The following is a 40,566-nucleotide window of genomic DNA, read 5'->3' on the forward strand; positions in this document are numbered from 1 at the left end:
CTGCAGCCGGGCGTTCCCCGACAACCGCTCCAAGACCGCTCGCGTGCCATCGGTCGAGCCGTCGTCCAACACCACGATGCGGAGCCGAGCCCAGTCCTGCCCGAGCAGGCTCGCCACACACCTGCCAATCGTCGCCTCCTCGTTCCGCGCCGGCACCAGCACTGCCACCCAAGGCTCCCCCACCGAGCGCTCCCCCGGGCCCAGCGTCACGAGCCGCTTCCAATTCCACAACGCGTTCCCGAGCACCACCGCCAGGTAAACCAGCGCGCCCCGGTCATCCCCCAGCACATTCGCCGCCCGCTGCAGCAACCGCTTCGCGCTCATCGTCCGCGGGTCGGCGGCCACCCGAACGAACGACGGTACGCCCACACCAGCCATCCCGTCGTCAGCGCCCACGAAGCCACGATTTCGCCCTTCCGTTCCGGTCGCTTTCGAAGGGCGACCAGCAGCGCCGGCGTTCCGCCCACCACCGCCCACCCCTCGCGCAGCCGAAGCAGTCCATAAGCCAGCGCCAGCGCAGCCCCGAACGCCACCGCCGACCACGGCCCCCCCAACGCCGTCCACGTTCCGAACGTCGGGGCCAGCCCCTTGCCCCCGCGTCCCAAGAGCAACGGGCTCGTCCGATGCCCCACCACCGGCGCCACCGCCACCGCCACCAGCTCCGCCCCCGAAGCCCCGCGCCGCAGCGCCAACCCGACCGGCAAAGCCGCCTTCGCCCAATCGGCCACCGCCGCGAAAGCGCCCGCACCCTTCCCTGCGCCCTTCCACGCATTCGCCGCGCCGGGGTTGCCATCGCCCACCTTACGAATGTCCGTCCCCCGCGCACGTGCCGCCCAGGCAGCGAACGGCACCGCCCCGAGCGCATACCCGGCCATCACCCATCGCCCCTTCACGCGCGGCTCACCTCCGCCCCCCGCCCCCGCAAACCAGCCACGATGGCGCGTGCCCGTTCCCTCCCTTCGGGCACCAGGAAAAGCACCAGCCCGAACGTCACCAACAGGTTCGTCACAAGGAAAAACACGAACTCCTCCACCGGCAGCCCGCCCGGCAACAGGATGCCAGTCGAAGTCCGCTCCGTAATGTGCCACGTCCCGGCACCGATCGCGATCGTATCGGCCACCGAAAGGTAAATCGTCGGCACCGCAAAGCCCGGCAATACCGTCCGCCATCGGCCCAGCAGCAAGTCGGCGCCGAACCCCACCTGCAACGCGATCGGCGGTGCGGCCCAAGCCAGAATGAGCCCCAAATAGCGCAGCGACTCCGGGCCCCTCGCTATCGCGATCGCACTGGCGCCGGCGATCGAGAGAAGCGCCGCCGCCCCGAGCGCCCGAGACGAATACCCACCCCCGCCCGCTCGCCGCCGCGACCCATCCCGGAGCAAAAGGCCCACCCAAAGCCCCGTGAGCACCGTCTGCAGCACGAAAAAGCAGTACTCCTCCAGCGGCACCCAGCCCAGCCGGATGCCCCACGTCCGCTCCTCCGGGTACGTCCACGTCTCCGAAGCTACGAGATAGTTGTCCCAGGGCGTCGTGTACACCACCGCAATCACCACGAGCACCCCGATCCCAGCCAGCAGCTCCCGCACCCGCACCCCCGACCGCCAGCGCACCACCGCCGCCGCCAGCGCGACCGTCGGAGGAAGCACATAAAGCAACAGAAACGCCCCGTACGTCATCGCCTCCGAACCCGCAATCGACCACCGCGCGGCTCCAGCGTCGCGCCCATCGCACCCCGCAAGGGCCGCCTCGTCGCCGCAATGTCGAACTCCTGGAGAACCCGCGCCAACACGAGGCGCCCCTCCAAACTCGCGAACTGCGCGCCGATACAATTCCGCGGTCCGCCGCCGAACGGCAAATAACTGTACGGCACTGGTGGCGACCCTCCGCCCAGCCAACGCCCCGGGTCGAATTCCCGCGCTCGCCGCCAGATCGCACCGTCCCGCTGCACGAGAAAATACGAAAGCATCACCCGCCGCCCCTCCGGAAGCTCGTATCCAGCGATCGCCGCGCCTGGCCCAGCTCGCCGCCCACCCACATGGATCGGCGGCCAAAGCCGGAGCGTCTCCTTGAGCACCGCATCGATAACCGGTAGGTCCTCCGGCCGCGCCCCGGCGAGATCCGACGCTGCCACACTGCGCGCCTCCCGCGTCGCCCGCGCGAGCCAGCCCCGGTCCCTCGCGAGCAGGTGGAGCGCCCACGAGAGCTGCGCCGTGCTCGTGTCGTGCCCCGCGATCAGCATCGTCAGCGCATGATCGCGTACCCGCTCCTCGTCGAACACCCTCGCCAGCAAATCCAGCAACACCTCCCCCTCCCCGCCACGTCCAGCACGCCGGGCCGCCACCCGGCGCACGTGGTTCTCGAGCGGTGCTACCCCCCGCGGTGGCGGCCCCGCCCGTCCCCGCAGCACCCACATCCCCGGGCCGATGTACCGCAACGCCGCCAACAACCCCGGCAACGTCTGCCGCAGTTCAGCCTCACCGAGGTCGTAGCCAAAGAACACCCGCTCGAAACCGCGCCAGGCGATGCGCCGCATCGCCTCGACAACCTCTACCCGGCCGTCACGCGGCCACCGCCCGAGCTCGTCCTCCACAATCGCCAGCAGCGCAGCCGCCTGCCCGCGCAACTTCGCCGGCTCGAACGCCGGCAGCATCACGCCGCGAGCGTGGTCGTGCTCCTCCCCGTCCGTAACGAGGATGCTCCGCCGAAACAACCTGGCTACGGGGTCCCCCTCCGGCCGCCAGAAGAACGCTCCCCGCCGTTCCACGAGCGCCTCCCTGAGCGCCTCGGGCGACGCCACCACGATCGGCCGAAAACGCCCGAACCCGAGCGCGAACACCGGCCCGAGTCCGTCCCGTGCCACCTCCAACGCCTCGTACAAGCCCCCCATCCCATGGCGAAGCGCCGCGAGCGCGCGCAGCCCATCCCTTGGCGCGAGCCGATCCGTACCCGGCGGCCCCGGCGTCGATATCATCGCGTCCCGCCCGAACCTACCCCGGCCCCGACGAGCGGCAGCACCGCCAGCTCCTTCGCCTTTGCCTCGACCATCACGTCCAGCGTCAACCCCGCCGCGGCCTCGCGCAACCGCTCCACGTCGGCCACTTCCACCATCTCCGCATGGGTCCCGGGCCGTGCTCCCGGCGCCTGGCTCGAAAGGTGAACCTTCTGCCGTGTCCGCCACGTCATCGCGGCCGCCCGGAGCGCCTCGCTCAGCGTCCACCTACCACGGTTCCAGTGATGATGAAGCGCATCCACCACCACCGGAATGCCCAGGCGCTCCGCCAAGGGTAGCAGATCCTCGACGCTCCACGTCCGCTCGTCGTTCTCCACCGCCAAAAATCGGAGCAGCTCCGGCTCGGAGGCCACCGCAGTCGCGAAACGCTCCCGCGCTGCTGCCTTTCCACCGTCCGCCCCACCACCGTGAACCACCACCACCCCGTCCGTCGCCCCAGCCAACGCCAGAACCCGCGCCGAATAGCGGAGCTCGGCAAGCGAGCGTTCCACCACCTCCGGACGCTCGCTGCCCGGGTTCACGTACTGGCCCGGATGCATCGAGAGTCGAATTCCTGCGGCGCGCGCCAACGCCCCAATTTCCGCCAGGCGCTCCCCATGTTCCCGCTCCCAGTCGTAAGGAAACGACGCGTGCGACGCGAACGGGACCAACTGCTGGCCGATGCGAAGCAAGCCGAGCCCCACCTCGGCGTTGAATCGAACCATCCGCTCGAGGTCGTCCAGATTGGCATGGACCTTCGCACGCACCCGCTCCGGCTCCAAATTCGCCAGTCGAACCGTCCGCAGCGTCGTCGCTCCCAGCGTTCGGTTCTCGCACGGATACCCCCAACGCCAACCCGCCCCGCTCATCCGCAATCCTCCGCCGCAACGATCCGCTCGACAACCTTCGCCGAAGACAACACCCCCGGAACCCCAGCCCCAGGATGCGTGCCCGCGCCAACGAAATACAAATTGTCGATATCCTCCGACCGATTGTGCGGGCGGAACCAGGCCGATTGCCAAAGCGTCGGTTGAATACTGAATCCAGTACCCAAGTACGTATTCAAATTGTCGCGAAAATGCCGCGGATCGATAGTATGTTCAGCCACAATATGGCTGCGGAGCCCTGGCAAATACTCCCGCTCCAGAAACTCCAAAATCAGGTCCCGATACCGTGGGGCCATCCGCTCCCAGTCCGTCGGGGAACCGAGATGGGGCACAGGGGACAACGCATAGAACGCCTCGTGACCCGGCGGAGCGCCGCTCGGGTCCGTCATCGTCGGCACATGCACATACAGCGAAAAATCCCGCGGCAAGCCCCTCGCCCGGAAAATATCCCGGATCAGCCCCCGATACCGCTCGCTCAACAGAATGTTGTGATGCACCAGAGGCGTCTCCCGGTAGAGCCGGTCCGTCCCGAAATACACCACGAACAACGACATACTGTACGCCGTCAGCTTCCGGTAACGGACGTCCGAATTCCGCAGGCCCCGATGTTCCGGCGCAATCAGCGATAGATACGCCTGCGGTACATCCCCATTGCAAATCACCCGGTCGGCTTCCAGCAGCTCCCCATTCTTCAGCTCCACCGCCGTCACCCGTCGGCCCTGAACGTGCAGCTTGGTCACCTCCGCACCGAGCCGAATCTCTCCCCCGAGCTCCTCCAACAAACGCACCAGCGCATCGACCAACGCCGCCGTACCACCCTCCGCGTACCACACCCCCCATTCCCGCTCCAAATGATGGATCATCGCGTAAATCGACGACGCCACGAATGGGTTCCCACCGATCAACAGCGGATGGAACGTAAAACACCGCCGAAGAAACGGATCGCGAATGAACTGCGAAACGAACCCATACACCGACCGGTACGATTGCAACCGCACCAAATCCGGCGCGACACGCAGCATCTCACCCGCATGCAAAAACGGCTTGTCGGCCAGTTCCACGAACCCCTTCTGGAAAATCGCGCGACTCGCCTTCAAAAACCGGCGGTACCCCTCGATGTCCTCCGGGTTCCATTTCGCGATCTCCTCGGCTACATCCTCGAAGTTCGCGTTGTACTCGAACCATCGCCCCCGAGCATCGAAAATTCGATAGAACGGGTCCACCGGAATCAACCGAACGTAATCCGCCAACCGTCGCCCCGCCAGCTCGAACAGCTCCTCGAACAAAAACGGCGCAGTGATAACCGTCGGCCCGCCGTCGAAGCGGAACCCACCCACCTCCACCGGTGCCGCCCGCCCCCCGGCACGCGCCTGCTTCTCCACCAGCGTCACCTGGTGACCCCGCGCTGCCATGCGCACAGCCGCCGCAAGGCCCCCGAACCCACTCCCGATGACTACCGTTCTCGTCACGCCCTCTCCTCCGGCGGGCGCATCGCCCGCCAGGCAACCAGCGGCAGCAGCCCGAACCGCCGCCAGCCCGCAACATGCGCCCGCCCCGCAAAAACGTCGTAATCGCGCCGCTCGATGTCATCGAGAATGCGCGAGTACAGCTCCAAAGCAGCCGAGACCGCGAAGCGCCCATCCCGATGGAGCAGCCCCAGCCCCGGCCGCGCACCGCGGTAGAGCTCCCTCGCCCTCGCTACTTCGAAACGCATCAACGCCCGCCAAGCCTCGTCGACCCGGCCCGAAGCCACGTGATCCACGGTCACCCCGAATCGTTCCATGTCCTCGCGCGGCAAATAAACCCGGCCATTGCGCCAGTCCTCCGCAACATCGCGAAGAATGTTCGTCAATTGCATCGCCACGCCCAAGCGGATCGCATACAGCGCCGGCTCGCCCTTGCTGCCGATGATCCGCATCGACATCAGCCCTACCGTCGCCGCCACGCCATAGCAGTAGCGCGCAAGCCCCGGCCAGTCCTCGTATCCACGGTGGTCGAGATCGTTCGCGAGCGCCTCGATCAACTGCCCGGCCAGATGCACCTCGATACCGAACGCCTCGCGCGTGGCACCCCACGCCCGCAGCACCGGATCCCCATTCGATTCCGCCGCGCCCGTCCCCGCCGCACCCCACGCCCGCAACCGCCCCTCCCGGTCCCCGCCCGGCTCGTCCACGATGTCATCCGCCACCCGACAGAACGCATAAAGCGCGCGAACACCCCTCCGCTTCTCCGCCGGAAGCAACCGCGTCGCCGTGTAGAACGTCGTGCTGTGCTCGCGCGTCACCCTATCGCAATGCGCAAAATCCGCGTCCGTAGCCGTTGGCCGCGCTCCACCTCCCCCTTCATATCGTTCGTCCCCACCGCTGGCCAGCGTCAGGAGGTCCGCCTCCCAAGACGACGCTTCCATCGGCGAAGAAGACCTCCCATTCACCTCATCACCGTACGCAGGCTTCGGTCGCCGCACAGTAAGCGCGACACGACCGAATCAGCCGCCCAGCGCCTCTGCCACACCGTACGCCGCTCGCTGGGCCTCGAAGCGCGCCACATCGTGGCTCAGCACGAGCAAGTCGTGCGTCTTGCCCTCGCGGTCCTTCACCTGGTCGCGTAGGAGCGCCTCCGGGCGAAACCCCAGCCCTTCGAACGTTGCGATCGCCCCCTTCTGATCCAACGTCATCTGAGCGACGACCTTCTCGATGCCCAGCCCCAAGGCGTTGGCGAAGGCCTCCTGCGTCAGCAACCTCCCCAGCCCCCGGCCGCGCCACCCCTCCGCCACCAGTACTCGCAGCTCCGCCACGTGAGCCATCCAGCGAAGCGTATTCCGATGGATCGTCCCATAACCGACCACCTCACCGCCGGCCTCCGCCAGAATCGTCACGATTTCACCGCGCTCGATCTCCCCGATCCACTCCTCCACCGCCTCCGGCTGCGTGATATCCCGACGAAGAAATAGCAGATCGTGCTCGGGCAACTTCCGCGCGAACGCCACCACCGCATCCCGGTCAGCCGCCACCATCAGCCGGAGCGTTACCTCCTCGTTCCCGAGCCTATGTGTCGATGGGTATGCGCGAACGGTTTGCATCGTCATACGGAACGCTCCGCCAGCCAAGATTCCAGCTTCGGCCAGAGCCGGTAGATCGCGTTGCCGCCCGCCACCAGGCTCACGTGGCCGCCTTTCAACATCACTTCCCGCTTGTCGTCGCTCCCCACCAGCGGGACCAGCGGCTTCGCCGAATCATACGGCACGATATGGTCGTGCTCCGCCACCACGTGCAAAAACGGCACGCGGATCCGCCCAAGGTCGACCCGCCGACCACCGACCTCCAGCTCGTTCCGCACCATCCGGTTCTCCCACATGAACTGCTTCGTCACCTCCCGGAAGCACTCCCCAGGAAACGGAATCTGATCCGCCGCCCACCGCTCGAACAGCCGATACGAACGCACAAAATCGTCGTTCCAGAGGTTGTCCCAAAGCTGAATGTTCTTCGCCACCCGCTGCACCGGCTTCAGCATGTCGAACGACGCATAGATCAGCTCCGGCGGCACATTCCCCAGCGTATCCACCACCCGATCGACGTCGAAATACCGCGGGTCCAGCCACCGCTTGAAGAGCACCATCCCGTCCGAATCCACCGGCGTCGTGAAACAGGCAAGATTCTTCAGCGGCCCATCGGGGTGGAGCGCCGCGTACATCGACGAAAGCTGCCCACCCATGCAATAACCCACGATCGAAACCTCCCGCTCGCCCGAATCCTCCAACACCCGCTCCACGCAGTCCGGGATGAAGTCGAGAACGTAATCCGCCAGGCGGAGCCGAGCATCCTCCGGACGCGGAACCCCCCAGTCGATCATGTAGACGTCGAATCCCCGCCTTACCAGGAACTCCACGAGGCTTTGCCCCGGGGCCAAATCCAGGATGTACGGCTTGCTCACCAGCGACATCACCAGGAGCACCGGTACCCGGTACACCTCGTCCGTCTGCGGCCGGTAGTGGTACAACCTCAGCGTGCCTCGGCTGTAGATGACATCCTTCGGCGTCAACCCCACCGCAGGGTCACCCGTCGAAATGTACTCCAGCCCCTTGATACTGCGCTGGATTGCCCGCTCGATCTCCGCTCGAACCCGCGCCTCGATCGAAGTGTCGCTGGCTGGCGTACTCATCCTTCCCCTCCTCGAGGGCGTGCTCAGCGTGCCGCGGAGTCTACTCCGCTCGGCTCCCAGGAATGCATGACATTTTCGCGAAATTCGGATGAAATCTCTGCAAGCAACCGGCCGCGGGTCTCACCGCGCTCGGTTGCCGCATTCCCCGCGTGCGCTGGCCCGCGGCGCCCCCGCCTACACCGTCGCGGCGGGCGGCTTCTTCGTCCGCGGCGGACGCCTCACCTCCGTCGCCGCCGGCGAGGGCGCCTCCGCCCCGGCCATCCGACCCCCGAGCAGCCCCTCGATCCGTACCAGTCGCTCCTCGATGCCGCTCAGCCGTTCCCCCAGGGCCAACACTTCCTGGCGGCTCGGCATATTCACCAGCTGCAGATACCGGCTCATCGTCTCGTTCATGCCCTTCTGCAGGTTCAAATAAAAGTCCATGAACCGGCCCATCGCCTTGCTGAACTCGTCCGTCGCCATCGCCTGGTTCAGAAACGCGTTCCACTGCCGCTCAGATTGCGCCACCCACTCACGCCACATCGCCAGCGGATCCATCGTCGTCTTCTCGGCCATCGACCTGCCCTCCCGGGTCCTCGTGATGCGCTCAGCCCTTGCCAGAGCTCTCGTCGCCAATCGCCTCGTCGCGGCCCCGCTCGGCAAAGGCCCGGAAGCCCTCGGCCGCCTGTCGGAGCACCCGTTGGTAGTGCTCCAGAATATCGATCCAACCTGCCAGAAACGCCTCGCCTGCCGCCGTCAGACTGTACATCCGCCGCGCCGGCCCGCTCTCCGAAACATCCCAGAACGACGACACCAGCCCAGCCCGCTCCAGCTGCCTTAGCGTCCGATAAACCGTCCCACTATCCGATTGGGGCAGCCCCGCCTTCGCAAGCCGCTGCGCCAGCTCGTACCCGTACGCGTTCCATCCCCGCAAAAACGCCAGCAGCGTCGTCGAAAGCAGCTCGCCGTGCAACCGCGGCTCCGGCGCGGCACCACGTTGCGCCCGCGCACCCCCCTCCCCATTCTCGCCGGCAGCTCCAGTCGGCTTCGCCGAATCTTCGTCCGTTGTCATCTTCCTCTTCATCACCTCTAGAAGCAGTATGCACCTATACGCCGATTGTTGACAAGGTTCGCAGGTATGTGTATCTTGCACATAGATACGGGCAGCTGCCCGCGAAAGGAAACCTCACCGCAATGACGACCGCCACCGAAACCATCCAGAAGTACTACGACGCCCTCATCGAAGGCTACGACCTCCTCGTCGACGCCATCGAAAAGGCCAACGAGCGCGGCATCAAGGTCAGCCGCCAGCTCGCCGCCGATGTCATCGCCGGCCAGCGCGAAGCCCTCCAGCTCGGGAAGAAGCTCGCCGCCGAACCCACCGACCTCGGCCAACTCTACGCCGGCATCCTCGAGGCAACGACCGCCGCCCAGGGCCGCGCCCTTGCCTTCACCCAGGTCGCCTACCAGGAAGCCCTCGCCAGCGGCGCCGACGCCCGCGAGCTCATCAAAAAGCTCGCCGAGGCCAACCGCGAAACCGCCGCCGCCGCAGTCGAAGTCGCCCGCCAATGGGCCACCGCCAACCCCTTCGCCGACATGATGAAGAAAGGCCTCGAGGCCTTCCAGCCGTCCAGCACCGCGAACACAAAGAACGAAGAGGCCCCCGCCTCCGCCTGACCCTTCCCCACGACTTCAGCGCAGAACGCCCAACCGCACGGGCCCGGAACTCCCGGGCCCGTGCGCGTTCTCAACCCGAACCCGCAGAGCACATCCGCAGCCGCCGCGCAATCGCGCGGTAGGTCCCCGCGTGAACCACCATCCCCAGATGGCTAGCGTGCACCTCGTCGTTCAGCGCCGGGTCATCCTCCACGCAACTCTCCCACTCCACCACCCCGTCCTGCCGCGAAAACACCGCGAACCGCGGCACCTGCCACTCGCCCGGCATCAGCATGTTCTTCACGAACGTACACGTGCAGTGCCCGCTGAAACACGACGGGCGCACATTCCGCGCCGCCCCCCTCCCCGCGTAGCTCCGGATCGTCGCCGCCGCCGAGATCAACACCGGGTGCGCACGCACCGCATCGCGGAACGGCGAACCCAGCGTAATCACCATCGCCACATCCTCCGGATGCTCCAGCGCCAGGTTGCGACTCAGCATCCCCCCGAGGCTGTGGCCCACCAGGCGTACCCGCTGCCCCGTCTCCTGCCGCGCACGAAGCACTGTCTCTCGCAGCCGGCCCGTCTGGAAATCCGGACAATCCACATTCCGTCCGATACGCGAGAAATACGGCCGGTAGCCAATCCGCGCCAGCCACCAATACAGCTCCACCAACGAAGCGTCGCTCGCCAAAAACCCAGGCACCACCACCACCGGTTCACCGCTCCCATGCGGAACACCGAAACCCCAATACACCGGCGAAGCCCGGAGCGCCAGCCACTCCAGCGGAAACAACGCCTCCCGCCAGATCGGCGTCGAAGCCGGGATGAGCGAAGCATCCTCCGCGAACGGATCGACCGAGTAGGCAGCCTGGCTCATGGCTCCTCCCTGCGGCGCATCGCCGCCTACCGCCCGGTAGCCCGGGCACGCGAAACCCTAGCGCCCCGCACCCCTCGAACGCAAGAGACACTGCTCTCACCTTCGACGGCCCCAGCCCTTCACCACACCCGGCAAACCCCCGATTCACCGTCAGCAGTGCCAGTGTCGAATCAGCCCGTTCGGCCCGCCCGAGCAGGCCACCTCGAACGTCACCACCTGAAGGCCGACCATCGCCGTCGCGAGAACGACCACGAAAAGGACCGCGAAGGCCAGCCCCAGCCCGTTCACCCACTTTCCCGTCACGAAACCAACCATCGCCGCGCCGACCAGCAACCCCACGTGGATGACCGAATAGACCAGATCGCGGCGCGCCGCATCCGCGTCGCTCTCCACCAGCGAGAGCCCCACCGTCGCCCGCATCGCCCCCACATAGCCCGCCACGCAAAAGAACAGGAGGGCCGCCGCCAACATCCACCGGCCCCCTGTTCCGCCTCGATTCCGCTCGGCCCCGGTCATCGACGCATTTCACACCCTAGGCCCCCGCCTATCCAGTGTCGCGTAGGGCCCGCAAGCCGCCGCCTCCCCTCAGCTCCCGAGCTTCGAGCGCAACAGCGCGATGCATTCGTCCACCGTCGCCAGCCGCCAGTTCGCCCACACCTCACCCTTCTGCCACGCCAGATACCGCTCGCGTGCCGCCGCTCGCGCGGCCTTGATCTCCTCCTCCGAAGGCTCGTGACCCAGCTGCTTCGCAATCCCCGCCGGCGAAACATCGCCCAGCGCCTCCTGCGCCAAGTGCAGCTGCTCGTTCGCCAACTGCGGCCGCTCGATGAAATGCGCAATCTCCCGATGCTCCTTGTCATAAAAGATGAACACCGGGATCGACTCGAACTCACCCTTGTTCAAGTACTCGGCCATCATGTCCTTGTTCTGGTCACGCTCGAAAAAGCGCAGCTCCGCACCCATCGCCTCCGCCATCCGCTGCGCCACACCCGTCCCTCGGTACACATCCGGGCACCAGTCCTCGCCTATTACCACGATATGGTGCGGGCCGTTCGGACGCGCCGCCAGCTCCTTCAGCGCCGCCTCCTGCTCCGCGGTCAGCTTCGTCCCCTCGTAGTTCTCCACGAACAGCTCACGGTTCCGGATCCCCGAGTCGATGTACTCCTGGAACGTCTTCCCCTTCTTGAACCGCTCGAACGTGATCACCGATTCCTTCGCCTGCGTCATCGCTACCCTCCAGTCGGTTGCTGATTGTAACCAACAAGCCTACCCGCTCGGTCTGCCCCTCACAATCACCCAACCTCCCTCTTCGCTTCCTCCCAAAGCCGATCCAGCGCCCCGAGGTCGAGCGCCTGCAAGTCCAATCCACGCTCCCGCGCGAGCTCCTCCACCCTCCCGAAGCGCCGCCGAAACTTCTCGTTCGCCGATCGGAGTGCCTGCTCTGCATCCACGCCCAGACGGTCGGCCACGTTGACCAGCGTGAAGAGCACATCACCGAGCTCCGCCTCCCGCTCGGCCCCGCCTTCCGCCCTCGCCAGCTCCGCGAGCTCCTCCCGCAACTTCTCCAGCGGCCCTTCCACGTCCGGCCAATCGAAACCGACCCGTCGAGCACGGCCCTGGATCGCCTGCGAGGCTGCCAACGCAGGAAGCGTCCGGGGCACCCCGTCCAGAATCGACATCCGCGGCTTCTCCGCCCGCTTCAGCGCCTCCCAGTTTCGGTACACCTCCTCCGCCGTCTCCGCCCGAACATCCCCGAAGACGTGCGGATGTCGCCGCACCAGCTTCCGGCAAATTTGTTCCACGACATCGGCCAGCGTGAACGTCCCCGCGCGCGCCGCCACCTCCGCGTGCATCAGCACCTGCAACAACAAGTCGCCCAGCTCCTCCTCCAGGGCAGCCCAGTCGCCCCGGTCGATCGCCTCCAGCGCCTCGTACGCCTCCTCCAGAAGGTGGGGCCTGAGCGTCTCGTGCGTCTGCTCCCGGTCCCAAGGGCAGCCATCGGGAGCGTTCAGCTGGCCCACCACTTCTACCAACCCGTCGAGCCGCCGCACATCCTCCACCGGCGAAATCGGTGGCACGTAGACAGCGTCGAGGTAACCGAAGGGGCGATGGTCCAGCTCGGCGAGCGGCATCTCGTCCACCCGCTCGTCGGACGTTCCCAGCCGGCGGAGCACCCAGATAGAGTGTTCCGCTGGATACCACTCCAACAGCCGCAACTTCAGCGCCGAAGCCACGCCAGGGCCATACACCTGCCCGAAGATCGCCGGCCGCCATGTATCCACCCGCGGCTCGAGCGCATCGCAAACCTGCAGGTTCGCCCCATCGATCCTCAGAACCGCCAACGCAACATCCACGAAGCTCACCCCAGGAACCACCCGCGTGGGAATCCCCCGCTCCTCGGCCAGCGACAGCACCGCCAGCACACTGCGTTCGGCAACCAGCGGATGCCCGGGTACCGCGTACACCACCGCCCCGCGCGTACCCGCAGCCACCACCCGCTCGGCCACCAGCGCGTACACCTCCTCGAACGCACGCCCACGCTCGTACAGATCGTCACAATCCTCCACAGGGCCCCCGAACGCCACCGCCTCCACCGTCGGATGGTGGCGCGTCCGCAGAATCACTGGCAGCCCAGAGGCCAGCAGCCCCTCCGCCTCGCGCGTCAGGAGCTCCCGCGACCCCGGCCCCAGTCCCACAATCTGGATACCCGCCACCATCACCGCACCCGCTCGACCTGGCCGCTCTCGAGACTCCGATGGAGCGCCACCAACAATCTCGTCACCTCCGCCCCATCGTCGAAGCCTGCTGCCGGCGGCCCGAGCCCCTCCGCCGCGCGAAGGAAGGCCGCCAGCCGCTGCGGAAACCAGTGCACCGGCGCCACCAAACGGAAGCGGTCCGCCGCCAACGCCACGCCCTGATGCGCGCCGTCGATCTCCGCCGCCCCACGCGTGCCCACCACGCGCAGCCCCAGGTCGCTCGCCGTCGGCCAACTATCCGGAAGAATCCAGCACGCCTCGAACATCCCATCGGCGCCATCCGCGTACCGCACCACCGCATGCACCCAGTCGTAGGTCTCGATCCCATGACCCGCCAACTCCCCCCGGCCGCCGAGCGCGTAGACCCCCTGTGCCCGCTTACGCGCCATCCAGAGCGCAAGGTCCAGCAAGTGCGACATCGAGAACCACGCCGGCGTCGTCCCCCCACTCCAATGAAGCCGCTCACGCGGCGAGCTCACCGGGTGATTCAGCCGCCCATTGAACAGCCGCACATCACCGAGCTCACCAGCGTCGATAGCCCGCTTCGTCTCCACGAACGCTGGATTCCATCGCAGCAGCCAATTCACCTCCGCATGAACACCAGCGCGCCGAACCGCCTCGGCCATCGCCTCCGCATCCTCCACCGTCGTCGCCAGCGGCTTCTCGACCAGCACCGGCACGCCCATGCCCACGATCTGCTCCACCGGCTCCCGATGGAGCGCATCCGGCGTCGCCACGTAGGCCGCATCCGGCCGCGTCTCCCGGACCGCCGTTCCGATCTCCCCAAAAGCGCGCGAGCCCGTCGCGTTGGCAAGCTCCAACGCCCGCGTCCCGTCGATATCCACAACGCCCGCCGGCACCACGCCGGGCACACGCCCCTCCGCCAGCATCCGCGCCAACGCCGAGCCCATCGACCCCGCACCAACGACCAGGATGCGCTTCTCGCCCATCGTGGCCGCGAGCATAGCACGCACAGCCCCGCGCGCTACTCCAGCGGCACGATCCCGCGCGCCCGCAGCGCGTTCGTATACGCCTCCACGTAATACGTCGCCGAAGCCCGCCAAGAATAGTCCCGACTCATCCCGTTGCGTTGCAGCCGCAGCCACGTCTCCGGCTCCCGGAACGCCCGCACCGCCCGTTCGTAGGCCGAGGCCAACGAAAATTGACTGAACTCGTCGAACAAAAACCCCGTGCCCGTCTCCGGGTGCTCGTCCAGGTCCAAAATCGTATCCGCCAACCCCCCCGTCCGCCTTCCAATCGGAACCGCACCGTAACGCATCGCGATCAGCTGCCCCAACCCACACGGCTCGTATCGCGACGGCATCAAGAACAGGTCACAACCGGCATAGATCCGCTGCGCCAACCCCGGATCGTACCGCGGCGCCAGCCGAACGTGCTCCGGATACTCCCGTTCCAGCCGCCCTAGCTCCTCCTTAAGCCACCGATCCCCGTCCCCCAACACCACGAACTGCCCCCCAGCCAACACCATCTCTGGCGCAATCTGAATCGCAAGGTCGACACCCTTTTGCTCCGTCAAGCGTGTCACCATCGCCGCGATCGGCCCATCCGTCTTCGGCAGCCCCAGCTCCTCCCGCAGCGCATCTCGATTCGCCCACCGCTGCTCGACCGTCGCCAAATCGTAATGATGACGAATCGCCGGGTCTGTCCGGGGATTGAACAGGTCGTAGTTCAACCCGTTCAAGATCCCCATCAGCGAATCCCCCCGCAGCCCCAGCAGCGCCTCCAGCCCCTCCCCGTACTCCCGCGTCAGAATCTCCCGCGCGTACGTCGGGCTCACCGTCGTCACGATGTCGGCATAGTAGATAGCCTGCGCGAGAAAATCGTTCAGCTCGTCCGGCCCCCGGTACCGCAGGTTGTGGATCGTGAACACGCTCGCGACACCACGCAGCCGCGGATTCGACCACGCCAAATTGCGCAGCCCAAAAGCCAACGGCGCCGTGTGCCAGTCGTTCAAGTGCAAAATGTCCGGCACCCACTCGTCCGACCGAAGCATCTCCACGATCGCCCGGCAGAAAAACTGGTACCGCAACAGGTCGTCCGGCTCCCCGTACACATTCGCCCGGAGGAAATAGTGCGAATCCGCCACCAGCTCCACAGGCACCCCACCTACGCCCTCCACCGTCGCAACGTCGATATCCCTCGCCTTCCCAGGAGTCGCCACATGCAGCAGCCGGTGTTGCCGGGAGGCCGCGTGCGCCCTCGCCGCCGACGCGTGACATGGCGTCACCACCCGAACATCGTGGCCAATCTCCTTCAGCCGCTGCGGCAACGAGGCAGCAACGTCCGCCAGCCCACCTACCTTCGCGAACGGGTCCACCTCCGCACTGGCGAACAGAATCCTCACGGCGCCCGGCTCCCGATCAACTCGCGCTCCAACTCCAGGCGCGTCTCGTTCGCCGCCGCGAGCCGCCACCGCGCCTCCCGCTTCACCGGTTCCGAAGCCTCACCGATCGCCACCGCATGCGCCGCGTACGTCGCCACCTGATTCAGCAACAGGAACCCCCGATAGATCATCGGAATGCTCCACATCGGCCTCCGGCTCGCCCACCAGAACTGACAACTGTGGAGCGCCGGCCCGAGCCGCTCGTACGCCGCCCCCGCGAACTCCTTCGCCTCCGGCGTCGTCGCATACCGCCGTGCCACCGCCACCAAGTCCAGACAGTGGTCCACATACTCCCACTGCAGCTCGTGCACGCGGTTGCCGGGCGCCTTCCACAGCGGAAACGGATTGTGCGCCGCCAAATCATCCAGACTCGTGCTCCAGCTCGATGCGTGCGGCTCCACGACCGGCCCATCCGGAAACAGCTCCATGAGCTCGCTCGGGAAGACCATCCCCACCCGCGGCGAGCCCGCCGCCGCCTCCCCCGCCAGCAGCGAAAGCGTCGCACCAAGAAACTCCCGCTCCCAGTCGCGAATGTGGTGCCCGTACGTCTCCGCGTCCATCGCCGTCACCACATACGCATCCTTCCCCTCCCCGACTCTCCCGAGATCGTCGAGAAAGCCCTCAGGATTCGTCTCCTTGAACGAAATCCGATTGCTCCGAATATCGTCCCGGAACAGCACCCGCAGCTGCGCACCGTTCACCGGCACCCGGCACACCACGTCCACCGGCCACTCCACCGGACACGCCACCCCGCTCACGATCAGCCACTCGTGTCCCGCGGCATGCACAGCCCCCAGAATATCCCGGCTGTAGCACATCTCCGGCGGAAAGAACCCCCGCGGATTCCAAGCACGCCCCAGCGCGGCCCGGTTCGTCCGCGCATTCTCAGCGATCTGCCGCTTCCGTTCCGCCTCCGGGATGAGCGGCAAAATCGGGTGAAACTTCCCGCTGCCCACGAACTCCACCCGACCCATCTCCGCCAACTCCCGGAGCCCGCCGACCACATCGCCCAACCCATGCTCCAATAGCAGCTCCGTCAGAACTCCCTGCAGATTCACCGCCACACGCGCGTTCTCGTGCGCACGAAGCACCGCAATCAGCGGTCGGTACGATTCCTCCGCTACCTTCACCAACACGTCGTGCGTCTGCGTCGGCGGCTGGTAAAAATGCAAAAGCAGCGCCCAAGCGATCATGCCGGCCCCCTCCTCAGGCCCAGTGAACGAGCCCCGTCGTGATCACCGGCGGGAGGCTCGGGTGGCGAGGCACCACGCGCACCGCATATCCGACCCTCCCCCCCACGCCAGGCACGAACGCCCCCTCGTAGCGGCACAGCCGGTCCTCCTGCTGCGCCACGAACGTCATCGGCGCCGCCGCCTCGATATGGAGCTCGCCTCCCGATTTCGCCCGTCCGAATACGATATCGACCTGGAGCTCCGCCGGCTGCAGCGGGCCCGGGTACAGCTGCACCCGCACATTCACCGCCTCCTCCGCACCGCGAACCTCCGAGCCATCGTCCTCCACCGCGTACACCTTCACCGACTCCCACCCCGCACGCACCCGCTCGAGCCACGCAGCCAGCTCCCGCGCACGGGCCAGATTCTCGGCCCGGAGCGCATGCCACGCCGCCGCCGCCGGCCCGTACGCCTTCATCGCGTAGTCCCGCACCATCCTGCTCGTGCTGAACTGGGCCACATACGCAACGATCGAATCCTTCATCCTCCGCACCCAACCCCGCGGCACCCCCAGCCCATCGCGGTCGTAGAACAGCGGCACCACCTCGTCCTCGAGCAATCCATAGAGCGACTCCGCATCGAACGCGTCCTGCGCCTCCGGATCGTCGTCGAGCCTGTTCCTCCCCACCGCCCATCCGGTTCCCGGCCGGTACGCTTCCCACCACCACCCATCCAGCACGCTCGCGTGGAGGGCCCCGTTGGCACACGCCTTCATGCCGCTCGTCCCGCTCGCCTCCAGCGGCCGCAGCGGAGTGTTCAACCAAACATCCGCCCCCGCAACCAGCAGCCGCGCCAGCTCCACATCGTACCGCTCCAGCAGCACCAGCCTGCCGCGGAACTCCGGCGAACGGCTCACCTGCACCACCTCCCGGATAAGCGCCTTCGCCCCGTCGTCACGTGGATGCGCCTTCCCCGCGAAGAGCACCTGCACCGGCCGCTCCGGATCACCCAGGATGCGGCCGAGCCGCTCCAAATCCCGGAACAGCAGCGTCGCCCGCTTGTACCCCGCGAACCGCCGCGCAAAGCCGATCGTCAACGCACCCGGATCGAGCACAGGCCCGCCCCCAGCAGCTACCGGAGGCAACCCCCGCCGGAGCAAATCTTCCGCGTGCTGCTGGCGCGCATGGAGAATCAGCCGCTCCCGCTGTCGCTCGTGCACCCGCCACAGCTCCTCGTCCGGAATGTCGTACACCCCCAGCCAGTTCGCGTGCAGCGGGTCATCGCGCCAACCCGGCCCCACATACCGGTCGAAAAGCTCGCCCATCTCGTGAGAAACCCACGTCGGCAGGTGCACACCGTTCGTGATCGCATCGATCGGGATCAGCTCTTCCGGATAGTTCGGCCAGGCCGACTCCCAAAGCCGCCTCGAAACACCACGGTGCAGCTGCGACACCCCGTTCCGGTAGCCGCTCAGGTTCAGCCCCAACACCGCCATCGAAAACGGTTCCCCATCGTCGCCCGGCCGCGTCCGTCCGAGATCCAGAAACCCTCGGTCGTCCAACCCCATCCGAGCCCAGTAATGACCAAGATAGCGCCGAAGCAAATCCGGCGGAAACAGATCGATCCCCGCCGCCACCGCCGTGTGCGTCGTGAACACCGTCGCCCCCGAAACCGGAAGCCTCGCCTCCGCGAACGAAGCCCCGAAGCGCTCCATCGCCACCCGGATCCGCTCGATACCGAGGAGCGCCGAGTGCCCCTCGTTCATATGGCAAACCGCCGGCTCGATCCCCAGCGCCTGCAGCAGCCGCACTCCCCCGATGCCCAGCACCATCTCCTGCTGAATGCGCATCTCGTTATCTCCGCCATACAGCCGAGCAGTGATGCCCCGGTCCTGCGGACTGTTGCGCACGATATTCGTCGTCAACACAAACAGCGGAGTCTTCCCCACATCGATCCGCCACGCTTGCACCCACACATCCCGCCCATCGAACGGAACCGGCACCTCCACCGGCCGCCCGCTCCCGTCCACAACGTGAACCATCGGCAGCGTCGCCGGGTCCAGGTCCAGGTACACCTCCTGCTGCCAGCCGTCCGGCGAAAACTCCTGACGGAAATACCCCTCGTGGTAAAAAAGGCCCACCCCCACCAGCGGCAACCCAAGATCGCTCGCCGACTTCAAATGGTCGCCCGCCAGCACCCCGAGCCCGCCCGAATAGTTGGGCAAACACTTCGCCAGCGCAAACTCCAACGAAAAATAGGCAATCACATCCCCCGCTTCCAGCCCCTCCAGCTCGAGCTGCGGCGGCCGCGAGAGATAGGCATCCAGCGCCTCACCCACCCGACGTTGATGCTCCAAAAAGCCATCGTCCTCCGCCAGTTCGTGCAGGCGCTCTCGCGACACCAACTGCAGCAGCCGGACCGGGTTTCGCTCCGTCTCCTCCCACAGCTCACGGTCGATCCGCTCGAAGAGCGCCGCCGCGTCCGTGTTCCACGTCCAGTACAGATTGCGCGCCAGCCGGCGGAGCGGCTCGAGCGGCCCCGGCAGAATGGGTTCGACGAGAAAAGTTCGGGCAGAGCGAAGTCGCATCCCCACATTCTATGCCCCGTCGATAGCCAGCCGGTAAACACCTTCCGGCTCTCGGTGTTCCGTTGGCCCGCCGTCTGCCATCATCGAAACGCGGCCCCCGCCGCGGCGAGGTCCCCCCAACCATGCCCGTTTGCGCGGTCCTCTTCGATGTTGGTGATACCCTCTGGCACGCAGCTGGGGCACCCCCGCCCGCCGAATTCCGCCGCCGCGCCGCCGAGCGCGCCGCTACCTTCATGGCCGCCAACGGCCTCGACGGCGCCACACCCGATGCCCTCGCCCGCGCCTGCTGGGACGCCATGCAAGAAGCTATGCGCACCGCTCGGGCCGGCACCCTCGTCGAACCCGACTACGCCAACGTCGCCGCCCAAGCAGCCCGCGCCCTCGGCGTCCACCTCACCCCCGCCCTCGCAGCCGACTTCCTCGATGCCATCTACGTCTCCGGCGCCGAAGGCGGAAAACTCGCCTACCCCGGTGCCCGAGACACCCTCGAAACCCTCCGCCAGCGCGGCTTCCGCCTCGGCATCGTCACCAACCGCGCCTTCGGCGGCGAACGCTTCCGCGCCGACCTCCGCGAAGCCGGCCTCGATATCGGCTGGGACGCCATCGCCGTCTCCGTCGAAGTCGGCTACCTCAAGCCCCACCCTCGCCTCTTCCAAGCAGCACTCCAGCAGCTCGACCTGCAGCCCGCAGAAGCCGTCATGGTCGGCAACTCCTTGGCCGAAGACATCGCCGGCGCACAGCGCCTCGGCATGGCCGCCGCATGGAAGCGCTCCGCCCCCGATGCCACCGACGTAACCCCCGACTTCACCTTCGACGACGTCACCGAGCTCCTCCACTGGTCACTCCTCGCGGAGGCCTCCCGTGTCCACTGACGGCCGAACCTGGGGCGGCCGCTTCCAAGGCCAAATGCACGAGCTCACCCAGGCCTACACCGCCGGGCTCGACCGCGACCTTTGGGAATTCGATATCGCTGGCTCCATCGCCCACGCCCGCATGCTCGGACACCAAGGCATCATCCCCCCCGCCGACGCCGACGCCATCGTCCGCGGACTCGAAAACGTCCGCGAACAGTTCCGCCGCGGCGAAGTTCAGTGGCGCCCTGAACTCGAAGACATCCATACCCACATCGAAGCCCTCCTCCGCGAACAGATCGGCGAGCCCGCCGGCCGCCTCCACACCGCACGCTCCCGCAACGACCAGGTCGCCCTCGTCAACCGCATGGCAGTCCGCGCCCTCTGCGACGACGCCACCGCCGCCCTGCGCGACCTCATCGGCGTCATCTGCGACCTCGCCGAACGCCACGCCGCCGACCCCATGCCCGGCTACACCCACCTCCAGCGCGCCCAGCCCATCACCCTCGGCCACCACCTCCTCGCCTACGGCGAAATGCTCCTCCGCGACCGCGAGCGCTTCGCCGATTGCCGCCGTCGCACCAACGTCTTGCCCCTCGGTTCCGGCGCCCTCGCCGGCGCCCCCTACCCCCTCGACCGCGAAATGGTCGCCCGCGAACTCGGCTTCGAAACCATCTCCCGCAACTCCATCGACGCCACCGCCGACCGCGACTTCGTCGCCGAGTTCTGCTTCGCCTGCGCAATGACCCAGGTCCACCTCTCCCGCCTCTCCGAAGAGATCATCCTCTGGGCCAGCGCCGAATACGGATTCCTCCGCCTCCCCGATGCCTTCGCCACCGGCTCCAGCATCATGCCCCAAAAGAAAAACGCCGACGTCGCCGAGCTCGCTCGCGGGCGCGCCGGCCGCCTCATCGGCGAACTCACCGGCATCCTCACCACCCTCAAAGGGCTCCCACTCGCCTACAACCGCGACCTCCAGGAAGACAAAGGCTACTACCTCGCCGCCGGCCGCATCCTCATCCCCACTCTCCAGATCTTCGCCGCCATGCTCCCGGCACTCGAGTTCGACCTGCCGCGCATGCGCCAAGCTGCCGGCCAGGGCTACGCCCTCGCCACCGACATCGCCGACTACCTCGTCAAAAAGGGCATGCCCTTCCGCGAAGCACACACCATCGTCGGTCGACTCGTCCGCGAGGCCGAATCACGCCACTGCGAGCTCGCCGAACTCCCCTTCGAGCTCTATCGCGCCGCCTCCACCCTCTTCGAGCCCGACGTCCTCGCCATCACCGTCGAATCGTCGATCGCCGCGCGCGACGTCCCCGGCGGCACCGCTCCCCCAAGGGTCCGCGACGCCGCACGCCAACTCCGCGCCCTCCTCGCGTAGGTAGCCGTCCGGTACCTAGGGCCTCCGAATCCACACCCGGCGAATCAGCACCGTTTCGCTCACCACCGCCGCGTCCGCATACTCGTCCGGGTCCTGCTCCACCGGCGGAGCAACCTCGCGCGAGCGCGGCCGTCCCGGCTTCCCATTCGCCCTCCCGCGCACCGCGCCCACCGCCTGCTTCGCCGCCTGCCGCGCCAAATACTTCCCCGTCAGACTCATGCCCACTTGGAGCGCCGTGCCGATGGCCACCGCCGTCACCGCCTTTTTCACCGGTGCAGGGAGCGTCGCCCGCTCTCGCTCGTACCGCGCCGGCGCAGCCGGTGCCGGCGGCGCAACCACCACCTCGCGCAGCGCCGCCAGGTACATCCCACATCGCCGACAGTAGTTGTCCGCGGGCTCGCAGCCGGCTCCGCAATCAGGGCAGGAAGTGCTCGAAAACGCCATGCCGCTCAGTATACGGCCCCATCGCCCCCAGCGAGCACACCCTCGACCGCCTCCGTCAGGTCGAGCGGCACCGCCGGCGGCACAGCGAGCCGACCCTCCGCAATCGCCCGCAGCGTCTCCACCAGGAACGGCCGCTCCCGCTCCACACCCCGCCTCCGGATATCCGCGTAAAGCTCCGTCCCCACAATCTCCTCCAGCGACAACGCCAGCGCCCGCTCCACCGGCAACGCCGCCCATAGCCTGGCATTCGCCGCGTCACGAATCCCATAGCGGCAAAAACTCACCGCCGGCCCACGGTCCACCTCCCCCGTCACCACGTTCATCATGCACCCCGATTCAGTAGCACCCGCCCGAATCAGCTCCGCGATAACCTCCTGATACGTCCCCACAGGGCCATCTGGCAGCGCAGGATGGTCGTTCAGAAACGTATACCTCCCGTAGAGCTCCTCCGTCGCGATCAGCATGTAGCCGAACATCACCCCCAGGTCGAAACCGTACCTCCCGAGGCGCCTCGCCACCTCCGCATCGAACTCGTATCGCCACGGCTGCAGCGGTTCGCCCGGGCGCCCCAACTTCCCGCCTCGCGCCTTTCGGAATTGCACCGAAGAGAGCAACTCGACGGGAATCCCGCGTTCCTCCACCATGCCAATCAACCGGTCCGTCGGTTCAGCCTCGCCCCTCTCCCGGTTCACGAAAACCACCGAGACCTCCACCGCCAGGCCACGCTCCACCGCTTCCAACAAATACGCAAGCGCGCCGAACGAGCCTGGGCCCCGGCCCGTCGTCAGCCATGCAACTCGGAGCCGCTCACTCACCCGCCTCGAACCCCGCCTCGTCGAGATCCACCTCCATCTCCAGCTCCTGCAGGCCCGATTCCTCCCGCTCCAGCCGCTGATTGATCGTCTGCAGCCTCAGCTCCGCCGCCTGAAGCATGCCTCGCAGCCGGTCCACCAACGCTGCCCCCTCCTCGTAAAGCTCGAGCGACTCCTCCAGCGGAAGATTCCCCTGCTCGAGCCGCCGTGCGTACCCCTCGAGCTTCGCGTACAGGTCCTCGAATCGCTCGCTCGCCTCGCTCGCCATCACCGTACCTCCGTCCAAAATGCCCCGTCCGCAACCGCAACGCGAAGGCGGTCGCCCGCCCTCACCCCTCGGACGCTCGAAACCACCGGCTGCCGGCCGCCCTCCCGCTGCACAATCGCGAAACCCCGCCGTAGCGTCGCCATCGGGTTCAGCGCCTCGAAGCGGGCCGAGAGCGAATCGAAGCGTGCTCGGTCCCCCTGGAGCCGCTCCCTCGCGCTCGCATCCATCGCCCTCCCCAGCTCCGAAATCGCCCGCGACAGCTCCGCGACGCGAGGCGCTGCCCTCCGTAGCCTGCCCGTCAGCCCCTCCGCGTCGGCCGCCAGCCCCGCAATCACCTGCCGCACCGACGACGCCATCGTCCGGTCGAGCACCTCCAAGGTTCGCAGCACCGCCGCCATGTCCGGAGTTGCACGCTCCACCGCCGCGCTCGGTGTAGCCGCCCGCAAATCCGCCACCAGGTCCGCGATCGTTACATCCGTCTCGTGCCCCACACCAGTCACCACCGGGTACGGACAGGCGTAAATCGCCCGTGCGACCCGCTCGTCATTGAACGCGTGCAAATCCTCCGCGGCGCCTCCACCCCGTGTCACCAACACCAGATCTAGGTCCGGCTCCTGCCCCAGCCGCCGCAGTGCCGCCACGACTTGCGCCGGTGCCTGCTCGCCCTGCACCATCGCCGGCGCGAAAACGAGCGTCGCGATGGGCCACCGCTTCCCCAACACGAACTGCACATCGTGCAGCGCCGCACCGCCTGGCGAGGTCACTAGCCCGATGCGCATCGGAAAACGCGGCAACGGCCGCTTCCGCGCAGGGTCGAAGAGCCCCTCCGCCTCCAGCCGTAGCCGGAGCTCCTCCAGCTTCGCCGCCAGTGCCCCCACCCCCTCCGGCCGGGCAAAGTCGCAGTCGAACTGCAGCTCCCCCCGCTGCACATACACCGTGATCCGGCCGTGCGCGATGATCCGCTCGCCGTTCCTCAGCTGGAAGTCCGGCGGCATCCGGTCGCGCCACATCACGCAGCGAATCGCCGCCCGCTCGTCACGAAGCGTGAAGTACCGATGGCCCAGCTGACTCCGACTCGCGTTCGTCACCTCCCCCGTCACCCATAGGTCCGAGAGCAGCTCGTTCGCCTCCAGGTACTCCCGCAAAAAGCTCACCACCGCCGAGACGGGCAGAACCTGATTCGACACAACCATCGCCAGCCAAGGCTACGCCCTCCCTCCCCCTCACGCGAGTACCCGCGCGCTACTGCACCCGCTCGATGTACTGCCCAGTTTCCGTGTTCACCCGAATCTTCGTCCCAGGTTCCACGAAGAGTGGCACCTGCACCACCAGCCCCGTCTCCAGCGTCGCCGGCTTCGTTCCGCCGGTCGCCGTGTCCCCCTTGAACCCCGGTTCCGTGTCCGTCACCACCAGCTCCACCGTCATCGGAAGCTCGACGCCAATCACCTCCTCCCCATACAACACCAGCTCGCACGTATCGTTCTCTTTCAGGAACTTCGCAGCATCGCCCACCTTATCGGCCGACACCGGAATCTGCTCGAACGTCTCCGTGTTCATGAAATAGAAAAATTCACCGTCGTTGTAGAGATATTGCATCTCCCGACGTTCCACCCGCGCCCGCTGGAACTTCGTCCCCGCCTGGAACGTCTGCTCGATAATCGCGCCGCTCCGCACGTCGCGGAACTTGATCCGCACCTGTGCCGAGCCGCGCCCCATCTTGATATGCGCATAGTCCAAAATGGAATACAACTTCCCGTCGAGCTCGATAGTCGCGCCCTTCTTCAGCTCTCCCGTCGAAATCATGAACGTTCTCCCTCGAAAGTCAGTTTCGGAGCGTGGCTCAGGACGCGCGCCTTGCCATCCTCGAGCACGACGACGTCTTCGATCCGTATCCCGCCCCAGCCAGGCAGGTAGATGCCCGGCTCAATGGTAAACACCATTCCCTCTTCGAGAACATCCTGCGATGACGGACCGAGATACGGCGCTTCATGCACCTCCAACCCCACCCCGTGGCCCAGCCCGTGCCCGAACGCATCGCCCCACCCTGCCGCCCGGATCACCGCGTGCGCCAGCTCGTGCACCACATCCCCCCGCATCCCCGCCTCCACACCCGAAATCGCTGCCAATTGCGCTCGCCGCACCACCTCGTACACCTCCGCGAAACGGTCATCCGCTTCCCCCAGCACGAAACTCCGCGTCACATCCGAACAGTAGCCCCGGTAGCGCGCCCCGACATCCATCACCACCGGCGCCCCCTCCTCCAGCGGCACCGAACGCGGCTGCGCATGCGGCAACGCACTCCACGGCCCACCCGCCACGATGCTCGGAAAAGAAACGCCGCTACCGCCCTCCTCCCGCACGAACTGTTCGAACCGCGCGGCGGCCAACGTCTCCGTCATCCCCGGAACGAGCCCCGCCATCACCCGCTCCAACGCCCGATCGGCGATCCGAATCGCCTCGCCCAGCAGCGCCAGCTCCTCCGCATCCTTCACCCTTCGTAGCCGCTCGACCAACCCCGGCGCCGCTCGCAACCGCGGCCGGTCACCAGGCGGAAAGCTCCGCACCGCCTGCCGAATCGTCAGATAGCCCCCGTAGGTCACGTCGCTCGGCGCGATCCCGATCCGCTTGCCAGCCGCGCCTGTCTCGCCGAAAAGCTCCCTCAGCCACACCTCGCGCCGCCCCCGGGCCCGCATCACCACGACACCGCGGCCCGACGTCTCCCGCTCCGCCTGCTCCCAATACCGCGAATCCACCGCCAGCACCGCCCGCTCCCGCGTCACCAGCAGCACCCCCGCCGAACCCGTGAACCCACTCAAATACGCCCGCGACGCCCAACCCGGTCCCTCCTCCCCCGGGGCCGCCACCAGCAAGCCCTCCAGCCGGGCCTCCTCCAGAAGCACCCGGAGCCGCTCCAACCGCCCGCTCATCCCCGCGTCTCCAGATGGTCCAACAAGAGCGCCGTCGCGACCCCGTAGCCGTCGCGGCCCAGCCCCGTCACCTGCCCGATGCACACCCCCGCGATGAGCGACCGGTGCCGAAAGTCCTCCCGCTGGTGCGTGTTCGAAAGATGAACCTCCACCACTGGCAGCTGCACCGCCTCGATCGCATCCCGCAACGCCACCGACGTGTGTGTCCACGCCCCCGCGTTCAACACCACCCCATCGACCACCCGCCGATACTGGTGGAGCGCATCGATGAGCGCACCCTCGTGGTTCGTCTGAAAGCAAATCACCGCCGCTCCACGTGCGTTCGCCACCGCCGCGACCTCCGCCTCGATCTCGAGCAGCGTCGTCGTTCCGTAGACCTCCGGCCTCCGCTCGCCCAGCAGGTTCAAATTCGGTCCATGCGCCAACAAGATCTGCATCACCGCCGATTGTCTGACCCGAGAGCAGTCCCTGTCACGCCTCGGACGCCCGAGGGCGTCGCCGGCGCGGCCCCGCCAGCGCCTCCTCCGCAAGTCGTTCCCACGCCTCGCGCGCCATCTCCGCCTGCGCCTGCCGGCTCACGTGCGTGTAAATCTGCGTCGTCGTCGGCGACGCGTGGCCCAACAACTCCTGCACGATCCGCAGATCCGCCCCTCCATCCAGCAGATGCGTCGCGAACGAATGCCGCAGAAGGTGCGGGTGAATATCCACGGCGATCCCCGCCGCAGTCGCGTACCGCCGCACGATCCCCTGCACCGAACGAGCCGTCAGCCGGCCGCCGAAGCGGTTCAGAAAGAGCGCCGCCGACGCCATCCCCCGCCCGCCTGCCGCCAGCTTCGGCCGCCCCTCCGCCAAATACCGCTCCAAGGCCAGCATCGCAGGTTCCCCGAAAAGCACCAGCCGCTCCTTCGCGCCCTTCCCGTGCACCACCGCCGAGCCCTCACTGAGGTCCACCTGGCCGAGGTCCAGGGCCACCAACTCCGAAATGCGCAGCCCACCCCCGTAAAGCAGCTCCATCATCGCCCGGTCGCGGAGCCCCTGCGGTGTTCCCAGATCGGGTGCGGTCAACAGTCGGTCGAGCGTCCCAGGGTCCACCACCTTTGGAAGCCGCCTCGGCCGTTTCGGCATCGCGATACCGTGCAGCCGGTCCCGGTCCGTAGCGCCCTCCCGCAGCAACCAACGGTAAAAGCCATGCACCGTGCTCGCCCGCCGCGTTAACGAACCGACCGCCATCCCCCCCGACCTCAACTCCCCCAGATACTCGCGGAACACCTGCCGCGAAATCTCCATCGGCTCCAACCCCCGCTCCCGGCACCAGCGCAGAAAACCCCCGATGTCGTTTCGGTAATTCCGAATCGTGTACGGCGAGCGGCCAGCGACTACCGCCAGCTCCCGCAAATACGCATCCAGATACGCCTCAGCCGTCTGGTGCACCGCGCGACTCGGCATAACCGCATGCTGCTCCGTCAAGACTGCCAGCGCAAGGGGACCTCACGCACCACCTCCCCCAACCACCTCCACGACGCGCCCAATCAGCTCGCCTTGCGGGCAGCAGCGTTCGCCCGCCGCTTCGCGAAGGCCGCCTTCCCCCGCGCGCTTCGCTCCAGCAGCTTCCGATTCGCCTCCTCCCGCACTTCGAGCGGGCGCGGCGGCGTCATCTTCTCCCGGTCCAGGCTGTTCGTCGTGTAGCTACAATTCGGGTAGTTCCAGCAGGCATAGAACGTCCCCCGTCGGGAAGTCTTCTCCACCAGCTGGCCCGTCTCCGGCTCCTCCGGACACGGCACCCCAACCGGCACCCCGCTCCGGAAATCGCACGACCCCCCGGCCCGGTTCTCGCACTCCACGTATGCGCCAAAGCGCCCCGTCTTCTTCAGCAGCCGCCCACCATCCTTCGGACACCGATACGCCAGTTCCTCCGGAGGCCCCAACCGAAGGGGCTGGCCGTCCGGGCCCATCGGGAGCGTGAACGTACACTCAGGGTACCGCGGGCAGCCAAAGAACTTCCCGTTGCGCCCCCATTTGATGGCCAGATTCGCCTGCCCACACCCCTCGCAGAGAATGTCCGTCTCCTGCTGCTCTTTCTCCGCCTCCGCCTCGGCCCTGTCCAGCTCCGCCTTGAACTCCGGCCAAAACTCCCGCAACACCTCCATCCAGTCGCGCTCGCCCGAGGCAACCTCGTCCAGCTCCTCCTCCATCTCGCCCGTGAACGGAACGTCCACGTACCTCCGCATATGCCGCTCGAGCAGATCGTGCACGATGAACCCGAGCTCCTGCGGTACCAGCTGCCGACCCTCCTTCCGAACGTACTCCCGTTTCAGCACCGTCTGCACAATGCTCGCGTACGTGCTCGGGCGGCCGATGCCCAACTCCTCCAGCGCGCGCACCAGCGAGGCCTCCGTGTAACGCGGAGGCGGCTGAGTCTGATGCCGCTTCGCCTCCACCTCCTGCCGCTCGAGCACTGTCCCCTCCACCAGCTCCGGCAACGAATCCACCACCTGCTCCCCATCCTCGTTCGCCTCCGCGGCCTCCGCCCCGTACACCTTCAGGTGCCCCTCGAACACCAACGTGCTCGCGTTCGCCTGAAAGGTCCCCTTTCGCACACCCTCACCTGCCGCTTCGATGGTCACCGAAACCGTCCGGTATCGCGCATCCGCCATCTGGCTCGCCATGAAGCGTCGCCAAATCAGGTCGTACACCCGCAACTGCTCCGCGCTGATGAGCCCGCGCAGCTGCTCCGGCGTGCGCGTCGGGTCCGTCGGGCGAATCGCCTCGTGCGCCTCCTGCGCGCCGCGCGCTCGGGTCCGATAAACGCGCGCCTTCTCCGGCACGAAATCCGCGCCCCACCGTGCCCGAATGAACGACCGCGCTTGCTGCTGGGCTACCTGCGAGACCGCCACCGAATCCGTTCGCATGTACGTAATCAGCCCCGGCATCCCGTTGATGCCCTCGTACAACTCCTGCGCCACGGCCATCGCTCGCGCCGTCCCCATTCCCAGCCGGTTCACCGCCGCCTGCTGGAACGTGCTCGTCGTGAACGGGGGCGCCGGCGAAAGCCTCCGCTGGCCCGGCTTCACCGAGGTCACCGTGAACGTCGCCCGCCGGAACTCCTCCACGAGCCCCGAAGCCGTCGATTCGTCCGGAATCGCCGGGCCAGCCGGGCCGAACTCCGGCCGCATCTTCGCTCCCTTCTTCATCCCCTCGAACGAGGCGAGCGCCGCCGAAAACCCGCGCCCATCCTTCGCCAGCGCCGCCTCGATGGTCCAATACTCCACCGGCCGGAACGCCTGGATTTCCCGCTCGCGCTTCACGATCAGGCCCAGCGCCACGCTCTGGACCCGCCCCGCACTCGCCCCCCGGCTCACCTTCTTTTGCACGAACCACGTCAGCGGATATCCAATCAGCCGATCCAACACCCGACGCGCCTGCTGCGCATCCACCAGGTGCATATCCAGTCTTCCTGGCTCCCGACGCCCGTGGCCATCCTGCGCCGGGACCTGCCCAAGCGCCTCCGCAAAGGCAGCCTCGATCGCCGGCCGCGTGATCTCGTGGAACACCACGCGCGTTACCTTCTCGTCCGGAATGCCCGCAGCTTCCTTGATGTGCCAGGCGATCGCCTCGCCCTCCCGGTCCGGGTCCGTGCTCAGGAAAACCCGCTCGGCCTTCCTCGCCGCCTCGGCGATCTCCCGGATCACCTCGCCCTTGTCCACCCGCCCCGCCCGGTCCCGCACCACCACGTACTTCGGCCGGAAATTCAGCTCCTCCACATTCTCCACCCCGTACCCATACGTCGGCAGATCCCGCACATGGCCCAACGAGGCCATCACCAGGTACTCGCTGCCCAAGATCCCCTGCAACGTTCGCGCCTTCGTCGGCGATTCCACGACCACGAGGTACCGCGGGCCCCGCTTTCCCCCTCCTGCTACGCTCGATCGCGTCTCCTCCGTCGCCGGTTCTACCGTCCCCGCCTGGCGCTTTCGCCGTCGCGTCGCTGCTGCTGTCGTCACGTCCAGTCCTTGCCCCTTCGTTTCCACATCGCTCGGGACTTTCCAAGGTAGAGAGCCCGGCGCGCCACTGTCCAGCAGCGCCTTCCCGCTTTCTTCGAATTCGACCGCCTCAGACGATCGCGTAGGTCATCGGCCCCGTCTGCCGGATGTACCCGTCGATCTCCAGCAGGCTCAAAGCACCGGATACCTCGGCCGCCGTTCGCCCCAGCGCCCGCGTCAACTCGTCGATATGGAGCGGACCTCCCGCCAGCAACGCCAGGATCGGGTCGTCCGGCCGCTCCGCGCGAGCCGCCACCGCCTCAGGCTCCGACCGCAACAGCGGAAACTGCCCTCCCCCAGCGAGCAAGTTCAGCTCCTCGCACAGTTGCTCCGGCGTCGCAACCAGCTTCGCCGTACTCTCGCGAATCAGCTGATTCGTCCCCGCGCTCTGCGCCGAAAACACACTCCCCGGAATCGCGAACACATCTCGCCCCTGTTCGAACGCCCAGTTCGCCGTGTGCAACGCCCCGCTACCCTCGCCCGCCTCCACCACCAACACCGCCCGCGCCAACCCCGAAAGAATGCGGTTCCGTCGCGGAAAAAAATCGCGCCGCGCCGGCGTCCCCACCGGGTACTCACTCACCAGGCAGCCCACTTCCGCGATCCGCTCCGCCAAACCCGCGTTCTCGCGCGGATACACCTGGTCGACCCCGCCAGCCAAAACCGCCACCGTCGGCGTCCCCCGCTCCACCGCCACCCGATGCGCAATCGCATCTACCCCGCGCGCCAGCCCACTCACGATCGCCACCCCGAGCTCCGCGAGCGCCGCGCAAAACAGCTCCGCCGCCTGTCGCCCATACGGCGTCACCCCGCGCGTGCCGACCACCGCGACCGCCTGCGGAAACTCCGGCCCCGCCGCTCCCCGCACCAAAATCACCGGCGGGCTCTGCGGAATCTGCCGGAGCCGTTCCGGGTAGGCCGCATCGCGCCAGGTGAGTGCCCGCGCACCAGCCCGCTCCAGCGCCCGAAGCTCCCGTTCCGCATCGAACCCCGCCTTCGTCCGGGCGATACTCCGAACATACGCCTCCTCGATACCAGCCGCTCGGAGCTCTCCCAACGGAGATTCCCACGCCTCCGCGATCGAACCGAACCTCGCGATCAGCAGCGCAAAGCTCGCCGAACCGAGCCCCGCCCGCCGAAGCGCCAGCCAGTACGCCAGCTCGTCGCCCTCGCTCATGACCCGCGCATCCTAGCAGGCCGCCCTCAGCGGGCCGCAACCTCTTCCCGCTCGATGGTCGGCTGTCGCGAAACCCGCAACCGCCGCACCCGCCTGCCCGCCATGCTCAGCACCCGCAACGTCAGCCCCTCCACCTCTACCTCGTCCCCCACCGCGGGGAGCCGCCCCAAGTGGTGAATCAAAAAGCCGCCGACCGTATCGAAATCATCCGACTCCACATTCACCCCGAACAACTCCCGCAGCACGTCCGTACTGGCCCCCGCATCGAGCACCACCTCGTCCGGCGAAATCACCTCGATCGACGGCCGTGCCACGTCGTACTCGTCCTCGATCTCCCCGACAATCTCCTCCAGCAAATCCTCGATCGTCACGATCCCCGCCGTCCCGCCGTACTCGTCGACCACGATCGCCATGTGCGTCCGCCGCGACTGCATCTCCGTCAGGAGCTCGTCCAGTCGCTTCGACTCCGGAATGAAGTACGCCTCGCGGAGGAGATCGCTGACAGGCCGGTCCGGGCCGCCATCCGCCATCGCCTTCAGCAGATCCTTCGCGTAAACGATGCCGACCACGTCATCGATGCTCTCCCGGTAGATCGGCACCCGGCTGAATCCGCGTTCCGTCACGATCGAAGCCACATCGCCCACCGTCGCGCCGATCTCCGCAGCCGCGACATCGATCCGCGGCACCATGATCTCCCGGGCCGTCTTGTCTTCCAGCGCGATCACCCCGCGGATCATCCGCCGCTCCGCTTCCTCCACCCCCCCTTCCGCCTCCTCTCGCTCCAGCAGCGCCAGAATGTCCGTCTCCGGCTCCGGCGTCACCAGCCGGATCGACCGCGCCGCCAAGCCAGCCGGCAACCCGAGCAGCAGCGCCGGCACACCGAAAATCCGCCGCGTCGCCACCGCCACCCCCGAAAGCTTCAAGGCCGCGTACTCTGGCGCCCGCGCAACCACCATCCCAACCGCCATCTGCACCATCGCCATCAGCCCCCCACCGCCGAGCCCGTAGACAATCGCCGCCCATGCCGCCCCATTGCGGTCCGCTCCCAGATAAGCGAAGAGCGAAATCACCACCGTCGCGATCAGCACTCGTCCGGCCGTGATCGCACCGAGGTAGCGCCCCGGTTGCTCCACGCTCGGCACGATGCGCTGCGCCTGCCGGTTCCCGCGCGCCGCGAGCGCACGGATTCGCGCGTCGTTCGCCCGCTCCAGAGCCGCCTCGGCCGCAGCCACAGCCGCGAGTGCCACCGAACCCACCAAAATGCCCACAACGGCCAGAAAATGCGGAAATTCCATAAGCGGCCCTCCGCCCCTCAGGGCGTCGGCTGCCCCCGCTCCTTCCGCTCGAACGGCTTCGCCGGCACGCCCCGGACACTCCCCCCCGCCGGAACGTCGCGCGTCACCACCGAGCCCGTCGCCGTGAATGCCCCATCCCCCAATTTCACAGGCGCCACCAGCATCGTGTCCGAACCCACGAACACCCCCCTCCCAATGACCGTCCGGTGCTTCGCCACGCCATCGTAATTGCACGTGATCGTCCCCGCCCCGATGTTCGTCCCCTCGCCAACGTCCGCATCTCCCAAATAGCTGAAGTGGTGCATCTTCACGCCCCGGCCCAGGCGCGAATTCTTGATCTCCGCGTAGTTCCGCACCTCGCAGTCATCGCCCACCGTCGAACCACCCCGCACGTGGGCGAACGGCCCAATCACACAACGCTCCCCGATCACCGAATCCTCAACCACCGACGCCTCCACCCGGCTTTCCCGCCCGATGCGGGCATTCCGGAGCGTCGTGTTCGGCCCGATGATCGCATCCTCATCCACCACACAGGCCCCCTCGATCCGCGACCCAGCCAGCACCGTCACATCCGTCCCCAACGACGCCCGAGCGTCGACGAACGTCGACGCCGGATCCTCCACCGTCACTCCAGCCAGCATATGGCGCTCCAAAACGCGGCGTCGCATCACCCGCTCCGCCTCCGCCAGCCGCACCCGGTCGTCCACACCCAAGGCATCCTCCACCGGAATGCGCGCCGTGCCAGCCGCCTTCCCCTCCGACGCAGCGCGCTCCACCAGCGCCGTCAGGTAATACTCCCCCTTCCCGCTCATTGGAACCGTTCCCACCCGCTCCCACAGCCAGCGAGCATCGAACACATACTGCCCAGCGTTCACCTCCGCAGGCCCCTCCGGCCCCTCGTAGTCCGCCGCCTCCACCACAGCCCGCACCTCCCCGTCGGCCCCACGCAGAACCCTCCCGAGCCTCCCTGGTTCCTCCAACCAACAGGTCGCGAAAGCCAACGGCCGCCCCTCCGCCGCTACCTCCACCGCACGAAGCGAATCCCCCCGAACCAGCGGCGCGTCCCCGTTCAGCACCATCACCCGATCGCACCCCGCCAGCGCCTGCTCGCACCGGCGGACAGCGCCCGCCGTCCCGTCCAGGACCTCCTGCCGAACGAACCGCACGTCACCAGCCGCCAGCATCGCCTCCACATCCTCCGCCCCGTACCCCGTGACCACCACGATGCGGTCCGGCCCCAAAGACCGCGCCGCCTCGATCACATGCCACCCCATCGGCGCGCCGCAAACCCGATGGAGCACCTTCGGAGTGCGCGAGCGCATCCGCGTCCCGAGCCCAGCCGCGAGAACGATAACGCCGAGGCCGCTCATTCGCCGGCCCCCAGCCAACCCCCCGAGCCAGCCGCTCCACGCTCGGGCACACACGAACTGAGAGGGTCAGAGGAAACGCACATAACAGACGGATATCCCGTCCGACCTCCATCCTAGGAACGGCCACGAACGCCTGTCAAGCTACCCGCCCAGCACTCTCGACAGCCCGCGCCACCCGCCCCTAGGATGCCGAATACGACCATGACCAACCCCCCGCGCACCTCCGACCAAATCCGCGACGCCTTCATCTCCTTCTTCCGCGAACGCGGCCATCTGCTGCTCCCACCCTGGCCCCTCGTTCCCATCGGCGACCCCACCTCGATGTTCACCTCCGCCGGAATGCAGCAGTTCAAGCCCCAGTTCATGGGCGAAGAACCCCCCGCCGCCCCACGCGTCGTCACCGTCCAGCGCTGCTTCCGCACCACCGACATCGAAGAAGTCGGCGACCTCTCCCACCTCACCGCATTCGAAATGCTCGGCAACTTCAGCTTCGGCGACTACTTCAAGCGCGAAGCCATCCGCTGGGCATGGGAACTCCTCACCGACGTCTACCAGCTCGACCCGTCCCGCCTCCACGCCACCATCTACCTCGACGACGACGACAGCTACACCTACTGGCGCCAAGTAGGCCTCCCCGACGACCACATCCACCGCCGCGACGAAGACCTCAACTACTGGTTCTCCTTCCCCAAAGACACCCCCGGCGCCAGCGGCCCCTGCGGCCCCGACAGCGAGATTTACTACGACCTCCAACCAGACCGCGACCCCGCCGAAGCGCGCCTCCACACCACGCCCGACGGACGCCCCGCCGGCGTCGGCTACAGCGATCGGTTCCTCGAAATCTGGAACCTCGTCTTCATGCAGCTCTACCAACACCCCGACGGCCGCCGCACCAGCCTTCCCGCCAAAAACATCGATACCGGCAGCGGCCTCGAGCGCGTCGCCATGGTCCTCCAAGGCAAGCGCTCCGTTTTCGAAACCGATATCTTCCTCCCCATCCTCGCCGAAGCACAAAGCGTCGTCGGCGTCGATTACCTCGGCGGGGCCGCCACCGAACTCCAGGCCTACGCCATCCGTGCCATGTCCGAACACTGCCGCGCCGCCACCCTGCTCATCGGCGATGGCGTCGTGCCCAGCAACGAAGGCCGCGGGTACGTGCTCCGCCGCGTCATCCGCCGCGCCGTCTACTTCGCCCGCAAAGTCGGAGTCAGCCAACCATTCACCCACCGTCTCGCCGCCGCCGCCATCGGCCGCCTCGGCAACGCCTACCCCCACCTCGTCGAAAACCAACAATTCATCCAGCGCGCCCTCTCCGCCGAAGAAGAACGCTTCACCCGCACCCTCGAAGCCGGTACCCACCGCCTCGAAGACCTCCTCCAACGGCTCCGTGCCACCGGCACCACCACCATCCCCGGCGAAGAGGCCTTCACCCTCTACGACACCTTCGGCCTCCCCGTCGAGCTCACCCGCGAAATCGCCACCGCCGAAGGCTTCACCATCGACGACCTCGGATTCCAGGCAGCCCTCGAAGCCCAACGCGCACGCGCCCGCCAGCAAGGCGCCTTCCTCAAGGGCGAAGTCTCCCCCGTCATCCAAAAGCTCGGCGACGACCACAGCAGCTTCATCGGCTACACCCACACCGAAGCCGACGCCGCACTCGTCGCCATCCTCCGCCGCGACACCCTCGTCGACCTCCTCACCGAAGGCCAAGAAGCCGAAATCATCCTCTCCGTCACCCCCTTCTATCCCGAAGGCGGCGGCCAAGTCGGCGACCGCGGGAACATCCTCACCCCCACCGGCGTCTTCCTCGTCGAAGATACCCAAGCCTCCGGCGGTGCCATCGTCCACCGCGGCCGCGTCGTCGAAGGAGAGCTCCGTGCCAGCCAACGCGCCACCGCCACCGTCGACCTCCACTGGCGGCGCGGCGCCGCACGCAACCACACCGGCACCCACATCCTCCACGCCGCCCTGCGCGCCATCCTCGGGCCCCACGTTCGCCAGCAAGGGTCCCTCGTCACACCCGAACGGCTTCGATTCGACTTCACCCACCTCGAACAAACCCCACGCGAGGCCCTCGTCGAAGTCCAGCAGCTCGCCAACGAAAAAGTCCGCCACGACCTCGAAGTCCAGTGGCGCACCACCGGCTACCGCCAAGCCATCGAATCCGGTGCCCTCGCCTTCTTCGGCGACAAATACGGCAGCGAAGTCCGCGTCGTCGAAATCCGCGACGATGGCCACGTCTTCAGCGCCGAACTCTGCGGCGGCACCCACGTCCACCACACCGGCCAAATCGGCTTCATCCACATCGTCCGCGAAGGCGCCGTCGCCGCCGGTACCCGTCGCATCGAGGCCGTCACCGGACGCGCCGCAGAAACCTACCTCCTCGAACAACAAGAACGCCTCCTCCGCATCGCCGACCGCCTCGATACCTCCCCCGCCGAGCTCGAAGCACGCATCGAATCCCTCCAGTCCGAGCTCGAACGGCTCCGCGCCCAGGCCGAACAGCTCGCCCGCCTCCAGGCCGCCGCCATCGCCGACGGCCTCGTCGCCCAAGCCAAGCGCATCGGCGACGCCCACCTCGTCGTCGCACGCGTCCAAGCCATCGGCCACGACGTCCTTCGCGACATCGCCGATCGCCTCCGCCGCCAGCTCGGGACCGCCCTCGTCATCCTCGCCGCCGAAATCGAAGGGCGCCCCGCCTTCATCGCCGCCGCCACCCCCGACCTCGTCGCACGCGGCGTCCACGCCGGCAACATCGTCCGCGCACTCGCCCAGGCCGCTGGAGGCGGCGGAGGCGGCCGCCCCGACATCGCCCAAGCCGGCGCAAAAGACCCTACCCGGATCGACGCCGCCCTCGCTGAAGGCCAAAGACTCGGCATGGAGGCCCTCTCCGGCTAGCTACTCCCCTCACCACCCACCCAAGGAGGCACGCCGCTGACGAACGCGCCACCCCCGCCGGACGTCCCGCCAGCCCAAGCGGCCGAAGAGCCCGCCTCCGTCATCCTCGTCGACCGCACCGAAGACATCGCCGCAATCTGCGGCCACCTCGACACCGCGCCCACCTGGGCCGTCGTCATCCACGCGCCCGACGGCAACCGTCAACTCAGCACCGAACTCGGCATGCGTCGCCTCCTCCGCCACGCCGAAGAGACAGGACGCATCGTCGCCATCGCCACTCGCTCCCGCACCCTCGCCTCCCGCGCCCGCCAAGCCGGCGTCCCGGTCGCACGTCGCCCCGCCCAGGTCCGCTGGGATGCCGGCGGACGCTACGTCCTGAGGCTCGGCCCCCTCTCCATCGTCGCCCCCGCAATCGGCCGTTTCGTCCAAATCGCCGTCATCCTCGCCGTCGCCGCCCTCGCCCTCTTCCTCGCCCTCTTCCTCGCCCCCTCCGCCACCGTCGTCGCCTACCCTCCCACCGAGACCCTCACCCAGACGGTGACCATCACCGCAGTCCGCGACCTCCCCGAGCCCGACTACCAAAATGGCCGCCTCCCCGCCGTCACCGTCTCGGCCACACGTTCCTACACCCTCGCCATCGCTGCCACCGGCTCCGTCAACGTCGGCGTCCGCTACGCCCGCGCCCCCGTTACCATCACCAACCCCACCGGAGCAGCCGTCGTCGTGGTTGCCGGCACCGTCGTCCTCGGTGGCCCCAACTTCCTCGACTACGAACTCGAGTCCGAGATCACCGTACCCCCCGGCGGGAGCGCATCCGCGACCGTCATCGCACGCCAACCCGGCGAACGTCACAACCTCCCCGCCGGGAGCATCACCGGCTGGTTCGAAGAACGCTACCGCTTCCTCACGATCACCAACCCAGAGCCCGCAACCGGCGGCGCGAGCGAGCCCCGCCCCGCCCCCTCCGAAGCCGACGTCATCGCCATCCGCGAGCTCGCCACATCCCTCGGACGCTCCAGCGACGTCATCGCCGACCTCGCCGCAGCGCGCCCCCACGATGCCGTCTTCCTCCGCACCGCCGAAGCATCCATCGAGCTCGGCACACCCCGCCCGCCCATCGGCACCCCATCCCCCGTCCTCCTCCTCGACGTCACCGTCCAGCTCAACGCCCTCGCCATCCCCGCGCCTACCCTCGAAGGCCTCGCTCGCCGCGTCCTCCTTCCCGTCGGCGCCGAAGGCGAATTCATCCCCGGCACCATCCGGGCCAGCGAAACCGGTGCCAGCCAGTACGACCCCGAAGCAGAGGCCATCACCGCCAGCCTCACCATCGCCGGCGAATTCGCCCGCGGTGTCACCCGCAAAGACATCCAAGCTGCCATCCGCGGCAAGCGTCCATCCGAAGCAAAATCGATCCTCCGCGAGCGGTATGCTATTCAAGAAGCCGACGTCCGCGTCGTCCCGGGTTGGGCGCCCTTCCTTCCCCGCTTCGGGTTCCGGCTCGATGTCGAACTCGCCGCCCCGCCCGGCACCGGCGGCTCGGACACCGCCACCACAAAACGCGAATGAACCACGACCAACCCGCGGCGCCCCGCCGCATCCTCGCCCTCGACCCCGGCGAAGCGCGCATCGGCGTCGCCCTCTCCGACGACCTCGGCATGCTCGCCCATCCCCGCTCGGCCATCCCCGCCCGCGACCAACGCCACGCCATCCGAACCATCGCCGAGCTCGTCCAGCGCGAACGAATCACCGAGATCATCGTCGGACTCCCCCTCACCCTCACCGGTGCCCACGGCGCCCAGGCGCGTGCCGCCCAAGCCTTCGCCGCCCAACTTCGGCAGGCCGTCAGCGTGCCCGTCCGCACCGCCGACGAACGCCTCACCTCTGCCCAGGCCGCCCGGCAGGCACCATCCGCCGCCCGCAGGCGAGACGGCACCCTCGATTCCCTCGCCGCCGCCCTCCTTCTCCAAGCCGAGCTCGACGCACGGAGACGAACCCCGTGAGCAGGCCAGCAGTCTCCCCCTTCGCCGCCGTCGGGCTCGCGCTCGTCGTCCTCGTCGCCCTGCTCTCCGCCTGGTTGGTTGCCGGCACCCCTGCCTCCGTCCGGGGCAACCTCCCCGAGCCCATCGCCGGCGCCGCCGAACCCTCCGCCACCACCGTCCCCTTCACCGTCGAGCGCGGCGCCTCTGCCGGCCAAATCGGTCGCCGCCTCCAAGAACTCGGAATCATCCGCTCGGGCCGCCAGTTCGAACTCCTCGCACGCCTCACCGGCCTCCAAGGGCTCCTCAGCGCCGGCGATTACCTCCTCCCCGCGCGGGCGAGCACAGCCACCGTCCTCCACCTCCTCACCGTCCGCGAAGCCGTCCCCGTCCTCCGCGTCACCTTCCCCGAAGGCCTTCGCATCGAAGAGATGGCCGTCCTCGCCGAACAAGCCGGATTCGGCCCGCGCGACGAATTCCTCGCCGCCGTCCAACGCGCCCAGCTCCCCCCGGGCCTTGCCGAGTACCTCCCCCAAGGCGCGGGCCTCCAGGGCTACCTCTTCCCCGATACCTACATCCTCCCCGTCGGCGCCACCATGGACGACCTCGTCGCCTACATGATTCGCACCCTCGACGAGCGCTTCACCCCCGAGCTCCGCGCTGCCGCTGCCGCCCGCGGGCTCGACCCTCACCAGGCCCTCACCCTCGCCTCTATCGTCGAACGCGAAGCCGTCATCCCCGAAGAACGCCCACTCATCGCCGGCGTCTTCTACAACCGCCTCGCCGCCGGCGACCGCCTCGGCGCCGACCCCACCGTCCAATTCGCCGTCGCCCAAGACCCCGAATCCGTCCGCCAACACGGCTGGTGGAAACGCGAACTCACCATCGTCGACCTCGAAAATCCCTCGCCCTACAACACCCGCCTCCATCCCGGCCTCCCCCCCGGCCCCATCGCCTGCCCAGGCCTCGCCTCCATCACCGCCGTCGCACAGCCCGCACAAACCGACTACTACTACTTCGTTGCCGATGCCAAAAAAGGCGATGGCTCCCACATCTTCGCCGTCACCTTCGCCGAGCACGAGCGCAACATCGCGCTCTACGGATCCCCATGACCAGCCGAGCCGGCATCATCGGCCACCCCGTCGCGCACTCCCTCTCCCCCGTCATCCAGACGGCAGCCTTCGCCCATGCCGGCCTCGACGTCGCCTACGAACAGTGGGACACCCCCCGCGCACAGCTCCCCGCCCGCATCGCCAGCCTCCGCGCCCCCGACATCCTCGGCGCCAACATCACCGTCCCCCACAAAGAAGCCGTCATCCCCTACCTCGACGAACTCGGCGGGCTCGCCGCACGAGCCGGCGCCGTCAATACCATCGTCCAGCGCGATGGCCGCCTTTTCGGCTTCAACACCGACGGCGCCGGCTTCGTTGCCGCCCTGCGCCACGAAGCCGCACTCGAACCCGCAGGACGCACCTTCCTCCTCCTCGGAGCCGGCGGAGCCGCCCGCGGCATCGCCCTCGCCCTCGCAGAAGCCCGCGCCGCCGCCATCCACATCTGGAACCGGACACCCGCCCGCGCCGCAACCCTCGCCAACCACCTCGGCACCCCCGCGCGAGCGCTCGCAGACCCGCCCCCACTAACCCCCTACGATTGCCTC

At 67.6% G+C, this 40,566-nt stretch carries 39 protein-coding genes (1 of these 39 only partly in view); 8 read left to right on the plus strand and 31 right to left on the minus strand.

What is annotated here, in order from left to right:
- The 11 genes from VAE53_RS05045 to VAE53_RS05095 form a co-directional block, all read right to left on the minus strand.
- A protein-coding gene (locus tag VAE53_RS05045; protein ID WP_322818279.1) for a glycosyltransferase crosses the window boundary here: on the minus strand, positions 1–396 show its 5' portion. It extends 879 nt beyond the left edge of the window; 396 of the gene's 1,275 nt are visible here — the first part of the coding sequence; its start codon is at positions 394–396; its stop codon lies off the left edge, out of view.
- Positions 321–893, minus strand: coding sequence for a glycerol-3-phosphate acyltransferase (locus VAE53_RS05050; protein ID WP_322818280.1), 573 nt, complete (start codon positions 891–893; stop codon positions 321–323). The genes VAE53_RS05045 and VAE53_RS05050 overlap by 76 nt, the downstream gene beginning before the upstream one ends.
- Complete coding sequence (locus VAE53_RS05055) at positions 890–1,675, minus strand: lycopene cyclase domain-containing protein (RefSeq protein ID WP_322818281.1); 786 nt, start codon at positions 1,673–1,675, stop codon at positions 890–892. Before VAE53_RS05055 ends, VAE53_RS05050 begins: the two co-directional genes overlap by 4 nt.
- Entirely contained in the window at positions 1,672–2,877 is a 1,206-nt protein-coding gene (locus VAE53_RS05060; protein ID WP_322818282.1) for a cytochrome P450, read from the minus strand. Before VAE53_RS05060 ends, VAE53_RS05055 begins: the two co-directional genes overlap by 4 nt.
- Positions 2,878–2,966: 89 nt before the next feature.
- Complete coding sequence (gene uvsE, locus VAE53_RS05065; protein ID WP_322818283.1) at positions 2,967–3,857, minus strand: UV DNA damage repair endonuclease UvsE; 891 nt, start codon at positions 3,855–3,857, stop codon at positions 2,967–2,969.
- Positions 3,854–5,344 carry a phytoene desaturase gene (locus tag VAE53_RS05070; RefSeq protein WP_322818284.1) on the minus strand — a complete coding sequence of 497 codons (1,491 nt, stop codon included), beginning with the start codon at positions 5,342–5,344 and terminating at the stop codon, positions 3,854–3,856. Before VAE53_RS05070 ends, uvsE begins: the two co-directional genes overlap by 4 nt.
- Complete coding sequence (locus tag VAE53_RS05075) at positions 5,341–6,282, minus strand: phytoene/squalene synthase family protein (RefSeq protein ID WP_322818285.1); 942 nt, start codon at positions 6,280–6,282, stop codon at positions 5,341–5,343. Before VAE53_RS05075 ends, VAE53_RS05070 begins: the two co-directional genes overlap by 4 nt.
- 78 nt (positions 6,283–6,360) lie before the next feature.
- The gene (locus VAE53_RS05080; protein WP_322818286.1) at positions 6,361–6,960 is read right to left on the minus strand and encodes a GNAT family N-acetyltransferase; all 600 of its coding nucleotides are present in this window, start codon (positions 6,958–6,960) and stop codon (positions 6,361–6,363) included.
- Positions 6,957–8,033: an alpha/beta fold hydrolase gene (locus tag VAE53_RS05085; protein ID WP_322818287.1), complete on the minus strand. Its 1,077-nt coding sequence runs from the start codon at positions 8,031–8,033 to the stop codon at positions 6,957–6,959. The genes VAE53_RS05080 and VAE53_RS05085 overlap by 4 nt, the downstream gene beginning before the upstream one ends.
- A gap of 174 nt (positions 8,034–8,207) precedes the next feature.
- Positions 8,208–8,588, minus strand: a complete 381-nt coding sequence (locus tag VAE53_RS05090; RefSeq protein ID WP_322818288.1) for a poly(R)-hydroxyalkanoic acid synthase subunit PhaE — start codon at positions 8,586–8,588, stop codon at positions 8,208–8,210.
- A 31-nt stretch (positions 8,589–8,619) separates the two neighbouring features.
- Complete coding sequence (locus tag VAE53_RS05095; protein WP_322818289.1) at positions 8,620–9,084, minus strand: helix-turn-helix transcriptional regulator; 465 nt, start codon at positions 9,082–9,084, stop codon at positions 8,620–8,622.
- 122 nt (positions 9,085–9,206) lie between these two features.
- On the opposite strand from VAE53_RS05095, the gene VAE53_RS05100 reads away from it, so the two are divergent.
- Positions 9,207–9,689: a hypothetical protein gene (locus tag VAE53_RS05100; RefSeq protein WP_322818290.1), complete on the plus strand. Its 483-nt coding sequence runs from the start codon at positions 9,207–9,209 to the stop codon at positions 9,687–9,689.
- A gap of 70 nt (positions 9,690–9,759) precedes the next feature.
- Here the strand turns inward: VAE53_RS05100 and VAE53_RS05105 are convergent, their stop codons facing one another.
- The 8 genes from VAE53_RS05105 to glgP form a co-directional block, all read right to left on the minus strand.
- The gene (locus VAE53_RS05105; protein WP_322818291.1) at positions 9,760–10,548 is read right to left on the minus strand and encodes an alpha/beta fold hydrolase; all 789 of its coding nucleotides are present in this window, start codon (positions 10,546–10,548) and stop codon (positions 9,760–9,762) included.
- A 150-nt stretch (positions 10,549–10,698) separates the two neighbouring features.
- Positions 10,699–11,064, minus strand: coding sequence for a hypothetical protein (locus VAE53_RS05110; protein WP_322818292.1), 366 nt, complete (start codon positions 11,062–11,064; stop codon positions 10,699–10,701).
- A gap of 69 nt (positions 11,065–11,133) precedes the next feature.
- Positions 11,134–11,775 carry a thioredoxin family protein gene (locus tag VAE53_RS05115; protein ID WP_322818293.1) on the minus strand — a complete coding sequence of 214 codons (642 nt, stop codon included), beginning with the start codon at positions 11,773–11,775 and terminating at the stop codon, positions 11,134–11,136.
- Positions 11,776–11,840: 65 nt separating this feature from the next.
- Positions 11,841–13,265 carry a nucleoside triphosphate pyrophosphohydrolase gene (mazG, locus tag VAE53_RS05120; protein ID WP_322818294.1) on the minus strand — a complete coding sequence of 475 codons (1,425 nt, stop codon included), beginning with the start codon at positions 13,263–13,265 and terminating at the stop codon, positions 11,841–11,843.
- Positions 13,265–14,254, minus strand: a complete 990-nt coding sequence (locus VAE53_RS05125) for a Gfo/Idh/MocA family oxidoreductase (RefSeq protein WP_322818295.1) — start codon at positions 14,252–14,254, stop codon at positions 13,265–13,267. Before VAE53_RS05125 ends, mazG begins: the two co-directional genes overlap by 1 nt.
- 35 nt (positions 14,255–14,289) lie before the next feature.
- Complete coding sequence (locus VAE53_RS05130; RefSeq protein ID WP_322818296.1) at positions 14,290–15,669, minus strand: glycogen synthase; 1,380 nt, start codon at positions 15,667–15,669, stop codon at positions 14,290–14,292.
- Complete coding sequence (locus tag VAE53_RS05135; RefSeq protein ID WP_322818297.1) at positions 15,666–16,901, minus strand: hypothetical protein; 1,236 nt, start codon at positions 16,899–16,901, stop codon at positions 15,666–15,668. The genes VAE53_RS05130 and VAE53_RS05135 overlap by 4 nt, the downstream gene beginning before the upstream one ends.
- 13 nt (positions 16,902–16,914) lie before the next feature.
- Positions 16,915–19,467, minus strand: a complete 2,553-nt coding sequence (gene glgP, locus VAE53_RS05140) for an alpha-glucan family phosphorylase (protein WP_322818298.1) — start codon at positions 19,465–19,467, stop codon at positions 16,915–16,917.
- Between the two features lie 122 nt (positions 19,468–19,589).
- On the opposite strand from glgP, the gene VAE53_RS05145 reads away from it, so the two are divergent.
- Both VAE53_RS05145 and argH read left to right on the plus strand, forming a co-directional pair.
- Positions 19,590–20,339 (plus strand): HAD-IA family hydrolase, encoded by a 750-nt coding sequence (locus VAE53_RS05145; RefSeq protein WP_322818299.1) that lies wholly within the window; start codon positions 19,590–19,592, stop codon positions 20,337–20,339.
- The gene (gene argH, locus VAE53_RS05150) at positions 20,329–21,702 is read left to right on the plus strand and encodes an argininosuccinate lyase (RefSeq protein ID WP_322818300.1); all 1,374 of its coding nucleotides are present in this window, start codon (positions 20,329–20,331) and stop codon (positions 21,700–21,702) included. Before VAE53_RS05145 ends, argH begins: the two co-directional genes overlap by 11 nt.
- A gap of 15 nt (positions 21,703–21,717) precedes the next feature.
- Here the strand turns inward: argH and VAE53_RS05155 are convergent, their stop codons facing one another.
- From VAE53_RS05155 to glmU, 12 genes are all read right to left on the minus strand, one after another.
- Positions 21,718–22,146, minus strand: coding sequence for a hypothetical protein (locus tag VAE53_RS05155; protein ID WP_322818301.1), 429 nt, complete (start codon positions 22,144–22,146; stop codon positions 21,718–21,720).
- Between the two features lie 5 nt (positions 22,147–22,151).
- Positions 22,152–22,961, minus strand: a complete 810-nt coding sequence (locus tag VAE53_RS05160) for a formyltransferase family protein (RefSeq protein ID WP_322818302.1) — start codon at positions 22,959–22,961, stop codon at positions 22,152–22,154.
- Positions 22,954–23,226 carry an exodeoxyribonuclease VII small subunit gene (xseB, locus tag VAE53_RS05165; RefSeq protein WP_322818303.1) on the minus strand — a complete coding sequence of 91 codons (273 nt, stop codon included), beginning with the start codon at positions 23,224–23,226 and terminating at the stop codon, positions 22,954–22,956. The genes VAE53_RS05160 and xseB overlap by 8 nt, the downstream gene beginning before the upstream one ends.
- Entirely contained in the window at positions 23,226–24,419 is a 1,194-nt protein-coding gene (gene xseA, locus VAE53_RS05170; RefSeq protein ID WP_322818304.1) for an exodeoxyribonuclease VII large subunit, read from the minus strand. Before xseA ends, xseB begins: the two co-directional genes overlap by 1 nt.
- Before the next feature lie 49 nt (positions 24,420–24,468).
- Positions 24,469–25,029 (minus strand): elongation factor P, encoded by a 561-nt coding sequence (efp, locus tag VAE53_RS05175; RefSeq protein WP_322818305.1) that lies wholly within the window; start codon positions 25,027–25,029, stop codon positions 24,469–24,471.
- Positions 25,026–26,153 (minus strand): Xaa-Pro peptidase family protein, encoded by a 1,128-nt coding sequence (locus VAE53_RS05180; RefSeq protein ID WP_322818306.1) that lies wholly within the window; start codon positions 26,151–26,153, stop codon positions 25,026–25,028. Before VAE53_RS05180 ends, efp begins: the two co-directional genes overlap by 4 nt.
- Positions 26,150–26,590, minus strand: coding sequence for a type II 3-dehydroquinate dehydratase (aroQ, locus tag VAE53_RS05185; protein WP_322818307.1), 441 nt, complete (start codon positions 26,588–26,590; stop codon positions 26,150–26,152). The genes VAE53_RS05180 and aroQ overlap by 4 nt, the downstream gene beginning before the upstream one ends.
- A 34-nt stretch (positions 26,591–26,624) precedes the next feature.
- Entirely contained in the window at positions 26,625–27,599 is a 975-nt protein-coding gene (locus VAE53_RS05190; protein WP_322818308.1) for a tyrosine recombinase, read from the minus strand.
- 83 nt (positions 27,600–27,682) lie between these two features.
- Positions 27,683–30,031, minus strand: coding sequence for a type I DNA topoisomerase (gene topA, locus VAE53_RS05195; RefSeq protein WP_322818309.1), 2,349 nt, complete (start codon positions 30,029–30,031; stop codon positions 27,683–27,685).
- A gap of 232 nt (positions 30,032–30,263) precedes the next feature.
- The gene (gene dprA / locus VAE53_RS05200; RefSeq protein WP_322818310.1) at positions 30,264–31,370 is read right to left on the minus strand and encodes a DNA-processing protein DprA; all 1,107 of its coding nucleotides are present in this window, start codon (positions 31,368–31,370) and stop codon (positions 30,264–30,266) included.
- 26 nt (positions 31,371–31,396) lie between these two features.
- On the minus strand, positions 31,397–32,665 hold the full coding sequence (locus VAE53_RS05205; protein WP_322818311.1) for a hemolysin family protein: 1,269 nt from the start codon (positions 32,663–32,665) through the stop codon (positions 31,397–31,399).
- A 17-nt stretch (positions 32,666–32,682) separates the two neighbouring features.
- Positions 32,683–34,035, minus strand: coding sequence for a bifunctional UDP-N-acetylglucosamine diphosphorylase/glucosamine-1-phosphate N-acetyltransferase GlmU (glmU, locus tag VAE53_RS05210; protein WP_322818312.1), 1,353 nt, complete (start codon positions 34,033–34,035; stop codon positions 32,683–32,685).
- 201 nt (positions 34,036–34,236) lie between these two features.
- Here glmU and alaS point away from each other — a divergent pair, with 201 nt between their 5' ends.
- The 5 genes from alaS to VAE53_RS05235 all read left to right on the plus strand — a co-directional run.
- On the plus strand, positions 34,237–36,933 hold the full coding sequence (gene alaS, locus VAE53_RS05215) for an alanine--tRNA ligase (RefSeq protein WP_322818313.1): 2,697 nt from the start codon (positions 34,237–34,239) through the stop codon (positions 36,931–36,933).
- A gap of 222 nt (positions 36,934–37,155) precedes the next feature.
- Positions 37,156–38,499, plus strand: a complete 1,344-nt coding sequence (locus tag VAE53_RS05220; protein ID WP_322818314.1) for a baseplate J/gp47 family protein — start codon at positions 37,156–37,158, stop codon at positions 38,497–38,499.
- Entirely contained in the window at positions 38,496–38,933 is a 438-nt protein-coding gene (gene ruvX, locus VAE53_RS05225; RefSeq protein WP_322818315.1) for a Holliday junction resolvase RuvX, read from the plus strand. Before VAE53_RS05220 ends, ruvX begins: the two co-directional genes overlap by 4 nt.
- Positions 38,930–40,021 carry an endolytic transglycosylase MltG gene (gene mltG, locus VAE53_RS05230; protein WP_322818316.1) on the plus strand — a complete coding sequence of 364 codons (1,092 nt, stop codon included), beginning with the start codon at positions 38,930–38,932 and terminating at the stop codon, positions 40,019–40,021. Before ruvX ends, mltG begins: the two co-directional genes overlap by 4 nt.
- The coding region (locus tag VAE53_RS05235) for a shikimate dehydrogenase (RefSeq protein ID WP_369294028.1) at positions 40,018–40,566 on the plus strand (549 nt) is incomplete at its 3' end. The genes mltG and VAE53_RS05235, both read left to right, overlap by 4 nt.

Origin of the sequence: Tepidiforma sp., assembly GCF_034432735.1 — a bacterium.
Taxonomy (GTDB): Bacteria; Chloroflexota; Dehalococcoidia; order Tepidiformales; family Tepidiformaceae; genus Tepidiforma.

What these genes read in the sequence shown, in the direction of transcription:
- VAE53_RS05115 (WP_322818293.1), bottom strand. Translation starts at nt 11,775, where the DNA reads ATGACGCAGGCGAAGGAATCGGTGATCACGTTCGAGCGGTTCAAGAAG.
- glmU (WP_322818312.1), bottom strand. Translation starts at nt 34,035, where the DNA reads ATGAGCGGCCTCGGCGTTATCGTTCTCGCGGCTGGGCTCGGGACGCGG.
- VAE53_RS05190 (WP_322818308.1), bottom strand. Translation starts at nt 27,599, where the DNA reads ATGCCGAGTCGCGCGGTGCACCAGACGGCTGAGGCGTATCTGGATGCG.
- xseA (WP_322818304.1), bottom strand. Translation starts at nt 24,419, where the DNA reads ATGGTTGTGTCGAATCAGGTTCTGCCCGTCTCGGCGGTGGTGAGCTTT.
- VAE53_RS05145 (WP_322818299.1), top strand. Translation starts at nt 19,590, where the DNA reads ATGCCCGTTTGCGCGGTCCTCTTCGATGTTGGTGATACCCTCTGGCAC.
- alaS (WP_322818313.1), top strand. Translation starts at nt 34,237, where the DNA reads ATGACCAACCCCCCGCGCACCTCCGACCAAATCCGCGACGCCTTCATC.
- mazG (WP_322818294.1), bottom strand. Translation starts at nt 13,265, where the DNA reads ATGGTGGCGGGTATCCAGATTGTGGGACTGGGGCCGGGGTCGCGGGAG.
- VAE53_RS05055 (WP_322818281.1), bottom strand. Translation starts at nt 1,675, where the DNA reads ATGACGTACGGGGCGTTTCTGTTGCTTTATGTGCTTCCTCCGACGGTC.
- VAE53_RS05105 (WP_322818291.1), bottom strand. Translation starts at nt 10,548, where the DNA reads ATGAGCCAGGCTGCCTACTCGGTCGATCCGTTCGCGGAGGATGCTTCG.
- VAE53_RS05085 (WP_322818287.1), bottom strand. Translation starts at nt 8,033, where the DNA reads ATGAGTACGCCAGCCAGCGACACTTCGATCGAGGCGCGGGTTCGAGCG.
- ruvX (WP_322818315.1), top strand. Translation starts at nt 38,496, where the DNA reads ATGAACCACGACCAACCCGCGGCGCCCCGCCGCATCCTCGCCCTCGAC.
- VAE53_RS05090 (WP_322818288.1), bottom strand. Translation starts at nt 8,588, where the DNA reads ATGGCCGAGAAGACGACGATGGATCCGCTGGCGATGTGGCGTGAGTGG.
- xseB (WP_322818303.1), bottom strand. Translation starts at nt 23,226, where the DNA reads ATGGCGAGCGAGGCGAGCGAGCGATTCGAGGACCTGTACGCGAAGCTC.
- dprA (WP_322818310.1), bottom strand. Translation starts at nt 31,370, where the DNA reads ATGAGCGAGGGCGACGAGCTGGCGTACTGGCTGGCGCTTCGGCGGGCG.
- VAE53_RS05110 (WP_322818292.1), bottom strand. Translation starts at nt 11,064, where the DNA reads ATGACCGGGGCCGAGCGGAATCGAGGCGGAACAGGGGGCCGGTGGATG.
- VAE53_RS05095 (WP_322818289.1), bottom strand. Translation starts at nt 9,084, where the DNA reads ATGACAACGGACGAAGATTCGGCGAAGCCGACTGGAGCTGCCGGCGAG.
- VAE53_RS05180 (WP_322818306.1), bottom strand. Translation starts at nt 26,153, where the DNA reads ATGAGCGGGCGGTTGGAGCGGCTCCGGGTGCTTCTGGAGGAGGCCCGG.
- VAE53_RS05155 (WP_322818301.1), bottom strand. Translation starts at nt 22,146, where the DNA reads ATGGCGTTTTCGAGCACTTCCTGCCCTGATTGCGGAGCCGGCTGCGAG.
- VAE53_RS05080 (WP_322818286.1), bottom strand. Translation starts at nt 6,960, where the DNA reads ATGACGATGCAAACCGTTCGCGCATACCCATCGACACATAGGCTCGGG.
- uvsE (WP_322818283.1), bottom strand. Translation starts at nt 3,857, where the DNA reads ATGAGCGGGGCGGGTTGGCGTTGGGGGTATCCGTGCGAGAACCGAACG.
- aroQ (WP_322818307.1), bottom strand. Translation starts at nt 26,590, where the DNA reads ATGCAGATCTTGTTGGCGCATGGACCGAATTTGAACCTGCTGGGCGAG.
- VAE53_RS05075 (WP_322818285.1), bottom strand. Translation starts at nt 6,282, where the DNA reads ATGGAAGCGTCGTCTTGGGAGGCGGACCTCCTGACGCTGGCCAGCGGT.
- VAE53_RS05135 (WP_322818297.1), bottom strand. Translation starts at nt 16,901, where the DNA reads ATGATCGCTTGGGCGCTGCTTTTGCATTTTTACCAGCCGCCGACGCAG.
- VAE53_RS05125 (WP_322818295.1), bottom strand. Translation starts at nt 14,254, where the DNA reads ATGGGCGAGAAGCGCATCCTGGTCGTTGGTGCGGGGTCGATGGGCTCG.
- efp (WP_322818305.1), bottom strand. Translation starts at nt 25,029, where the DNA reads ATGATTTCGACGGGAGAGCTGAAGAAGGGCGCGACTATCGAGCTCGAC.
- VAE53_RS05100 (WP_322818290.1), top strand. Translation starts at nt 9,207, where the DNA reads ATGACGACCGCCACCGAAACCATCCAGAAGTACTACGACGCCCTCATC.
- glgP (WP_322818298.1), bottom strand. Translation starts at nt 19,467, where the DNA reads ATGCGACTTCGCTCTGCCCGAACTTTTCTCGTCGAACCCATTCTGCCG.
- VAE53_RS05205 (WP_322818311.1), bottom strand. Translation starts at nt 32,665, where the DNA reads ATGGAATTTCCGCATTTTCTGGCCGTTGTGGGCATTTTGGTGGGTTCG.
- VAE53_RS05220 (WP_322818314.1), top strand. Translation starts at nt 37,156, where the DNA reads ATGCGTCGCCTCCTCCGCCACGCCGAAGAGACAGGACGCATCGTCGCC.